The organism is Pseudomonas sp. NPDC087814 (genome assembly GCF_044742865.1).
Taxonomy (GTDB): domain Bacteria; phylum Pseudomonadota; class Gammaproteobacteria; order Pseudomonadales; family Pseudomonadaceae; genus Aquipseudomonas.
In genome coordinates, this window is the sequence record NZ_JBIUVK010000002.1 from 59,593 (window position 1) to 114,009 (window position 54,417).

At 61.6% G+C, this 54,417-nt stretch carries 57 protein-coding genes, 1 tRNA gene and 1 pseudogene (2 of these 59 cut by a window edge); 39 read left to right on the forward strand and 20 right to left on the reverse strand.

Annotated elements, in window-relative coordinates:
- Window positions 1-151, reverse strand: the start of a protein-coding gene (locus ACIOMR_RS02285) for a glycine cleavage system protein R (RefSeq protein ID WP_003172487.1). 410 nt of this gene lie to the left of the window's left edge; only the first 151 of its 561 coding nucleotides appear in the window; its start codon is at window positions 149-151; the stop codon falls past the left edge of the window.
- 261 nt (window positions 152-412) lie between these two features.
- On the opposite strand from ACIOMR_RS02285, the gene dapA reads away from it, so the two are divergent.
- The 11 genes from dapA (at window position 413) to ACIOMR_RS02340 (ending at window position 7,592) form a co-directional block, all read left to right on the forward strand.
- A complete protein-coding gene (gene dapA, locus ACIOMR_RS02290) occupies window positions 413-1,291 on the forward strand; it encodes a 4-hydroxy-tetrahydrodipicolinate synthase (RefSeq protein ID WP_003211981.1) in 879 nt (292 codons plus the stop codon).
- Window positions 1,292-1,308: 17 nt separating this feature from the next.
- Window positions 1,309-2,424: an outer membrane protein assembly factor BamC gene (gene bamC, locus ACIOMR_RS02295; protein ID WP_177019696.1), complete on the forward strand. Its 1,116-nt coding sequence runs from the start codon at window positions 1,309-1,311 to the stop codon at window positions 2,422-2,424.
- Between the two features lie 4 nt (window positions 2,425-2,428).
- Window positions 2,429-3,187 (forward strand): MBL fold metallo-hydrolase, encoded by a 759-nt coding sequence (locus ACIOMR_RS02300; RefSeq protein ID WP_003211977.1) that lies wholly within the window; start codon window positions 2,429-2,431, stop codon window positions 3,185-3,187.
- Between the two features lie 28 nt (window positions 3,188-3,215).
- On the forward strand, window positions 3,216-3,929 hold the full coding sequence (gene purC / locus ACIOMR_RS02305) for a phosphoribosylaminoimidazolesuccinocarboxamide synthase (protein ID WP_003211975.1): 714 nt from the start codon (window positions 3,216-3,218) through the stop codon (window positions 3,927-3,929).
- Window positions 3,930-4,012: 83 nt separating this feature from the next.
- A tRNA-Ser gene (locus ACIOMR_RS02310) sits at window positions 4,013-4,102 on the forward strand.
- A 121-nt stretch (window positions 4,103-4,223) separates the two neighbouring features.
- Window positions 4,224-4,619, forward strand: a complete 396-nt coding sequence (locus tag ACIOMR_RS02315; RefSeq protein WP_087692601.1) for a type VII toxin-antitoxin system MntA family adenylyltransferase antitoxin — start codon at window positions 4,224-4,226, stop codon at window positions 4,617-4,619.
- A complete protein-coding gene (locus ACIOMR_RS02320) occupies window positions 4,609-5,043 on the forward strand; it encodes a type VII toxin-antitoxin system HepT family RNase toxin (protein ID WP_003211948.1) in 435 nt (144 codons plus the stop codon). The genes ACIOMR_RS02315 and ACIOMR_RS02320 overlap by 11 nt, the downstream gene beginning before the upstream one ends.
- A gap of 75 nt (window positions 5,044-5,118) precedes the next feature.
- Window positions 5,119-5,676 (forward strand): cytochrome b, encoded by a 558-nt coding sequence (locus tag ACIOMR_RS02325; RefSeq protein ID WP_087692600.1) that lies wholly within the window; start codon window positions 5,119-5,121, stop codon window positions 5,674-5,676.
- A 43-nt stretch (window positions 5,677-5,719) separates the two neighbouring features.
- The gene (locus ACIOMR_RS02330; protein ID WP_003211945.1) at window positions 5,720-6,271 is read left to right on the forward strand and encodes a tetratricopeptide repeat protein; all 552 of its coding nucleotides are present in this window, start codon (window positions 5,720-5,722) and stop codon (window positions 6,269-6,271) included.
- 59 nt (window positions 6,272-6,330) lie between these two features.
- Window positions 6,331-6,828 (forward strand): RNA polymerase sigma factor, encoded by a 498-nt coding sequence (locus ACIOMR_RS02335; protein WP_003211943.1) that lies wholly within the window; start codon window positions 6,331-6,333, stop codon window positions 6,826-6,828.
- Window positions 6,825-7,592 carry an anti-sigma factor family protein gene (locus tag ACIOMR_RS02340; protein ID WP_401191973.1) on the forward strand — a complete coding sequence of 256 codons (768 nt, stop codon included), beginning with the start codon at window positions 6,825-6,827 and terminating at the stop codon, window positions 7,590-7,592. The genes ACIOMR_RS02335 and ACIOMR_RS02340 overlap by 4 nt, the downstream gene beginning before the upstream one ends.
- A gap of 2 nt (window positions 7,593-7,594) precedes the next feature.
- Here ACIOMR_RS02340 and ACIOMR_RS02345 read toward each other — a convergent pair whose 3' ends face one another.
- The 3 genes from ACIOMR_RS02345 to ACIOMR_RS02355 all read right to left on the reverse strand — a co-directional run bounded on the left by ACIOMR_RS02345 (window position 7,595) and on the right by ACIOMR_RS02355 (window position 10,525).
- Complete coding sequence (locus ACIOMR_RS02345) at window positions 7,595-8,623, reverse strand: AraC family transcriptional regulator (RefSeq protein ID WP_177035878.1); 1,029 nt, start codon at window positions 8,621-8,623, stop codon at window positions 7,595-7,597.
- A 26-nt stretch (window positions 8,624-8,649) separates the two neighbouring features.
- Complete coding sequence (locus ACIOMR_RS02350) at window positions 8,650-9,471, reverse strand: SDR family NAD(P)-dependent oxidoreductase (protein WP_177050421.1); 822 nt, start codon at window positions 9,469-9,471, stop codon at window positions 8,650-8,652.
- A 112-nt stretch (window positions 9,472-9,583) separates the two neighbouring features.
- Entirely contained in the window at window positions 9,584-10,525 is a 942-nt protein-coding gene (locus ACIOMR_RS02355; RefSeq protein WP_401191978.1) for a LysR family transcriptional regulator, read from the reverse strand.
- A 159-nt stretch (window positions 10,526-10,684) separates the two neighbouring features.
- Here ACIOMR_RS02355 and ACIOMR_RS02360 point away from each other — a divergent pair, with 159 nt between their 5' ends.
- The 5 genes and pseudogenes from ACIOMR_RS02360 to ACIOMR_RS02380 all read left to right on the forward strand — a co-directional run bounded on the left by ACIOMR_RS02360 (window position 10,685) and on the right by ACIOMR_RS02380 (window position 16,246).
- Complete coding sequence (locus tag ACIOMR_RS02360; protein ID WP_102604239.1) at window positions 10,685-11,995, forward strand: MFS transporter; 1,311 nt, start codon at window positions 10,685-10,687, stop codon at window positions 11,993-11,995.
- 22 nt (window positions 11,996-12,017) lie between these two features.
- A complete protein-coding gene (locus ACIOMR_RS02365) occupies window positions 12,018-13,247 on the forward strand; it encodes a Zn-dependent hydrolase (protein WP_401191981.1) in 1,230 nt (409 codons plus the stop codon).
- 168 nt (window positions 13,248-13,415) lie between these two features.
- Window positions 13,416-14,441 carry a histone deacetylase family protein gene (locus ACIOMR_RS02370; RefSeq protein ID WP_177019689.1) on the forward strand — a complete coding sequence of 342 codons (1,026 nt, stop codon included), beginning with the start codon at window positions 13,416-13,418 and terminating at the stop codon, window positions 14,439-14,441.
- 179 nt (window positions 14,442-14,620) lie between these two features.
- Window positions 14,621-15,388: pseudogene (locus tag ACIOMR_RS02375) on the forward strand (MCP four helix bundle domain-containing protein); the annotation flags it as partial.
- A 48-nt stretch (window positions 15,389-15,436) separates the two neighbouring features.
- Window positions 15,437-16,246: a methyl-accepting chemotaxis protein gene (locus ACIOMR_RS02380; RefSeq protein WP_401192205.1), complete on the forward strand. Its 810-nt coding sequence runs from the start codon at window positions 15,437-15,439 to the stop codon at window positions 16,244-16,246.
- Here ACIOMR_RS02380 and ACIOMR_RS02385 read toward each other — a convergent pair.
- A complete protein-coding gene (locus ACIOMR_RS02385) occupies window positions 16,215-17,066 on the reverse strand; it encodes a hypothetical protein (RefSeq protein WP_401191984.1) in 852 nt (283 codons plus the stop codon). The two genes, ACIOMR_RS02380 and ACIOMR_RS02385, sit on opposite strands and share 32 nt — an antisense overlap.
- A gap of 665 nt (window positions 17,067-17,731) precedes the next feature.
- Between ACIOMR_RS02385 and ACIOMR_RS02390 the strand changes: the two genes are divergently transcribed.
- A complete protein-coding gene (locus ACIOMR_RS02390; RefSeq protein ID WP_008437881.1) occupies window positions 17,732-18,634 on the forward strand; it encodes a LysR family transcriptional regulator in 903 nt (300 codons plus the stop codon).
- On the opposite strand, the gene ACIOMR_RS02395 is transcribed toward ACIOMR_RS02390, so the two are convergent.
- Entirely contained in the window at window positions 18,626-19,384 is a 759-nt protein-coding gene (locus ACIOMR_RS02395) for a substrate-binding domain-containing protein (RefSeq protein ID WP_008437882.1), read from the reverse strand. The two genes, ACIOMR_RS02390 and ACIOMR_RS02395, sit on opposite strands and share 9 nt — an antisense overlap.
- A 12-nt stretch (window positions 19,385-19,396) precedes the next feature.
- Window positions 19,397-20,689: an MFS transporter gene (locus ACIOMR_RS02400; protein ID WP_003211917.1), complete on the reverse strand. Its 1,293-nt coding sequence runs from the start codon at window positions 20,687-20,689 to the stop codon at window positions 19,397-19,399.
- 198 nt (window positions 20,690-20,887) lie between these two features.
- Here ACIOMR_RS02400 and ACIOMR_RS02405 point away from each other — a divergent pair, with 198 nt between their 5' ends.
- Window positions 20,888-21,034 carry a hypothetical protein gene (locus ACIOMR_RS02405; protein WP_401191988.1) on the forward strand — a complete coding sequence of 49 codons (147 nt, stop codon included), beginning with the start codon at window positions 20,888-20,890 and terminating at the stop codon, window positions 21,032-21,034.
- Between the two features lie 168 nt (window positions 21,035-21,202).
- Here ACIOMR_RS02405 and ACIOMR_RS02410 read toward each other — a convergent pair whose 3' ends face one another.
- Window positions 21,203-21,592 (reverse strand): VOC family protein, encoded by a 390-nt coding sequence (locus ACIOMR_RS02410; protein ID WP_177066761.1) that lies wholly within the window; start codon window positions 21,590-21,592, stop codon window positions 21,203-21,205.
- Window positions 21,593-21,725: 133 nt separating this feature from the next.
- Here ACIOMR_RS02410 and ACIOMR_RS02415 point away from each other — a divergent pair, with 133 nt between their 5' ends.
- The 6 genes from ACIOMR_RS02415 to ACIOMR_RS02440 all read left to right on the forward strand — a co-directional run bounded on the left by ACIOMR_RS02415 (window position 21,726) and on the right by ACIOMR_RS02440 (window position 27,979).
- Window positions 21,726-22,448: a GntR family transcriptional regulator gene (locus ACIOMR_RS02415; RefSeq protein ID WP_003211913.1), complete on the forward strand. Its 723-nt coding sequence runs from the start codon at window positions 21,726-21,728 to the stop codon at window positions 22,446-22,448.
- On the forward strand, window positions 22,445-23,233 hold the full coding sequence (locus ACIOMR_RS02420) for an SDR family oxidoreductase (protein ID WP_008437903.1): 789 nt from the start codon (window positions 22,445-22,447) through the stop codon (window positions 23,231-23,233). Before ACIOMR_RS02415 ends, ACIOMR_RS02420 begins: the two co-directional genes overlap by 4 nt.
- Before the next feature lie 82 nt (window positions 23,234-23,315).
- Window positions 23,316-24,248 (forward strand): 3-keto-5-aminohexanoate cleavage protein, encoded by a 933-nt coding sequence (locus ACIOMR_RS02425; RefSeq protein WP_003211908.1) that lies wholly within the window; start codon window positions 23,316-23,318, stop codon window positions 24,246-24,248.
- A 69-nt stretch (window positions 24,249-24,317) separates the two neighbouring features.
- The gene (locus tag ACIOMR_RS02430; RefSeq protein ID WP_134325896.1) at window positions 24,318-25,196 is read left to right on the forward strand and encodes an SMP-30/gluconolactonase/LRE family protein; all 879 of its coding nucleotides are present in this window, start codon (window positions 24,318-24,320) and stop codon (window positions 25,194-25,196) included.
- Window positions 25,197-25,271: 75 nt separating this feature from the next.
- Window positions 25,272-26,594, forward strand: coding sequence for an MFS transporter (locus ACIOMR_RS02435; RefSeq protein WP_401191995.1), 1,323 nt, complete (start codon window positions 25,272-25,274; stop codon window positions 26,592-26,594).
- 59 nt (window positions 26,595-26,653) lie between these two features.
- Complete coding sequence (locus ACIOMR_RS02440) at window positions 26,654-27,979, forward strand: MFS transporter (RefSeq protein ID WP_178965816.1); 1,326 nt, start codon at window positions 26,654-26,656, stop codon at window positions 27,977-27,979.
- Here ACIOMR_RS02440 and ACIOMR_RS02445 read toward each other — a convergent pair.
- On the reverse strand, window positions 27,934-28,179 hold the full coding sequence (locus ACIOMR_RS02445) for a hypothetical protein (RefSeq protein ID WP_023659101.1): 246 nt from the start codon (window positions 28,177-28,179) through the stop codon (window positions 27,934-27,936). The genes ACIOMR_RS02440 and ACIOMR_RS02445 overlap by 46 nt on opposite strands.
- Before the next feature lie 61 nt (window positions 28,180-28,240).
- Between ACIOMR_RS02445 and ACIOMR_RS02450 the strand changes: the two genes are divergently transcribed.
- The 3 genes from ACIOMR_RS02450 to ACIOMR_RS02460 all read left to right on the forward strand — a co-directional run bounded on the left by ACIOMR_RS02450 (window position 28,241) and on the right by ACIOMR_RS02460 (window position 30,823).
- Window positions 28,241-29,176, forward strand: coding sequence for a LysR substrate-binding domain-containing protein (locus tag ACIOMR_RS02450; RefSeq protein WP_003211897.1), 936 nt, complete (start codon window positions 28,241-28,243; stop codon window positions 29,174-29,176).
- A gap of 26 nt (window positions 29,177-29,202) precedes the next feature.
- Window positions 29,203-30,390, forward strand: a complete 1,188-nt coding sequence (locus tag ACIOMR_RS02455; protein WP_008437907.1) for a low temperature requirement protein A — start codon at window positions 29,203-29,205, stop codon at window positions 30,388-30,390.
- Between the two features lie 70 nt (window positions 30,391-30,460).
- Window positions 30,461-30,823 (forward strand): 5-carboxymethyl-2-hydroxymuconate Delta-isomerase, encoded by a 363-nt coding sequence (locus ACIOMR_RS02460; protein ID WP_087692584.1) that lies wholly within the window; start codon window positions 30,461-30,463, stop codon window positions 30,821-30,823.
- A gap of 110 nt (window positions 30,824-30,933) precedes the next feature.
- Here ACIOMR_RS02460 and ACIOMR_RS02465 read toward each other — a convergent pair whose 3' ends face one another.
- The 4 genes from ACIOMR_RS02465 to ACIOMR_RS02480 all read right to left on the reverse strand — a co-directional run bounded on the left by ACIOMR_RS02465 (window position 30,934) and on the right by ACIOMR_RS02480 (window position 36,490).
- Window positions 30,934-31,869, reverse strand: a complete 936-nt coding sequence (locus ACIOMR_RS02465; RefSeq protein ID WP_023659100.1) for a LysR family transcriptional regulator — start codon at window positions 31,867-31,869, stop codon at window positions 30,934-30,936.
- A gap of 137 nt (window positions 31,870-32,006) precedes the next feature.
- A complete protein-coding gene (locus ACIOMR_RS02470; RefSeq protein ID WP_177122685.1) occupies window positions 32,007-33,194 on the reverse strand; it encodes a cyanate transporter in 1,188 nt (395 codons plus the stop codon).
- A 231-nt stretch (window positions 33,195-33,425) separates the two neighbouring features.
- On the reverse strand, window positions 33,426-34,868 hold the full coding sequence (locus ACIOMR_RS02475; protein ID WP_401192001.1) for an aldehyde dehydrogenase family protein: 1,443 nt from the start codon (window positions 34,866-34,868) through the stop codon (window positions 33,426-33,428).
- The gene (locus tag ACIOMR_RS02480; protein WP_401192004.1) at window positions 34,865-36,490 is read right to left on the reverse strand and encodes a 5-guanidino-2-oxopentanoate decarboxylase; all 1,626 of its coding nucleotides are present in this window, start codon (window positions 36,488-36,490) and stop codon (window positions 34,865-34,867) included. Before ACIOMR_RS02480 ends, ACIOMR_RS02475 begins: the two co-directional genes overlap by 4 nt.
- Window positions 36,491-36,601: 111 nt before the next feature.
- Here ACIOMR_RS02480 and ACIOMR_RS02485 point away from each other — a divergent pair, with 111 nt between their 5' ends.
- Window positions 36,602-37,480 carry a LysR substrate-binding domain-containing protein gene (locus ACIOMR_RS02485; protein ID WP_177028549.1) on the forward strand — a complete coding sequence of 293 codons (879 nt, stop codon included), beginning with the start codon at window positions 36,602-36,604 and terminating at the stop codon, window positions 37,478-37,480.
- A gap of 118 nt (window positions 37,481-37,598) precedes the next feature.
- Here ACIOMR_RS02485 and ACIOMR_RS02490 read toward each other — a convergent pair whose 3' ends face one another.
- Window positions 37,599-38,213 carry an NAD(P)-dependent oxidoreductase gene (locus tag ACIOMR_RS02490; protein WP_401192007.1) on the reverse strand — a complete coding sequence of 205 codons (615 nt, stop codon included), beginning with the start codon at window positions 38,211-38,213 and terminating at the stop codon, window positions 37,599-37,601.
- A 34-nt stretch (window positions 38,214-38,247) separates the two neighbouring features.
- Window positions 38,248-39,120, reverse strand: coding sequence for an MBL fold metallo-hydrolase (locus tag ACIOMR_RS02495; RefSeq protein ID WP_102368312.1), 873 nt, complete (start codon window positions 39,118-39,120; stop codon window positions 38,248-38,250).
- Between the two features lie 104 nt (window positions 39,121-39,224).
- Here ACIOMR_RS02495 and ACIOMR_RS02500 point away from each other — a divergent pair, with 104 nt between their 5' ends.
- Both ACIOMR_RS02500 and ACIOMR_RS02505 read left to right on the forward strand, forming a co-directional pair.
- Window positions 39,225-40,130: a LysR family transcriptional regulator gene (locus ACIOMR_RS02500; protein ID WP_003210653.1), complete on the forward strand. Its 906-nt coding sequence runs from the start codon at window positions 39,225-39,227 to the stop codon at window positions 40,128-40,130.
- 100 nt (window positions 40,131-40,230) lie between these two features.
- Window positions 40,231-40,407, forward strand: a complete 177-nt coding sequence (locus ACIOMR_RS02505; protein WP_162835184.1) for a hypothetical protein — start codon at window positions 40,231-40,233, stop codon at window positions 40,405-40,407.
- On the opposite strand, the gene ACIOMR_RS02510 is transcribed toward ACIOMR_RS02505, so the two are convergent.
- Window positions 40,391-41,287 carry a helix-turn-helix domain-containing protein gene (locus ACIOMR_RS02510; RefSeq protein ID WP_401192012.1) on the reverse strand — a complete coding sequence of 299 codons (897 nt, stop codon included), beginning with the start codon at window positions 41,285-41,287 and terminating at the stop codon, window positions 40,391-40,393. The genes ACIOMR_RS02505 and ACIOMR_RS02510 overlap by 17 nt on opposite strands.
- A 189-nt stretch (window positions 41,288-41,476) precedes the next feature.
- Between ACIOMR_RS02510 and pobA the strand changes: the two genes are divergently transcribed.
- The gene (gene pobA, locus ACIOMR_RS02515) at window positions 41,477-42,661 is read left to right on the forward strand and encodes a 4-hydroxybenzoate 3-monooxygenase (RefSeq protein ID WP_401192208.1); all 1,185 of its coding nucleotides are present in this window, start codon (window positions 41,477-41,479) and stop codon (window positions 42,659-42,661) included.
- Window positions 42,662-42,735: 74 nt separating this feature from the next.
- Window positions 42,736-44,247: an MDR family MFS transporter gene (locus ACIOMR_RS02520; RefSeq protein WP_008437917.1), complete on the forward strand. Its 1,512-nt coding sequence runs from the start codon at window positions 42,736-42,738 to the stop codon at window positions 44,245-44,247.
- A 144-nt stretch (window positions 44,248-44,391) separates the two neighbouring features.
- Here ACIOMR_RS02520 and ACIOMR_RS02525 read toward each other — a convergent pair whose 3' ends face one another.
- From ACIOMR_RS02525 to ACIOMR_RS02535, 3 genes are read right to left on the reverse strand one after another with little or no spacing between them, the layout of a single operon-like run.
- Entirely contained in the window at window positions 44,392-45,231 is an 840-nt protein-coding gene (locus ACIOMR_RS02525) for a cache domain-containing protein (RefSeq protein WP_003210658.1), read from the reverse strand.
- Between the two features lie 55 nt (window positions 45,232-45,286).
- Window positions 45,287-45,757, reverse strand: a complete 471-nt coding sequence (gene cynS, locus ACIOMR_RS02530; RefSeq protein ID WP_003210659.1) for a cyanase — start codon at window positions 45,755-45,757, stop codon at window positions 45,287-45,289.
- Window positions 45,758-45,786: 29 nt separating this feature from the next.
- On the reverse strand, window positions 45,787-46,428 hold the full coding sequence (locus tag ACIOMR_RS02535) for a carbonic anhydrase (RefSeq protein WP_177008933.1): 642 nt from the start codon (window positions 46,426-46,428) through the stop codon (window positions 45,787-45,789).
- 112 nt (window positions 46,429-46,540) lie between these two features.
- On the opposite strand from ACIOMR_RS02535, the gene cynR reads away from it, so the two are divergent.
- On the forward strand, window positions 46,541-47,407 hold the full coding sequence (gene cynR / locus ACIOMR_RS02540) for a transcriptional regulator CynR (RefSeq protein WP_401192017.1): 867 nt from the start codon (window positions 46,541-46,543) through the stop codon (window positions 47,405-47,407).
- Here cynR and ACIOMR_RS02545 read toward each other — a convergent pair.
- Window positions 47,382-48,158 carry a transporter substrate-binding domain-containing protein gene (locus ACIOMR_RS02545; protein WP_008437921.1) on the reverse strand — a complete coding sequence of 259 codons (777 nt, stop codon included), beginning with the start codon at window positions 48,156-48,158 and terminating at the stop codon, window positions 47,382-47,384. The two genes, cynR and ACIOMR_RS02545, sit on opposite strands and share 26 nt — an antisense overlap.
- A gap of 387 nt (window positions 48,159-48,545) precedes the next feature.
- On the opposite strand from ACIOMR_RS02545, the gene ACIOMR_RS02550 reads away from it, so the two are divergent.
- From ACIOMR_RS02550 to ACIOMR_RS02575, 6 genes are all read left to right on the forward strand, one after another.
- Window positions 48,546-49,919: a glutamine synthetase family protein gene (locus tag ACIOMR_RS02550; protein WP_401192020.1), complete on the forward strand. Its 1,374-nt coding sequence runs from the start codon at window positions 48,546-48,548 to the stop codon at window positions 49,917-49,919.
- A 145-nt stretch (window positions 49,920-50,064) separates the two neighbouring features.
- Complete coding sequence (locus ACIOMR_RS02555; RefSeq protein ID WP_401192023.1) at window positions 50,065-50,715, forward strand: class I SAM-dependent methyltransferase; 651 nt, start codon at window positions 50,065-50,067, stop codon at window positions 50,713-50,715.
- Window positions 50,716-50,837: 122 nt separating this feature from the next.
- The gene (gene rnd, locus ACIOMR_RS02560) at window positions 50,838-51,971 is read left to right on the forward strand and encodes a ribonuclease D (protein ID WP_401192026.1); all 1,134 of its coding nucleotides are present in this window, start codon (window positions 50,838-50,840) and stop codon (window positions 51,969-51,971) included.
- Entirely contained in the window at window positions 51,968-52,261 is a 294-nt protein-coding gene (locus ACIOMR_RS02565) for a YcgL domain-containing protein (protein WP_401192028.1), read from the forward strand. Before rnd ends, ACIOMR_RS02565 begins: the two co-directional genes overlap by 4 nt.
- Before the next feature lie 117 nt (window positions 52,262-52,378).
- On the forward strand, window positions 52,379-53,311 hold the full coding sequence (locus ACIOMR_RS02570; protein WP_003210668.1) for a D-2-hydroxyacid dehydrogenase: 933 nt from the start codon (window positions 52,379-52,381) through the stop codon (window positions 53,309-53,311).
- A 122-nt stretch (window positions 53,312-53,433) separates the two neighbouring features.
- On the forward strand, window positions 53,434-54,417 hold the 5' end (the start) of the coding sequence (locus ACIOMR_RS02575) for a hypothetical protein (protein WP_401192030.1). The gene runs 2,490 nt beyond the window's last position; the window shows 984 of its 3,474 coding nt (coding positions 1-984); its start codon is at window positions 53,434-53,436; its stop codon lies off the right edge, out of view.

Sequence of the window (54,417 nt, forward strand, 5' to 3'; positions counted from 1 at the left end):
CACTGCACTCGCCATGGCGGGTCAGGCGGGAGGTCACGACGGCGCAGCGGTTTTCATGGCTGGCGCGGCACAGGACGTTAGTCAGCTCCATGGGGTTGGCGCCGAGGGCACTGATGACAAGGAATTGTTCGCGGACTGTGGGGGTGGACATGCAGCCTTCCTAAAGCGATGAGCGGTCGATACGATGCAAGCGGTATCAATCAAAGGATGAAGGGTAGCGAAAACCATCGCCAAGGGCTAGGAGGTGGCGTTTTCATTACGTAATCAGCTTCATCAAACCCCGCTTTGGCAGAATGATGGCGCTGCCGCGAACTAAGTTGATCCAGAACGCATCCTCAGGCGGTACTTCGCTTGTACAAGCATCTTGGCGCCAGTACCATTACCGCTCTCTTTTTCCGGCAGGAGCGGTTGCATGATTGCGGGCAGTATGGTGGCACTGGTCACACCCATGGATGCACAAGGTAATCTCGACTGGGACAGCCTGGGCAAACTGGTGGACTTCCACCTGCAAGAGGGCACCAACGCCATCGTGGCGGTCGGCACCACAGGTGAATCGGCCACACTGGATGTGGAAGAACACATCGAAGTGATCGAGTTCGTGGTCAAGCGCGTTGCAGGGCGCATTGCTGTCATCGCCGGCACGGGCGCCAATTCGACCCGCGAAGCGATCGAATTGACCAGCAACGCCAAGAAAGCCGGCGCCGATGCCTGCCTGCTGGTGACGCCGTACTACAACAAGCCGACCCAGGAAGGCCTGTACCTGCACTTCCGCGCCGTTGCCGAAGCGGTCGATATCCCGCAGATCCTCTACAACGTACCCGGTCGCACCGCCTGCGACATGAAGGCCGAGACCGTGATCCGCCTGTCCACCGTACCGAACATCATCGGTATCAAGGAAGCCACCGGTGACCTGCAGCGCGCCAAGGACATCCTGGCCGGCGTCAGCAGCGACTTCCTGGTGTACTCCGGTGATGACGCCACGGCGGTCGAGCTGATCCTGCTGGGCGGCAAAGGCAACATCTCGGTGACTGCCAACGTTGCACCGCGCGCCATGAGCGAGCTGTGTGCCGCGGCCATCGCCGGTGATGCGGTCAAGGCCCGGGCGATCCACGAACAACTGGCACCGCTCAACAAAACCCTGTTTATCGAATCCAACCCTATCCCCGTGAAATGGGCGCTGCATGAGATGGGCCTGATGCCGGACGGTATCCGTCTGCCGCTCACCTGGCTCAGCGAAGCCTGTCACGAACCGCTGCGACAGGCCCTGCGCCAGTCCGGCGTCCTGGTTTAATTGAGGAAGCACTACGCATGAAGCGATTGGCCGGACTTTCCGCACTTGCCTTGATTATCTCCAGCACCAGTGGCTGCGGTTGGATCTGGGGCCCGGAAGGCTACTTCCGCGACCGCGGTAGCGATTACCTGGAAGCCCAACAAACTGCCCCGATGAAATTGCCGCCGGACGTCAATGTCGCCAAGCGCCTTGACCCGTTGCTGCCGATTCCGCGCAACGTGGCCGACGACACCGTCAAGGGTGAATACGAAGTGCCGCGTCCACAGCCGTTGTCGGCCGTGGCCGACGCCAGCGACTACAGCCTGCAGAAGAGCGGCGATACCCGTTGGGTCATGGCACAGCGCCCACCTGCCGAAGTCTGGCCGGTGGCGGTCCAGTTCTTCCAGGACAACGGTTTCCGCATTGACGAACAACGCCCGCAGACCGGTGAGTTCACCACCGCGTGGCAGCACACCAGCGAACTGTCGGCATCCATGGCCAAGCGCCTGCAGGCCGGTGGTGTAGCCAATGACAGCGAAGCCCGCATCCGCGTGCGTATCGAGCCAGGCGTGCAACGCAACACCAGTGAAGTCTACGTAGTCAGCGCCGAGCGTCCTGCCGGCAGCACCGCCAACGTCGACTTCACGCCACGTTCGGTCAACACCGGCGTGGACGCTGCCCTGGTCGACGAAATGCTCGCCAGCATGAGCCGTATTTCCGAGAAGGGCGGCTCCGTCTCCCTGCTCGCCGCCGGTAGCTTTGACACACCTAGCCGCGTCAGCCTCAGCGAAGACGGCAGCGGCAACGTGGTGCTCAACCTGGGTGAAGACCTGGACCGCGCCTGGTCGAGTGTCGGCCGCGCGCTGGAGCACGGCGAATGGCGCGTTGAAGACATCAACCGCAGCCTGGGCCTGTACTACATCAACCTGGCCGAAAAAGCCGAGAAGAAAGACGACGAGCCAGGTTTCTTCAGCAAGTTGTTCGGCAGCAAGCCGACCAAGGAAGAGATCGAGACCCGCGCCGAGCGTTACCAGGTTCGTTTGAGCAAGGTAGGCGAAAGCGTGCAAGTCACCGTCGAGAAAAACATCAACACCGTGGCGCCGGCAGAAGTGGCGCGCAAAGTGTTGGGCGTGATTCAGGACAACCTGGGCTGATCCGATGCGTTTTGCCGTTCTCGGCAGCGGTAGCCAAGGGAACGGCACGCTTGTAGCCCACGACGACACGTACGTCCTGGTGGATTGTGGTTTCTCCCTGCGGGAAACCGAGCGGCGCCTGCTGCGCCTGGGGGTTCACCCCGCGCAGCTGAGCGCGATTCTGGTGACCCACGAACATGCCGACCACGTGCATGGCGTGGGTTTGCTGTCTCGGCGCTACAATCTTCCGGTGTACCTGAGTCGCGGCACCTTGCGCGGGATGCGCAAACCGATTGAACCCGCAGGTTTGCTGGCCGGTGGCGAACAATTGCAGATCGGTGCCTTGAGCATCGATGTGATTGAAGTGGCCCACGATGCCCAGGAACCGACGCAATACGTATTCAGCGACGGTGAACGGCGTTTTGGCCTGCTCACCGACCTGGGTTCGTACTGCGCCAAGGTGCTGGACGGTTATCGCGACCTCGACGCATTGATGATCGAGTCCAACCACTGCCGTGACCTGCTTGCGCGTGGCCACTACCCGGCCTTTCTCAAGCAGCGGGTCGGCGGGCAGTTTGGACATTTGAATAACCACCAGGCGGCGTACCTGGTGTATGAGTTGGGCTGGCAAGACCTGCAACACCTGGTCCTGGCCCACCTGAGCAGCAAGAACAACCTGCCGCAGCTGGCCCGGCAATGTTTTGTCGACACCCTTGGGTGCGACCCGGACTGGCTGCAACTGGCCGATCAAGATTCAGGGCTCGACTGGCGACACATCGCCTAGCCCACCTACTTAGCAAGCGGAGCCCATCATGGAAAAACGTGAAGAACTCTACCGCGGCAAAGCCAAATCGGTTTACAAGACCGACGACGCCAACCGCTTGATCCTGCTGTTTCGTAACGACACCTCGGCGTTCGACGGCAAGCGCATCGAACAGCTCGACCGCAAAGGCATGGTGAACAACAAGTTCAACGCCTTCATCATGCAGAAACTCGAAGCGGCCGGCATTCCGACCCAATTCGACAAACTGCTGGGCGACAACGAATGCCTGGTGAAAAAACTCGACATGATCCCGGTCGAGTGCGTCGTGCGTAACTATGCGGCCGGCAGCCTGGTGAAGCGTTTGGGCGTGGAGGAGGGCCTCAAGCTCAACCCTTACACCTTCGAACTGTTCCTGAAAGACGACGCCAAGGGTGACCCGTTCATCAACGAATCCCACGTGGTGGCATTTGGTTGGGGCACGGCTGAACAACTGGCGCGCATGAAAGAACTGTCGCTGAAGGTCAACGACGTCCTGAGCAAACTGTTCGACGACGCCGGCCTGCTGCTGGTGGACTTCAAACTGGAATTCGGTGTGTTCCACGACGGCTCCATCGTCCTGGGCGACGAATTCAGCCCGGACGGCTGCCGCCTGTGGGACAAAGACACCCGCAAGAAGATGGACAAAGACCGCTTCCGCCAGGGCCTCGGTGATGTCATCGAAGCCTACGAAGAAGTCGCCAACCGTCTAGGCGTACCGCTGTAATCGACGCAAGCATCTGATAGCACGGAAAAAAATCGCTTTGGCGCTTTGCTTCCAGGAAACAGGCTGTTATGATGCGCGCCGTTGGAGAGATGCCAGAGTGGCCGAATGGGACGGATTCGAAATCCGTTGTACCTTCACCGGTACCTAGGGTTCGAATCCCTATCTCTCCGCCATTATTGAAAAATGAAAAACCCCCGATAACTTCAATGTTGTCGGGGGTTTTTTGCTTTCAGTCAGAAACTGCATAATGAATTCTGCTACGGTCTTCGTTAATTGGCGCTTCGGACATCGGTCATGAATTTTAAAAAAGTACTGGCGCATTTGCAGGCTGAAGTTCCCGAGCTATTGGCTGTGTATGTGTTCGGTAGCCAAGTGACGGGTGAGGCAGGTAGTGAGAGTGATCTGGATGTTGCGGTCCTTTCTGCGGGAGTGGTCGAGCCTTTATTGCTATGGCAGCTTTCTGGGGAGTTGGCCGATATCGTTGGAGTTCCCGTCGACTTGCTTGATTTGCGCGCAGCCTCAACGGTAATGCAATACCAAGTATTGACCACTGGGCGTCGGCTCTGGTCCGGGAACGTCCAGGCGGGTCTATTCGAGAGCTACGTCCTGAGCGAAAAAACCGCGCTGGACACGGCAAGGGCTGAATTGTTGGCGGATATCCAGAAGGAAGGGAAAGTTTATGGTCGATGATGTTCTCATCAATAAAGCAGCCAGTATTGAGCGTTGCGTTGCGCGCGCCCGTCAGGAATACGATAAGGATCCCACCAGCTTCACCACCGATTTCACGCGCCAGGATGCGGCGATTTTGAATATTCAGCGTGCCTGTGAGGCAGCGCTGGACATGGGCCAGCACTTGATTCGTCGTGAGCGCCTGGGTGTTCCACAAGGAGCTCGTGACGTGTTTGAGTTGTTATGTCAGGGCGGTTGGGTCAATCCTGCGTTGCTGACCAACCTGAAGAACATGGTCGGGTTCCGTAACATTGCTGTTCACGAGTACCAGACGCTTCAATTGCCGATTACTGTAGCGATCATTACAAAACACCTGGATGAGTTTCTAGCATTTAGTTCGCATATTTTGACCAAGGATGCGGGGTTGGAAAATAAACAAGTCTAATCTGTAAATTTTCCATCCCTCTGAATAAGTTTTCCTGCTGCGGTGTTCACCACACAGACCACTCAGGAAACGCCCATGAACAATCCCGCCGACCGCTACGACCGCCTGACCCGCACCTTCCACTGGCTGACCGCCGCCCTGGTGATCTTCATGTTCGCCAGCGCCCACGTCTGGGAAAACCTGGAAAAAGGCACGCCACTGCGCAAGGGCCTGCAATCGGTCCATATCTCCCTGGGCATCGCCATGGCGGTGCTGATCGCTGCACGTATCCTCTGGCGTGTGTTCGGCGGCAATCACCCAAAGGCCGACAATCACCCTGCGCTTAACGTGGCCGCCAAAATCGCCCACGGCTGTCTATACCTGTTGTTACTGACGCAGGTGACCCTGGGCTTCCTGTTCCGCTGGGCCCAGGGCGAGCCCTTCAACTTTTTCGGACTGTTCCCGGTGCCAGCGCCTTTTGTGATCGATCACGAATTGCGAGGCACTCTGGGTGGCCTGCACAACAATGTCGCCTGGGCGATCATCGTACTCGCCGGGCTGCATGCCTGCGCCGCGCTGTGGCATCACTACATCCAGCGCGACAGCACGTTGCGCCGCATGCTGCCGGCCCCTCGTGGCGATCTTCCCTACTGAGTTTGCTGCTGTACTTTCCCTATCGTTACGGAGCATGAATGCCATGAAGAATCGTCCCGAGCACGCCGTTGGTTACCGCACCGCTTTGTTCTTTGGCGCCTGTATGGCCGCCGCGCTATTGGCCGGCCAGGCCCATGCCTCCGGTGACGAATCGGCGCCGCCCAAGCCCAACTGCCCCAAAGGCCAGGTCTGGGATACCAAGACCGGCAAGTGCGTGCTGCAAACCAGCAAGGCCACGTCGGACGCCGACCGCACCGACTACGCCTATCGCCTGGCCAAGGACGGGCGTTATGAAGAAGCCTTGTCACTGCTCGACACCCTGCACAACCCGAACACCGCCAAGGCCCTGAACTACCGCGGCTACGCCACCCGCAAACTGGGGCGCACCGATGAAGGCATCAGCTACTACCTGAAGTCCGTGGCACTGGACCCCAACTACGCACAAGTCCGTGAGTACCTGGGGGAAGCCTACGTCATCAAGGGCCGTGTGGACCTGGCCCAGGAGCAACTGGTGAAGATCAAGGCGTTGTGCAGCACCACCTGCGAAGAGTACGAAGACCTGGCTGAAGCCATCGCCGCCGCGCCTCAGGCTTGAAGCTGTGAGCGAACAGCGGGGAGAGCGCCATCACCACAGACGCTGAGTTGCGCCGAGAGTTGAGCCAGCTGTTGCCACGTTTATGGCGATACGGGCTGGTGCTGTCGCGACAAAAGCATGTGGCTGATGACCTGGTGCAAGCCACCTGCGTGCGGGCGTTGGAGCGTGCAGGCCAGTTCGTGGCTGGCACGCGGCTGGACCGCTGGTTGCTGACGATCATGCATTCGATCTGGCTTAACGAATTGCGCGCCCAGCGAGTACGGCAAGGGCAGGGGTTTGTCGACGCCGAGCAGGCGTTGTCGTTCGACGGTGAAGCCCTGGCTCAGGACCAGGTCCTGGCCGCACAGGTGATCAAGCGCGTCAATGCATTGCCCGAAGCGCAGCGGGAGACTGTTTTTCTGGCCTACGTCGAAGGCCTCTCATACAAGGAAATTGCCGAAGTCCTGCATATTCCCGTAGGAACGGTGATGAGCCGGTTGGCCGCTGCGCGCATGAAGCTGGCTGAAACTGCGCACTCAAGCGGCTTGTTGGATAAATCGAGCGGAGAACGACGATGACTCAAAATACACCACCGTCGGATGAACTGCTGGTGGCTTACCTGGACGGTGAGTTAGACCCTCAGCAGCGTCAGCTTATCGATAACCTGCTGGGGATCGATCCTGCCGTGACGGCCCGCTTGGAGCTGCTCAAGCGCGGCCACTTGCCGTTCAAATCAGCCTTCGATTCGGTTCTCGATCAAGCCCCTACAGAGCGTTTGCAGGTGATGCTCGATGCCTTGCCGCCGGCACAAACACCCACCCTGAGTCGACGCAAATTTCTCGCGGTAGCAGCAAGCTTTGCGGTGGCCGGTGTGGTCGCTGATCGCTTGTTCATGACCTGGCCCCGGCCTGAGCCCGGTTCGGGCTGGCGTGCCTCGGTTGCCGAATACATGGCGCTGTATACGCCCCAGACCCTGGAAAACCTCAGCGCCGATCCCGACTCCCATATCGCCCAGCTGAGTTCGGTCGGGACCCAGCTCGGCCTGCCGTTGGACCCGGATGCAGTACACCTGCCTGGCGCCGAATTTCGACGCGCACAAATCCTCGATTATGACGGCGTACTGATCGGCCAACTGACCTACCTCGACGCGCGCCACGGCCCGCTGGCGCTGTGCATTACGGCGGCGAAAAAAGGTGCGGTGGCCATGGCCACCGAACAGCGCCGGGGCATGAACGTGGTGTTTTGGTCCAGCCCGTCCCATGCGTTCATGTTGATTGGCAGAAACCCGTTCGAGGATTTGCAGATCATGGCGCGCAGTGCCGAGAAGGCTTTGTCGGCATAGCGTCAATGAGACGATGAGGGCGTCTGCAACGCCCGCCACCGAGCCGGCGTCGTCCCCTCCCAGGAACGAAACGCACGATAAAACGAGTTGGTATCTTCATAGCCCACCAGGCACGCGATCTCGTCTATCTCAATTGACGGCTCGGTGAGCAGATGCCGCACCACTTCCTGGCGGGTTTCCAGCATCAGTTGCCGAAAACTGGTGCCGGCCTCGGTAATGCGCCGTTGCAACGTGCGTTCGCTCATGCCCAGCTCCCGCGCTACCTCGACCATCTCGGGGCGGCCACTGGCCAGGAAGCGCTTGAGGGTGATCTTGACCTGATGGCTGATGCTGGCCGGTGTCGAGGCCTCGGCAAGCGCTGCCACCAGGCCCGGGTTCAGCATTTCGAGCATTTGCGGGTTGTACCCCGGAAAAGGTCGGTCCAGATCGGCGGCGTCCAGTATCAGCGCGTTGCGCCCGGCACCAAAACGCACGGAGCAACCGAAAAACTCGGCCAGTGCACGGCTGCCATCGTCCGGGCGAACCAGTTCGACCTGCAGGGGAGTGATCTGCGTCCGTGCTCCCCGTCGCCCCAATTCAACAAACGTCGCAAACGCCGCATCCACCAGCAGCGCAGGCGGTAATTCTGGCGTGTGCAACCAGTCGATGGTCACCGTACAGGTACGGCCATCCTCGCAAACCTGCAGGCGCTCGGGTGTGCACAATTGCTTGAAGCGGGCGAGGCGGTGTAGGCCATCGCGATAATCCCGGGCGATAAAAGCGGCAAAGCTGGAGGGTGGAAGCGCGGTGATATCCAGCCGCGTCACCAGTAATATCCCGACAGCCGGATCAGGATTAAGTATGCGCACCGCCTCCCACAAGCGAAAGAACTCCAGCGTCGTCACCTGCCGCCGGTCTCGCCGCTCGCGGATATGCAGGGTCATGGGCAAGCGTGCCTGACGCAACACCACCGACGGCTCCAGCCCGACGCTCTGCAGCGCCAGCCAGAACACATCCGGTATGTTGAAACGGGGTTGGGTCACGTCAGGCATGCGGCACCTTTTTCAAAAGCGTGAGATTAATCCGAGGCTGACACGCTGAGGTCATGCCACTTTTTATCCGACTCGGCCAAGTCTGCCGCTGCCCGGGCGGCGTATTGCACGGCATCGCTGCCGATCAGCAAGCGTAGCGGGGCGTCTTTGTTCAGTGCCAGCTCCATCACGATTTCGGCAACCCGGTCCGGACCCGTCGGCAGGATGCCGGGGGAGTTGAGCAATTCAACCAGGGCGCCGACCGTTTGTTGGTAGGGCTCACTGATGGCCGGAATCGTCATGGAACTGCCCGACCAGTCCGTGCGCATGCCGCCCGGCTCCAGCACGGTCACCTGGATGCCCAGTGGCGTGACTTCCTGTGCCAGTACTGTGGAAAATCCACCGACTGCCCATTTCGCACTCTGATAAGCGGCCAGGCCGGCCATGCCGATGCGGCCACCCAACGACGATACCTGGAAGATATGCCCACGGCCCTGGGCGCGCAGCACCGGCACCACCGCCTTGCTCACGTGCACCACACCATAGAAGTTGGTGCTGATCTGCGCGGAAAAATCCTCCAGCGTCACATCTTCCACCGACGCCAGGTCACCGTAGCCGGCGTTATTGACCACCACATCCAGGCGACCAAAATGTTTCACCGCGGCATCCACAGCTTCCAGCACCTGCTGGTTATTGGTCACGTCCAGCGTGACCGGATAAATCGCCTCGCCGTATTCGGCCACCAAGTCATCCAACTGCTTGGGATTGCGCGCGGTGGCAACCACACGATCACCGGCGCGCAGGGCGGCTACGGTAATCGAGCGGCCGAGGCCGCGGGAACTGCCGGTGATAAACCATATCCTGGACATTCGAACACCTCTTCGTTTGAGACTGCGGGAGTAACCTGTGAACGAATGATGGTCGACCGGCTTCTCTCATACACTAGCAAGAGGCCGCCAAGTGACTTGCATATCACGCCATTTATTCTGCGGCCAACCGTGCCGACAGGCTTTCGATAAACACCGTCTCCGCCCGGCTCATCTTCTGCTCACGGTTCCACAGCAGGTGGATATCCACGTCGGTAATCCCTTCGTCTGGCGGCAAGCGCCAGAGCAACCCATGCTTCACATCCTCGGCCACCACATGAATCGGCAGGCAGCCCAGGCCAAACCCGGCAATCACCAACCGCCGCACTTCCTCCAGGCTGGAGGACGACGCCACGATGCGCCCGCTGAAGCCCTGCTGGTCGCGAAAGATCGTCAACGGCGAGAGCATTCCGCCGATCTGGTCGCTGGTGAAACTCACGAAGTTCTCCGACTGCAAATCTCCCTCCGCCAGCCCGGTGCGTCCGAACAACGGGTGATGCCGCCCGCAAAAAAATGCATAACGCTGACGCAGGAACAGGTGCTGCTCCAGCCGTGGTTGCGGCCGGCGATTGAGGCTCAGGCCCAGCGTCGCGGTTTTCTCCAGCAGGGCGGCGACGATGTCAGAGCTGCGCATCACCTCAACGTCCAGGTCGACCCGGGGATGCTGGCGATGGAAGTCCGCCAGGAAGTCATCAAAGGTGTCCGAACTGATCCGACTGATCATCAGCAACCGCACCTTGCCGATCACCTCGTCACCGGGCTTTTGCAGGGCGTTGCTCATCTGCGAGACCTGGCCATACATCTCGCCGGCGATCGCGAAGATCTGCTCGCCGGCTTCGGTCAGCACGAAGCGCGGGCCGCGCCGGGCGATCAACTGGCAGTCGAGCTGTTCTTCCAGGCGCTTGAGCGCCTGGCTGATGGCCGGCTGGGTGAGGTGCAGGCGGGCGGCGGCGCGACTGATGCTCAGCTCCTGGCCGATCACCCGGAAGGTGCGCAACAGGTTCCAGTCCAGACGGTCATTGAGCAGCGGATGAACATCGCGGCGATTTTCAGGCATGTCGACAGCTCGATAATAAGAAGGATTTATAATCGGAATAATAAATAGAAAATTGACTAATCATAGGGCCGAGACGAAAAATCACCCTCAACCAGCGCCATCAGAGCGCGTGCGCCAGTCCTTTCTCCTGCCAAAAAAATAACCAAAGGAGCCAGCCCCATGAAGCCTTCCGCTTCGCCGCAGCCGCGCCGTGCCGCGGCCGCCGCTTTCATCGGCACCATGATCGAGTGGTACGACTTTTACATTTACGCCACCGCCGCCGCGCTGGTGTTCGGTCAATTGTTCTTCCCTTCCGACGACAAACTGTTCAGCACCATGGCCGCGTTCGGCACCTTTGCCGTGGGCTTTTTCGCCCGGCCATTGGGCGGCATTGTGTTTGGGCATATCGGTGACCGTATCGGTCGCAAGAAATCCCTGGTGATCACCTTGGTGATGATGGGCGTGGTCACCGTATGTATCGGCCTGTTGCCGACCTATGCGCAGATCGGCGTCGCGGCGCCGGTGTTGCTGGTGCTGCTGCGCATCGTGCAGGGCATCGCCGTTGGCGGCGAGTGGGGCGGGGCGGTGCTGATGGCCGGCGAACATGCACCCAAAGGCCGTCGCAATTTCTTTGCCTCCTTTGCACAGTTGGGCAGCCCGGCGGGTTTGATCCTGTCGTTGCTGGCCTTCAGTGCGGTAACCCGTTTGCCGGAGGCCGACCTGCTCAGTTGGGGCTGGCGCGTGCCGTTCCTGGCCAGTGCCTTGTTGTTGATCGTCGGTCTGGCAATCCGCCTGGGCGTCAACGAATCGCCTGAGTTCCTGGAAGACAAAGCCAAGGCAGAAAAGGCCCGGGCCATCACCCAGGATCAGGCCCCGGTCATCGAAGTGCTGAAAACGGCCTGGCGCCCGCTGCTGCTGTGCATCGGTGCCAACACCCTGGGGATTGCCGGGGTGTATTTCACCAACACCTTCATGATTGCCTACACCACCCAGCAACTTAACCTGCCGCGCTCGTTGATTCTGGAATGCCTGTTTGTCGTGGCCATCATCCAGTTCTGTGTCCAGCCGCTGGCGGCCTGGGTGGCGGAGAAGGTCGGTGCCACACGCTTTCTGTGTGCGATGAGCGTGCTTGCGATGGCCTCGCCTTATCCGATGTTCGTGCTTGTCAGCAGCGGCCAGGCGCTATTGATCATCATCGGCATCGCCCTGGCCGTGGTGTGCATGGCCTCGTTTTATGCGGTGATTGCAGGCTTCGTCAGCGGCTTGTTCGAAACCCGCGTGCGCTACACCGCCATCTCCCTGGCCTATCAAGTGTGCGGCGCGCTGGCCGGTGGCCTCACGCCGTTGATCGGCACCTGGCTGGCCCATGAATACCAGGGCCAGTGGTGGCCGATGGCAGTGTTCTACAGCGCGATCGCGGCGGTTTCGCTGCTGTGCGTACTCGCGTTGTCCCGTCGTCACGCCACCGCCCACCGTCTTGAAATGGCTTGAAGCGTTTGATTGGAGAATGTGTATGTTGAAGATTAATGGCGAGCGCCTGTGGGCCAGCCTGATGGCCATGGCCGAAATCGGCGCCACGGCCCGCGGTGGCAGTTGCCGCCTGGCCTTGAGCGCCGAAGACCAGGCGGGCCGCGCACTGTTCAGCCGCTGGTGTGAAGATGCCGGGCTGACCCTGAGCGTCGACGCCATCGGCAACCTGTTCGCCCGCCGCGCCGGCACGGACAATGAAGCGGCCCCGGTAATGATGGGCAGCCACCTCGACACCCAGCCGGAAGGCGGGCGCTTTGATGGCGTCTATGGTGTGCTGGCCGGACTGGAAGTGATCCGCAGCCTCGACGACCACGGCATCAAGACCCGCAAACCGCTGGAAATCGCGGTGTGGACCAACGAGGAGGGCGCCCGGTTTACTCCGGCCATGCTCGGCTCGGCGGTGTTCACTGGCACCTTGGCGTTGGATAACGCGCTGGCCACCCGGGATGTCGCCGGTGTCAGCGTGGCGGATGCGTTGCGCAGCACCGGCTACAACGGCGAGCGCCCCTTGGGTGGCGCGGTGGATGCGTATTTTGAAGCGCACATCGAGCAAGGTCCTATTCTGGAAGACAACGCCAAGAGCATTGGCGTGGTCACCGGTGGGCAGGCGATTCGCTGGCTCGACGTGCGCGTGGAAGGCATGGCCGCCCATGCCGGGACCACGCCGATGCCACTGCGCAAGGACGCCTTGTACGGCGCCGCGCAGATGATCCAGTCGCTGGAAAACCTGGCGGCTGATTTTGCGCCTGAGGGCCTCACGACCGTGGGTGAATTGAGCATCGCCAAGTCGTCGCGCAACACCATTCCCGGCTTGCTGAATTTTACCGTCGACCTGCGCCATCACCGCGACGCCGACATAGAAGCCATGGAGCAACAGGTGCGCACCCGCTTGCAGGATATCGCTGCCCAACGTGGTCTGAGCGTCACCGTCAGCCCGCACTGGATCAGCCCGGCGACACCGTTTGATGCCGAGTGTGTCGCCTGTGTGCAGTCCGCCGTGGATGCGTTGGGTTATGCCCAGCAATCGATTGTCAGCGGTGCTGGCCATGACGCCATCCACCTGGCGCGGTTCTGCCCGACGGCGATGGTGTTCATTCCGTGCGTGGGAGGCTTGAGTCATAACGAAGCCGAAGATGTGCTGCCCGAGGACGTTCGCCAGGGTACCGATGTATTGCTCAATGCCGTGTTGAAACGTGCCGGCCAGGCTAATTAACGAAACATTTCTGCAAGGTTGAACACGATCAAAATGTAGGAGCTGGCTTGCCTGCGATAGCGGTGGTTCAGGCAACAAATTTGTATCTGAGCCACCGCAATCGCAGGCAAGCCAGCTCCTACAGGTCCGGTGTTCAACCGCAGATGTGTGCCCATCAGGAGAAATCCCATGCGTACTTATTTCCACCCCGAACAACTCCTGCACCATCCTCGCAGCTACTACTCCCGTGGCCAGATGCGTACCCCGCAGGAAGTTCCGGAGCGCGCCCGCAATCTGCTGCTGGCCGCGCAAAACCTGGGCTTCGACATCCAGCAACCCCACGACCACGGCCTTGATCCACTGCTGGCTGTGCACGGTGCGGCCTACCTGGCCTTCCTCCAGGAAGCCCACCAGCGCTGGAAAGAAATCCCCGAAGACTGGGGCGACGAAGTCATGTCCAACATCTTCGTGCGCGAGCCCAACGCCCTGCGCGGCATCCTTGCCCAGGCGGCGCGCTACCTCGCCGACGGCAGTTGCCCGATTGGCGAACTCACCTGGCGCTCGGCCTATTGGTCCGCCCAAAGCGCCGTCGCTGCCGCCCGGGACATCCTCGACGGCGCACCCGCGGCCTACGCGCTATGCCGCCCGCCAGGCCACCACGCGCGTTTTGATGCAGCCGGTGGGTTCTGCTATATCAACAACGCGGCGGTTGCGGCGCAGGCGTTGCGCGCTGGCTTCGAGCGCGTCGCCGTACTCGACACCGACATGCACCACGGGCAAGGCATCCAGGAGATTTTCTACGAGCGTGATGACGTGCTGTACGTGTCGATTCACGGCGACCCGACCAACTTCTATCCGGGTGTTGCAGGCTTTGCCGAAGAGCGCGGCGCTGCTGCGGGTGAAGGCTTCAACCTCAACCTGCCGATGGCGCATGGCGCGAGTGAGGCGGTGTTTTTCCAAAAGCTGGAACTGGCATTGAAGGCAGTGAAGGACTTCTCGGCGGACGTGCTGGTGTTGTCGCTGGGGTTCGATATCTACGAGCTGGATCCGCAAAGCAAAGTGGCGGTGACACGGGAAGGATTTGCGCGGCTGGGGGAGTGCATTCGTGGATTGGGGTTGCCGTGTGTGATCGTGCAGGAGGGCGGGTATCACCTGGAAACGCTGGACAGTAATGCTCAGGCGTTTTTTGCAAGTGCGCAGGCGTGGTCGATGTAACCCGCTGAATAAAGCGCCCCGGACTGCCTTGGAAATACATTCAAGGCGCGTCCGACCCGTGGGCCTTTTACGTCGATAATTTATATCTCTTAACTTCTGGTCGATACCCCTAAAGTCCCGTCCTGACTGGCCGAAACTCTGTCATACGATGTCGTATGCCCATAATGAGAACAATCGCCATGTCGCTCCGCAGCCTGTCCATCGCCCGCCGTGCGGGTCTCGGTTTTGCCTTGATTGCCTTGCTCCTGGCGCTGTTGGGGTTCTTTGCGCTCTCGAACATGGCAAGCATCCGCGAAAGCGCCGTGCAGGTTGAAAGTGGCCTGGTGCCGAAGATGCGCCTGGTCTCGGACATTCGCGAAATCATGCTGCGTATCCGCACCATTTCCCTACGCATGGCCCTTGATCCCAATCCCGCGAGCCTCTCGCAATACCGTAGCCAGATGGACACCCGCAGCCAGGATCTGGCAAAGAAACTGGCCGACCTGAGTGCGGTGCTTGATACACCTGAGGTACGCAATCTCTACGACCAGTTTCAGGTCTCCCTGCGGCAATACCAGCAAGGCCTCACCCAGTCGTTCATCCTTGCCGACAAGCAGCAGACCGCCGAGCTGAACAAGTTGCTGCTGGTGGACATGAAGACCGTGGTCGACGGTTCCGGCAATCAGCTCAATGCCCTGGCCGACTATTACAACGCCCAGATAAACCTGCAGGGCCAGACGGCCGAGTTGCAGTACAGCCGCTCGCGCACGATGGTCTTCGGCTTCGTGCTGCTGGCCGCGTTGAGCACCGTGGCCCTGGCCTGGTTGCTGACGCGTAGCATTGTCGGCCCGCTCAGCCACGCGGTGCGCGCCGCAGAAAACGTCGCCCAAGGCGACCTGACGCAAACCGTTGAAGTGACCGGCGATGACGAAGTGACGCGCCTGCTGGTGGCGTTGCAGACCATGCAAGGCAGCCTGCGCAGTACCTTGCAGCTGATTCGCCAGTCGGCCGGGCAGATGGCCGCGTCGGCCACCGACCTCAACGGCATCACCGACCAGAGCAGCCGCAGCCTGCAAAAGCAGACCGCTGAAATCGAGCAAGCCGCCACCGCGGTCAACGAGATGACCTCGGCCGCCGATGAGGTGGCACGTAATGCAGTCTCCACTTCCGAATCCACCCGGCTCTCTAATGAAACGGCCCGCGATGGCCAGCAGCGCGTCGGCGAGACGGTCAGCGCGATTCAGGCGTTGAGTACCAACATCGGTGAAACCTCGAGCCTGGTGCAAAACCTCGCCGATCAATCGCGGGACATCGGCAGGGTGCTCGATGTGATTCGCTCCATCGCCGAGCAGACCAACCTGTTGGCCCTGAACGCCGCCATCGAGGCGGCGCGTGCCGGTGAGTCCGGGCGTGGCTTTGCCGTGGTGGCCGACGAAGTGCGTGCGCTGGCCCATCGCACCCAGCAATCGACCCTGGAAATCGACCAGATGGTCACCGCGATGCGCAGTGGCTCCAGCGAGGCACTGACCTCAATGCAATCGAGCACCCAGCGGGCCAGCGAAACCTTGATCCTGGCCGAAGGCGCCGGTGGAGCCTTGAGCCAGATCACCGACTCCATCGACCAGATTCACCAGCGCAACCTGGTCATCGCCAGCGCCGCCGAGGAGCAGGCGCAGGTGGCCAAGGAAGTGGATCGCAACATCGTCAATATTCGTGACCTGTCTGCGCAGTCGTCTTCGGGAGCGGGGCAGATCAACGGGTCGAGCCAAGAGCTGGCGCGCTTGGCCGTGTCGCTCAATGAGGCGGTGGCGCGGTTTCAGCTGTAACCGGGTCTAGTCGTGCCACGGATGGCACCAGCTCCAGGATCCGGTCACGACCCCCTTCGGCCACCAGGTACGTTCCCTTCGTCGTACGCACAATCGACTGTGGCGCCTTCAGGAAAGACAGAATCGTCTGCTGGCGTCCTTGCTTGTCGATCAACAACAAACGCGCGCGGTGGGTGGAATCCTCGTTGATCCATAACCCGCGTTCATCGCACATCAGGAAGGTGGGTTTGTTCAATTGGCTCAGTACCACCGGGTCGCTACCGTCGATGGTCAGCTCTCGCACCACGCCCTTCTTCTTTTCTGTGTAGAGCATGCGCCCATCCGTGCAGCGAACAATCGACTCGCCTTCGCTGAGTTGGTCACGCACGACGCTCAAGGTCCTGTCGCTCCAGTGATAGCGCAGAATCCGCGCCCCGACCTTGCGGTCTTCGATGGCATACAGGTACTCGCCGTCGTCCCACAGCCCTTGCACGCTGTCTCCCCTGAACAGCTCAGTGACGACGCCGTCCTTGAGGAAACTGACCGGCGCGCCATCCACTTCCTGGCTGAACACCCAGCCGCCCTGAGTGGCGACCATGCCATCGGGCTTGGAGAGATTTCCTACCACCAGTTCGCGTTTTCCGTCGGGCAATATGCGCACGATACTACCAAGCCCATCGCTCAATTCCTGGCTCACCATCAGCGAACCGTCGGGCATCGGCATCAGTGATGCGGCCTTTGCTACGTCTCGGTGGACGACATGAACACTCCAGTCTTCGGCTGCACTGACCGGGTAGAAGCTTTGCCAGGCGAAGAAGCCCAAAGCTGCAAGGCAGAGCAAACTCAGGAGCCACAACCCCGCTCGAAGCGCTCGATAGAGAGGCGCAGGGCTGGAAGTCCTTTCTATTGTTTCATCCATTGATTGCGTTACCAGTCTGTATTCGTGAGTGGAAAAGATTGCCGCTGCGGTTGATTGTCGTCGTCATCCTGCAAGAGGCTCTAAGCAGGAATTTTCCCGCATAAAGAATTTCCTTTATACCCATGCATGAGTGGTGCGAGAAACATAAAGGGACCGCAGGCATACAGCGGGGATTTGGCAGGAGGCGAGTTGCACATAGGCAATTTCAGTGGGAGTGGAACTAGAGCCCATACAGTCATTCCGCACCATTCACGTTTGGTAGGTTGTGGTCGGGTGTTGGTGTGAGCATCTTTATCATCGGGAAGGGCTAGATGGATCCCTACGCATCCAGTAAGACAAATCAGCAGTGTTGTGCTGACAACTATTTTTCCCATGTTAGACCTGTGAGGTGGTACCTAAGAGCTGTCAGTATTGACGCTTTTCAGAAGTCTCGTTTCCAACCCACGCAAATTCCCTGCTGATATGTATGACCGCATATTTTCCGTAGGGTTATTGGCTGATCCCGAGTCTGTGGCCCGCGCCAATAGCATCCCGCCAGCCCCCATACGATAATGCCCGCCACATCTGCTCAACCAATGGCTGCCCCCGTGATCATCAACTTCGACCTCAACGACCTCCAAGCCTTCCGCGCCGTCGTAGACAAGGGCAGTTTCCGTGCGGCGGCCGAAGCCATCCGTATCTCCCAGCCGGCCCTCAGCCGGCGTATCGAGAAGCTCGAATCCGCCCTCGACGTCAAACTCTTCGAACGCACCACGCGCCGGGTCAGCCTGACCATGGTCGGCCGCGCGTTCCTGCCGCAAGTCGAGCGCATGCTCGATGACCTGGACATCGCCCTGATGGGCATCAGCAACGTCGCCTCGACCCGCATGGGCAATGTCACCATCGCCTGTGTGCCGTCCACCGCGTACTACTTCATGCCCCACGTGATCTCCGAATTCCACAAGCTCTATCCGAAGATTCGCCTGCGGGTCCTGGACGCGAGTGCGGGCGAGGTGTGTGCGGCGGTGGAAAGTGGCGAGGCGGATTTCGGCGTGAGTTTCAGCGGCAGCCTGGCAGACGGGGTGGAGTTCGAGCTGTTGTTGCAGGAGCGTTATGTACTGGCCTGTCGCCGGGAGCACCCGCTGGCGGACCGCGCCAGTGTGACGTGGGCCGAGGCGTACGAGCACGACTACATCACCGTGGACAAGACCTCAGGCAACCGCTTCCTGCTGGACCAGGCCCTGCGCGGCGTGCGGGTGAAGAAACCAAGCATCTGCGAAACCCATCACGTCACTACGATGATCGGGCTGGTGGAGGCGGGGTTGGGGGTGGCGATGGTGCCGTCGATTGCGATGCCGGGCGGCGAACATCCGATTCTGACGAGCGTGCCGCTGGTGGAGCCGGAGGTGGTGCGCAACGTGGGGTTGATCAAGCGCCGCGGGCGTACGTTGACGCCGGCGGCACTGGAACTGGAGCGGTTGACGCGGGAGATGCCGTTCCGGTCAGTGTGAGACCGAATCCAGGCCGGTGGATTGCACCACCGGTTGCGCCTGGGGCGAGGCGAGGAATTGCAGGAGCTTTTTCGCCTGCGCGGGGTGCTGCGCATTTACCGGAATGCCGGCGGCAAAACGGGTGACGGACTGCACGTCTTCAGGGATCTTTCCGACGTAGGTCACGCCCGGAATCGGCAGCAGTTCGGACACCTGCTGCAAGCCCACCTCGTAGTCACCCTTGGCCACCTGGGAGGCCACCGGGATGCGTTCGATCATGGTGCCCTTGGACGGCATGCCGAGCTTCTTGAACAGTTCCTTTTCGACGTAGACGCCGCTGGCGCTGTCCGAGTACGCGACGGATTTGGCGTTGGTCAGTACCGTCTTCAGTTCGGCATCGGTGGCAATCGAGGGCTTGGCCGCGCCTTCCTTGACCACCAGGCCGATGCGCGAGTCCGCCAGTTCAACGCGGGACGCCTTGTCGACCTTGCCTTGCTTGATCAGCTCATCCAATGCGTAGCCGACCATGATTACCACGTCGGCGTGTTCGCCACGGGCCAGGCGGTTGGGAATCGCTTCCGGCGCCTTGCCCATCGACGGGCCGAGGATGGTGTCGAGGGTGTCGCCGCTCTGGGTGGCGTATTGCGCACCCAGCACCTTGTAGGCAGCGGTGAAGCCGCCGGAGGTCATGACTTTCAGCTCTTCGGCGTGGGCGACCATCGCCAGGGAACCGATCGCCAGTGCCGCCAGTGTTTTCAGCATGGGGTTCATCAGTGCGGCTCCTCAGGCAACTTGCAGACGGGCGCTGGCGCGGCGATACAGCGCGAACGTCGCGCACAGGGCGCACAGCGCGGCGAACATCAGCCAGTAGGCGGGCGATGCCTTGTCGCCCGTCTCGTGGATAAACCAGGTGGAAATCGCCGGGGTAAAACCGCCGAAGATCGCGGTCGCCAGGCTGTAGGCCAGGGAGAAGCCCGCCACACGCACTTCCACCGGCATGATCTCGGTCAGGGCCGGGATCATGGCACCGTTGTACATGCCGTAGAGGAAGGAGAACCACAGCAGGGTTTCCAGCATGTGCGCGAAGCTTGGCGCATTGACCACGTAGGAAAGTGCCGGGTAAGCGGTCAGCACGGTCAAAGCAGTCATGGCGATCAGCACCGGCTTGCGGCCAAAACGGTCACTGAGGGTGCCACCGATGGGCAGCCAGATGAAGTTCGACACGGCCACCAGCAGGGTCACCAGCAGGGCGTCGGCGGTGGTCAGGTTGAGTACGGTTTTGCCGAAGGTGGGTGCGTACACGGTGATCAGGTAGAAGGCCGTGGTGGTCATCGCCACCATCATCATGCCGCCGATCACGATGGTCCAGTTCTTCACCAGGGTGGCCAGCACTTCGCGCATGGTCGGGCGATGCTTGCGGTTGGCGAACTCTTCGGTTTCCTGCAGGTTGCGGCGCAGGACGAAGATGAACGGGATGATCACGCAGCCGATGGCGAACGGAATGCGCCAGCCCCAATCGGCAACCACGGCTGGTTCCATCCACTGGTTCAGGCCATAACCCAGGGCGGCCGCGACCACGATGGAGATCTGCTGGCTACCCGATTGCCAGCTGGTATAGAAACCCTTGCGGCCCGGGGTGGCCATTTCGGCCAGGTACACCGACACGCCGCCCAGTTCGGCACCGGCCGAGAAACCTTGCAACAGCCGGCCCATCAGCACCAGCAGCGGTGCCCACAAACCAATGGTGTGATAGCCGGGCACCAGCACGATCAGCAGGGTGCCACTGGCCATGATCGCCAGGGTCACGATCAAGCCTTTGCGACGGCCCACATCATCGATGTACGCGCCGAGGATGATAGCCCCCAGCGGACGCATCAAAAAGCCCGCGCCGAACACGGCGAAGGTCATCATTAATGACGCAAATTCATTAGCGGCAGGGAAGAAGGCGGCGGCGATATAGGTGGCATAGAAACCGAACAGAAAGAAGTCGAACTGTTCGAGAAAGTTGCCGGAGGTGACGCGAAAGACCGCGCCGACTTTGGAGCGGGCAGAGTCAGGCCGTGAAGGGTTTTGCATTTTCTTGTGTCTCCAGCGTTCTTTTTAAAGTGCTTGTTTCGCTTAAGACCGCGGATAGTGGCTGACACATTTGGAAATGATAAGTGAGTTGTTTACATGTATTGATGCGTCGTGGTTATCAATTGCCGGATGCACACAAAACCGCTCCCTCATCTATGCTTGCCCAGTGTGTCCAATTCTTACGGATGGGAGGTGGGTATGAGCAACGAACAGAAGCAGCGCGAAGAGTTGGAGCAGGAGCGGGCGAGGAAGCTTCGCGAGGAAGAAAAGCCGCAGACCTGGAAGCATCCGGACGATGGCACCGAGCTGTCCGAGCGTGACCAGGAGCGACCGCTCAAGGCCTGATGCAGGCAATTCACTGTGGCGAGGGAGCTTGCTGTGCCGAGGGAGCTTGCTGTGGCGAGGGAGCTTGCTCCCGCTGGGCTGCGCAGCGGCCCCAAGATTTTTGGGAGCGCTTCGCACTGGAGCGCCAGCCCGGTCCAGCGGGAGCAAGCTCCCTCGCCACAGTACGATTCACTGAATCGGCGTACACAACTCCACCAGCGTCCCATCCGGGCACCGCACATACGACACCACCTGCCCCCAAGGCTTGGTGCTCGGCGCAGCAAGTTCTGTCGCACCCTCGGCCAGCGCTCTGGCATGAGCCTTTGACACATCCTCGGTAACAAACCCCAACTCCATCCCCAGCGGTTGCTGTGAAGCATGCGCCTCCACATGCCCGCCCTTGAAGTTCATCTCGCCCAACTCATGCGCTGCAAAAGAGAGGGTGGTATCACCGGTATCCAACTCGCCATAGGTCCCCGATTCATGCAGGAAACGGCGACTGAAGCCGAAGGCTTTTTCGAAGAATTGCAGGGATGCAGCGACGTCCGGGACGTAGACGATGGTGTAGGCAAATTTCATGGTTCAGCGGTCCTTGCTGGAGAAAGGGCTCATTAGAGTCAGCGTCGTGCATACCGTCAACGGGAACTATTTGACATATTTGATTTGTGATCACATATTGGAGCCATAAGAACGACAACACAGGTTTTGACTCATGACAGATGGCCCGCTTCTCCTTCCCACCTTGCGCCAGGTGTCCCGCGATACCTTGCAAGACCAGGTCTATCGCCAGATCCGCGAAGCCTTGATGAGTGGTCGTTTCCAGCCCGGCCAGAAACTCACCATCCGCGGCCTCGCCGAAGCCCTCGGCTCCAGCCCCATGCCAGTGCGCGAAGCCCTCCAGCGCCTCAGCGCCGAAAACGCCTTTGAAGTCACCGAAACCTCTCGTCTGCGGGTACGCATGATGACGGTCGAACGCCTGCGGGAAATCCGCGATGCGCGGGTCGCCCTGGAAGGTTTGCTGGCAGAAAAGGCCGTATTGCTCCTGGAAAAAGCCGACCTCGACGAAATCTCCGACCTCTGCCAACAGATGCAACAGGCCGCCGACGAAGTCGACGTTTCCCGCTACCTGTGGACCAACTTCGCCTTTCACCGTCGGATCTATGCCGTCGCCCAGGCCGAATTGACCATGGCCGCCGTGGAAAACTTCTGGCTGCACATGGGCCCGTGTTTTGCCCTGGTCGCCCCCGATAAAGCTCACTTGCAACGCTCGATGGAGGCGCATACGCGCATCGTCGAAGCCCTGGCCGCCCGCGATGGCGCCGGTGCCCGCGCGGCCGTGACCGATGACATCATGCAGGCCGCCGATTCCCTGGCGCGCCTGCTCGTCAAGAACGACCGTTCGCGGTCGTCTGTTTCAGGAGGTAAACGTGCATGAGTGTCCTACAGCGGCTGCAGCCCTATCCTGGGTTACGTGTGTTGATTTCCGGCGGGGCTGCCGGCATCGGTGAAGTGTTGGCGGCGGCCTATCTGGAGGCGGGTGCCAAGGTGCATGTGTGTGATGTCAGCGAACCGGCCCTGGCGGCGTTTCGCGACAAGTACCCGGGCACTGTCGCCACCCGTGCCGACGTGAGCGATGCCACGCAGATCGAGGCGGTGTTCCAGGTGCAGCGCGAGCAATTCGGCGGGCTGGACGTGCTGGTCAACAACGCCGGGATTGCCGGGCCCACCGGCGGCATCGACGCCATCAGCGATGCCGAGTGGCAAGCCACGATCAATATCAACCTGACGGCGCAATACCGCTTTGCCCACCACGCGGTGCCGATGCTCAAGGAATCGTCCCACGGCCATCTGCTGCATATCGCCTCGGTCGCCGGGCGCCTCGGCTACGCCTGGCGCACGCCATATGCGGCGACCAAATGGGCCATCGTCGGCCTGATGAAATCCCTGGCCTCGGAGCTGGGCGAAAGCGACATCCGCGTCAACGCCTTGCTGCCCGGCATCGTTGAAGGCCCGCGCATGGACGGCGTGATCCGCGCCCGTGCCGAACAGGTCGGTGTGCCGGAAGCCGAGATGCGCCAGGAATACCTGAACAAGATCTCCCTCAAGCGCATGGTCACCGCCGAAGACGTCGCGGCCATGGCCTTGTTTCTCTGCTCGCCTGCCGCCCGCAATGTCACCGGCCAGGCGATCAGTGTCGACGGTAACGTCGAGTACCTATAGGCCGCGTCAGCGTTAAGCCAGGGAAGAACACACAAGTTACACCCGGGATTTTTTTCATAAGAATAAAAGTCGGAGAATCGTCATGTCCAAAAATCGTCCTGTGATCATCACCTGCGCCGTCACCGGTGCCATCCATACGCCGTCGATGTCGCCGCATTTGCCGATCACCGCGCAGGAAATTGCCGACGCCGCCATCGGTGCCGCCGAAGCCGGCGCCGCCATTGTCCACCTGCATGCCCGTGATCCCATCGATGGCCGTCCCAGCCAGGACCCCGCGCTGTTCGCCGAATTCCTGCCGCACATCAAGGCCGCCAGCGACGTGGTGATCAATATCACCACCGGCGGCGCACCGACCATGGGCGTCGAAGAACGCCTGCAACCGGTGATGCAGTTCAAGCCGGAACTGGCCTCGCTGAACATGGGCTCGATGAACTTCGGCCTGTACGAAATGCTCAACCGCTTCACCGAGTTCAAGCATGACTGGGAGCGTCCGTACCTGGAAGAAAGCGACGACCGGATCTTTCGCAATACCTTCCGCGACATTACCCACATCCTCAATTCCTGCGCCGAGAACCGCACCCGTTTTGAAATCGAGTGCTACGACATCGGCCACCTGTACACCGCCGCCCATTTCCTGGAGCGCGGCCTGCTGAAACCACCGTTGTTTATCCAGTCGGTATTCGGTTTGCGCGGCGGCATCGGCGGGCACCCGGAAGACCTGGCCCATATGCGCCGCACCGCCGACCGCCTGTTTGGCGACGACTACGTGTGGTCGATCCTCGGCGCCGGCCGTGGGCAAATTCCGCTGGCCACCATGGGCCTGTCCATGGGCAGCAACGCCCGGGTCGGCCTGGAGGATTCGCTGTGGGATGGCCCGGGCAAACTGGCCGCGTCCAACGCCGACCAGGTACGGCGCATTCGCACAGTGATCGAAGCCCTCGGCCACCGCGTCGCCACGCCGGATGAAGCGCGGGAAATCCTCGGGCTCAAGGGGCGTGACCAGGTCAATTTCTAAGTGACAAACCGGCCGCGTCACGGCGCGGCCATGCCCATCCCGCACAACAACAAAAAAGGGGATAACACCATGCGTATCGAAGTGCTTGTGGACGTGAAGACCACCCTGGGCGAAGGCCCGGTGTGGGACGTCGAACAACAACGGTTGTACTGGATCGACAGCGCCGACGGCCGGATCCTGCGCTGCACCGAGGATGGGCGCGAACTGCGGGCCTGGGATGTGGGCCAGAAAATCGGCTCCATGGCCCTGCGCCATAGCGGCGAGCAAGCCATCGTCGCCCTGCAAAACGGCGTGCACCTCCTCGACCTCAACAGCGGCGAACTGGCCCTGGTGATCGACCCGGAACCCGCACTGCCCAACAACCGCCTCAACGACGGCAAGGTCGACCGCCAGGGGCGCTTTGTCTTCGGCTCCATGGACACCCTCGAAGACAGCGCCAGCGCCAAACTCTACCGCCTCGACGCGGACCTGAGCCTGCACACCCTGGACGAAGGCATCATCGTGTCCAACGGTCCGTGCTGGAGCCCGGCGGGCGATACGTTCTACTTTTGCGACACTTGGTCCGGCGAGATCTGGGCCTATGACTACGACCCAGCCAGCGGCGCGGTGAGCAATCGACGCACCTTCGCCAAGGTCGATACCAGCGGCGGTGGCGCTGCCGACGGCTGCACCGTGGATGCCGAAGGCTGCCTGTGGCAGGCGCTGGTCTATGCCGGAAAACTGGTGCGCTACACGCCCGACGGCGAGGTCGACCGGATCATCCAGATGCCGGTGAAAAAGGTCACCAGCCTGACCTTTGGCGGGCCGAACCTGGACACCCTGTTTGTCACCTCCATGGCCAAGCCACCGTTGCCGCGTTTCCCGGCCGACGGTCAGCAGCGCGGGGCGCTTTTTGCGATCACCGGGCTGGGCGTGCAAGGAATAGCCGAGCGACGGTTCGCCAGCTAGCGCGTTTTTTTCAACAAGGCACTTTCCTTTCGCAACCTTGTGTCAGTGCGCGCCCTCGCGCGCCTGGAGAAACCCATGGCAACCTTGAAAAAAGCCTCGCTGCGCAGTATTCACCGGCACTCCTGGGTGTCGCTGCTGGTGTGCTGGATGATCTGGATCCTCAACGCCTACGACCGTGAGATCGTGCTGCGCCTGGGGCCGACCATCTCCAAGCATTTCGATTTGTCGGCCGACCAGTGGGGCACCATGGCCACGGTGATCATGCTCGCCCTGGCCCTGCTGGATATTCCCGGCTCCATGTGGAGTGACCGCTACGGCGGTGGCTGGAAGCGCGCACGGTTCCAGGTGCCGCTGGTGCTGGGCTACACGGCTATTTCGTTCCTCTCCGGGTTCAAGGCCCTGAGCGGCAACCTCGCGACCTTTATCGCGCTGCGGGTTGGCGTCAACCTCGGCGCAGGCTGGGGCGAGCCGGTGGGCGTGAGCAACACCGCCGAATGGTGGCCGGTGGAACGTCGTGGTTTTGCCCTTGGCGCGCACCACACCGGTTACCCGATCGGCGCCATGCTCAGTGGCATCGTCGCCAGCTTTGTCATCAGCACCTTCGGTGAAGACAACTGGCGCTACGTGTTCTTCTTCGCGTTCGTGGTGGCGTTGCCGCTGATGATTTTCTGGGCGCGCTATTCCACCGCCGAACGCATCACCGCGCTGTACGTCGACATCGCCGCCAAGGGCATGACCCCGCCGGACAACGCACCGGCCAGCCAAGTGAAGGGCCACGCCTGGCGCACCTTTATCGCCACGTTGCGCAACCGCAATATCGCCCTGACGGCGGGTAATACGATGCTGACCCAAGTGGTGTACATGGGCGTCAACATCGTGCTGCCGGCCTACCTGTACAACATCGCCGGGCTGTCCCTGGCCGAGTCGGCGGGGATGAGCGTGGTGTTCACCTTGACCGGGATTCTCGGGCAACTGGTGTGGCCGTCGCTGTCGGACATCATTGGCCGGCGCGTCACCCTGATCATCTGCGGGGTGTGGATGGCGGCCAGTGTCGGTGCGTTCTACTTCGCCAATACCCTGACCCTGATCATCGTCGTGCAACTGCTGTTCGGCCTGGTGGCCAACGCAGTGTGGCCGATCTACTACGCGGTGGCCTGCGACTCGGCCGAGCTGTCGGCGACCTCCACCGCCAATGGCATCATCACCACCGCGATGTTTATCGGTGGCGGCCTGGCGCCGGTGCTGATGGGCAGCCTGATTGCCATGGGCGGCGGCTGGACCACCTTGCACGGCTACACGGTGTGCTTCTTCGTGATGGCCGGCTGTGCCCTGGGCGGGGCGCTGCTGCAACTGTTTTCCCATCGCCCGCCGGCGCTGGTTGCGCAACTCGAACCCTAGAACAACACCGATGCGTCCCCCAGCCGTTGCGCTGGCGGGGCGCCAAGAGGAATTGCCCGATGAAGACTGCCAACACCGCCCGTGAACCACGGGAGTTGAACAAACTGATGTTCGTCAAGCTGATGCCCTTGCTGATCATCGCCTACGTGCTGAGCTTCCTGGACCGCACCAACATCGCCTTGGCCAAGCACCACCTGGACGTTGACCTGGGGATTTCAGCAGCGGCCTATGGCCTGGGCGCCGGGCTGTTTTTCCTGACCTATGCGCTGTCGGAAATCCCCAGCAACCTGATCATGCACAAGGTCGGCGCGCGGTTCTGGATAGCCCGGATCATGGTGACCTGGGGCCTGATTTCGGCGGCCATGGCGTTCGTCCAGGGTGAGACCTCGTTCTATATCCTGCGCCTGCTGCTGGGCATTGCCGAAGCCGGCCTGTTTCCCGGGGTGATGCTGTACCTCACCTACTGGTTCAACCGCGAGCAACGGGCGCGGGCCACCGGGTATTTCCTGCTCGGCGTGTGTTTTGCCAACATCATCGGTGGCCCGGTGGGCGCGGCGTTGATGCGCATGGACGGGCTGCTCGGCTGGCACGGCTGGCAGTGGATGTTCCTGCTCGAAGGGCTGCCGGCAGTCGCGTTTGCCTGGGTGGTGTGGTGCAAGTTGCCGGACCGTCCGAGCAAGGCACCATGGCTCTCGGCCGAAGAGGCGCGCGGGATTGAACAGCGCATCGCGATGGAGACCGAAGAGGGCGCAGGCGAGGGCGGGCATTCCCTGAAGAACTGGCTGACACCGCAGATCCTGCTGGCGATCTTTGTGTATTTTTGCCATCAGATCACCATCTACACCGTGATCTTTTTCCTGCCGAGCATCATCAGCAAATACGGTGAATTGAGCACCATGAGCGTCGGCTTGCTGACCTCATTGCCGTGGATTGCCGCAGCGGCCGGCGCTGTGTTGCTGCCGCGCTTTGCGACCACGCCCACCCGTGCCCGACGGCTGTTGATTACCGGTTTGCTGACCATGGCATTGGGGCTGGGGATTGCCTCGGTGTCGGGGCCGGTGTTCAGCCTGCTGGGCTTTTGTGTGTCGGCGGTGATGTTCTTTGTGGTGCAGTCGATCATCTTTCTCTACCCGGCCTCGCGCCTCAAGGGCGTGGCGCTGGCGGGCGGGCTGGGCTTCGTCAATGCCTGCGGATTGCTCGGCGGGTTTGTCGGGCCGTCGGTGATGGGCGCGATCGAGATGAGCACCGGCAATGCCACGAATGGCTTGAAGGTAATTGCCGTGGTGCTGGTGGTGGCCGCGTTGGCCGCCTTGCGTTTGCGTCAGGGGCAGGAGCCCGGTCACACCAGCAACGAGGTAGGAAACCCCGAAGCCAGCACCAGGTAAGCCACGACTGCCGCCAGGCACAAACCGACAAATACCCGTAACAGTGTCCTGGCGGTGGGATGAGCGATGAATTTGATGGCCCAGAGCAAAATCCCGGCAACCAGGACGCTCAAGGCAGAAATGACCAGCACGATGGTGTTCTCGCAAGCCTTGGAAGCTGCTTTATAGTCCCAAAGGCCCGTGTTGAACAGTGTGCGCATAGACGCAGGGCCCCGGGTGTTTCTAAACTGCGACTTATCCAGGGCAGTGGGGCGGTCGCCGATGAATCGCAATGAATTACGCAAGGCCGACATCAATTTGATGGTGGTCTTTGAAACCTTGATGCTCGAACGCAACGTGACCCGGGTGGCGGAGAAGCTGTTTCTCGGGCAACCCACCATCAGTTCGGCCCTCAACCGCCTGCGTACGTTGTTCAATGACCCGCTGTTCATTCGTGTCGGCCATCGGATGGAACCTACCGCGCGGGCCGAGGAAATCATCAAGCACCTGTCGCCGGCCCTCGACTCCTTGTCGTCGGCCCTGAGCCTGACCCACGATTTCGACCCGTCCATCAGCACCATGACCTTTCGCATCGGCCTGTCCGATGACGTCGAGTTCGGCCTGCTGCCGCCGCTGCTGCGCGCCTTGCGCCAGGAAGCGCCGCAGGTGGTGTTCGTGGTGCAGCATGTGGATTACTGGCGCATCCCGGACCTGCTGGGTTCCGGGGATATCACCGTCGGCATCACCCAGACCCGCGGCCTGCCGGCCAATGCCAAGCGCAAATTATTGCGGCATATCCGCCCGTGCCTGCTGCGGGCGGATGCCTCGGACAAACCCCTGACCCTCGACGAATATTGCGCACGGCCCCATGTGCTGGTGTCCCACACCGCCAACGTGTCCGGGTTTGCCGATGAGTGGCTGGCGGAAATCGGTCGCAAGCGCCACGTGGTGCTCTCGGTGCCGCAATACAGCGCATTGCCGGCGCTGCTCGCCGGCACCGACATGATCGCCAGCCTGCCGGATTACACCGCCCAGGCCATGGCCGCCGGAGGCAATCTGTTCTGTGAACCGTTCCCGTTCGAAACCCCGACCCTGGACTTGTCGATGGTCTGGCTCAGCCACGTTGACACCGATCCGGCGGAGCGCTGGATGCGTTCGCGGCTGGAGGCGTTCATGAGCGAGCGGGACATGCTGCCGGTGGTCGCACCCAAATCTTGAGATAAAACCTTCAGGGAGATCCAGGCATGGCCCCATCCCGTTCCTTGCTGCGTGGGCGCGGCAGTCATGACAGCGGCAAGGTTGGCATGGTCGAGCTGTTTTTCGACCTGGTGTTCGTGTTTGCCGTGACCCAGTTGTCCCATTCGCTGCTCGCCCACTTGTCCATCGGCGGTGCCGTGCAGGTGGCGTTGATGATGGTCGCGGTGTGGTGGGTGTGGATCTTCACTTCGTGGGTCACCAATTGGCTGGACCCGGAAAAAATCCCGATCCGCATCGGCCTGTTCGGCTTGATGGTGGCGGGCCTGTTGCTGTCCTCGTCGATCCCCAAGGCGTTTACCGATCGCGGGCTGTTGTTCGCCGGCGCCTATGTGTTCATGCAGGTAGGACGCACGCTGTTTGCGTTGTGGGCGGTGCGCGGCGAGTCGCTGAACATGACTCGCAATTTCCAGCGGATCCTGGCGTGGATGCTGTTTTCCGGGGTGTTCTGGATCACCGGTGCGCTGCTCGAAGGCGAGCAGCGCCTGGCCTTCTGGGCCCTGGCGCTGTTGATCGAGTTGATTTCCCCGTCGGTGTATTTCTGGGTGCCCGGGCTTGGGCCCTCGACGCTTGCGGACTGGAATGTGGAAGGCAACCACATGGCCGAACGCTGCGGCCTGTTTGTGATCATCGCCCTCGGTGAGTCGTTGCTGGTGACCGGCGCGACCTTCGCCGAACTGCCCTGGAGCGTGGACGGGCTGGCGGCATTCCTGGTGGCAGTGGTGGGCAGTATCGCCCTGTGGTGGATCTATTTCGACAGCGGCGCCGAGCGCGCCCACCATCGCATTGCCAGCTCTGCCGACCCGGGCCGTCAGGCGCGGATCGCCTACACCTACCTGCATGTATTGATCGTCGCCGGGATTATCGTCAGCGCCGTGGCCGACGAACTGGTGTTGGTGCATCCGGGGCATGCCAGCCAGGCGGGCGTGGTGGCGATCATCGCCGGCCCGTGGTTGTTCCTGCTGGGCAGTGCGTTGTTCAAATGGGTGATGAGCGACCGGCCGTTGCCACCGTTTTCGCACCTGGGCGGCTTGCTGATGCTGCTGGTATTGCTGCCGCTGGGATTGCAGCAGGTGTTTTCGGCGTTGGTACTGGGGGCGTTGACGTCGGCGGTGTTGGTGATCGTGGCGATCTGGGAAAATCGCTCGCTGCACAGCCTGACCGAAGTTTCACACTGAAAGCGGTCTGATTCCGCCCGGCCCCGTGCTATATGTATGACTCTTTTCCTACAACAACTCGGAGCCTTTCATGCCGCATCTGCATCTGGAATACACCGCCAATCTCACAGAGCTGGCCGTTGAGAAAACCTTGTTGCGGCTCAACAACGTGCTGATGGCGTCCGGGCAGTTCGGTTCCGAGTTCGATATCAAAAGCCGCGCGCTGAAGGTGGAGACATTCCAGGTTGGCACGTCCATCAGCCCGCGCGCTTTTATCGCGGTCAAGCTGTCGCTGCTTAGCGGGCGTTCACCGCAGGTCAAGAAGCAATTGTCGGAAAGCCTGTTGGCGGCGCTGCAGGACCTGGGCGAATGGCCGGCGGATTTGCAGGTTCAGCTCAGCGTCCTGCTGGTAGACATGGATCGCGATTCCTACAGCAAAGTCACCATCGGCTAACTACTTTAGGAGCGAGCTTGCTCGCGAAAAACTAACAGACGACGCGGGGATCCTGAATGCCCGTGTCATCGTTAACGTTCTTCGCGAGCAAGCTCGCTCCTACAAAAAAGTTATAGCAACCCCTGATCCGCACACACCTTCACCACCTGCTCCCTGAACCACGTGTTGGCGCTGTCCTGCGCGCTGTGTTCATTCCACTGCATATCCAGGGTAAACCCCGGCAAACCGTTCGGCGCTTCGCAATGGCCGAACACGGTTGTGTCTGCCAGCAGCTTCAGCACTCGACGGGGCAAGGTGACGATAAAGTCAGTGCCGGTGATCATCTTCAGCGCCGCGCTGTAGCTGTTGGCGCGGGCGATCACCTGGCGCTTGTGGGACTGGCGCGCCAGCCAGCCGTCGATCATGTTGGTGTCGGAACTCCAGGGCGTGGGGAACACATGGCGCCGGGCGACGAAGGATTGCAGGCTGAACGCCGGTTCCCGGGGCGCCGAGTGTTTGTCGAACACGCACACCAGGTCGTCCTCCAGCAGCATCTGGGTCTTGATGTCCTTGTGCTCGCGATGAAAGTGCGGCCCGAAGCAAATCACCAGGTCCAGACGCCCGTCGCGCAAGGCGTCGGCCGGGACCTCGGTTTCGAGCTTCTGCACGTTGACGATCACCGGCAGGTCGGCGCGGTCGAAGTTTTTCAGCAGGCGCGGCAGGATCAACTGTTCGAAGTATTCGGGGGCGCAGACGTTGAAGGTCACAGCCTTCTGGGTGGGGTCGAACGTTTGGCTGCCGGCATGGCACAGGTTGATGCTTTCGAGGATTTTCTGCACATGCCCGTACATGGTGGCGGCTTTGTACGTAGGACGCATGCCCGCCCGGGTGTTGATAAACAACTCGTCTTCGAAGCTCGTGCGCAGCTTCTTCAGGCTGTAGCTCACGGTGGACTGGCTGACGAACAGGGTTTCGGAAACCTCGGTGACGCTGCTTTGGTCGTAAACAGCGACAAACACCATCAGGTCCTGCATATCGAGCTTTCTAAGCAAGTTGCTGTTTAGCATCCGTTCCGTCCGCAAGCGCTTTGTACCGAAATCGGTACAAGACAATACAAAATGTTAACGGAACGCTCGTACCAATAGAAAGCTCTGTCGGACCTTTCTCTGTTTGAGGTGGGACAAATAATGTTTACAACACGACCTCAGCGAATATGCCGCGCGTAATGCCGGGGATCGAAGCGCAGTACGATCAGCAGCATCACCACCACCACGGCCGTCAAAGACCACCAGGCCCACTCGAAGCTGCCCAGCTGGTCGCGGATCATCCCGGCAATCAACGGCGACAACCCGGCGATCAGGTAGCCGATGCCCTGCACAAAGGCCGTCAGGCCACCGGCGCGGCGCGGGTTGTCGAGGTGGTCGAGGGACAGGATCAGGCTCATCGGAAACAAGCCGCCAATGCCCAGGCCGAGCAAACACGGCCACAGCAGGCTCAGGTATTGCGGGCTCAGGATCAGCCCGCAGAAGCCGGCGATGATCAGCACCAGCAGCACCGCGACCACACCCCGCTTGTCCCTCCGGCGGTTGGCGATGGCCGGGGTAGTCAGGCCGGAGACCACTTCCATGGCCGTCAAAAAGCCCAGCAACAGGCCGGCGTTCTGTTCACTCCAGCCTTGTTCCACGTAGTACGGCGCCAGCCAGGCCAGTACGCAGGTGTAGGACGCGGTACCGAGGCCGAAGAAAATCGCCAGCAACCAGGCCCGGCGATTGCCGAAGAATGACGCCTGCGGGCCTGCGCCGGCTTGCGGCAGCGGCGGCAGCACCGAGCGTTGGGCGTACCAGAACACCAGCGCCAATACCGCGAGAACCGCCCAGATGGCCAGGCCGATGCGCCAGCTGCCGGTTTGCACCTGGATAAACGGCGAGAACGAAGCGGCGAGGGCCGCGCCGCCCATGATCGCGGTGACGTACAGGCCCATGAACAGGGAAACGTTGTCGCTGAAGCGCGACTTGATCAAGGCGGGCATCAACGCCTGGATCATCGCGATGCCTACGCCGGCGGCAATGGCGCTGAGGATCAGCTCAACCGCCGAGTCCAGGAACAACCGGGAGACGGTGGCCAGGCCGATCACCACCAGCGACAGCACAATGCTGCGATGCTCGCCGAAGCGTTTGGCCACGGCCATGCCAAAAAACATCGCCAGGCCCATGGCCATGACCGGCAGCATGGTCAGCAGGGAGGCCGTGCTGAAACTCAGGGCCACATCGGCGCGAATCGACGACAACAACGGGCCGACGGCGGCCATCGACGGGCGCAGGTTGAGGGCGACCAGCACAACGCTGATCATCAGCCAAACGGCGGTGGCGGGTTTTGCGCGGACGTTTTCCATGGGCGAGCCTTGAACTGACAAGGGCAGTATTAGGCCGGGCGTGGGGGAGGGCGGCAAATGAGAAAGTCGTTGGGGCTATTGAAAAAATGCATCTGCTGACACGGCACAAATCAACAGGTAGGAGCTGGCTTGCCTGCGATAGCGGTGGGTCAGGCAACACATCTGTGTCTGATAGACCGCAATCGCAGGCAAGCCAGCTCCCACAGGGAACAGTGGTGCTCTTGAGTGTTTCTACACCGCCCGGATCACATGCTTGATCTCCTGAAACGCCTGCAACCCCCAAGGCCCCAGTTCGCGGCCAATGCTGCTCTGCTTGTAACCACCCCACGCCGTTTGCGGGAAGATCACCTGCGGCGCATTGATCCACACCAAACCCACCTGCAAAGCATTCGCCACTCGCTCAGCCGCTTCCAGGTTGCTGCTCAGCACGCTCGCGACCAGGCCAAACTCACTGTCATTGGCCAGCGCCACAGCCTCGGCCTCATTGGCAAAACTGCGCACGCACAGCACCGGGCCGAAGATCTCCTCGTTCCACAACGCGCTGTCCAACGGCACTTCAGTGAAGACCGTCGGGCGAATGAAATACCCATGAGGCAAATCCGCCGGGCGCCCGCCGCCACACAGCAGCTTCGCGCCGGCTTGCACGCCACGTTCGATATGCCCCAGCACCCGCTGGTACTGCGCACGGTTGACCAATGCGCCCATTTCCACGTCTTCGGCAAACGGGTCCGCCACGCGAATGCTCTCGGCCCTGGCCTGCAAGCGGGTGAGAAACTCGTCCGCCAGTTCGTCGGCCACCAACACCCGGCTGGTGGCGGAACACATCTGCCCGGCGTTGAAGAAACCACCGCCGCAGGCCAGTTCCACGGCCAGGTCGAGGTCGGCGTCCGCCAGCACCAGCAACGCGGATTTGCCGCCCAGTTCCAGGCTCACACCCTTGACCGTTTCGGCGGCGCGCTGCATCACCTGCACGCCCACGGCATTGCTGCCGGTGAAGGAGATTTTCGCGATCCGTGGGTCAGCCGCCATCGGCGCGCCCACCGCCAGGCCAGTGCCGCAGACCAGGTTGAACACACCGGCAGGCAAGCCCACCGAGGCGATGATCCGGGCCAGTTCCAGCTCTGCCAGCGGCGTCACTTCCGAAGGCTTGAGCACCACGCAGCAACCGGCCGCCAGCGCCGGGGCGAGTTTCCAGGCGGTGGTCACCATCGGGAAATTCCACGGCACGATCAGGCCGACCACGCCGCAGGGTTCACGGCGTACACGGGCGCTGAAATCCTCAGTGGGCAGTACCACCGGACGGTCCTGGGTGGCGTCCATTTCGTCGGCCAGGTTCGCGTAATAGGCAAAGGTGGCGATCACGTCATCCACATCGATGCCGGCTTCAAACAGCGGCTTGCCGTTGTTGCTCGATTGCAGTTGCATCAGGTGTTCACGCTCTGCGCTCACACCCTCGGCGATCTTGCGCAACAGCGCGGCGCGGTCGCGGCCGGTGCTTTTTGACCAGCCCGGGAAGGCCGCGCTGGCGGCGCCGATGGCCTCAGTCACCGCGCCTGCATCACCCACGCTCACTTGGGCCAGGGTGGCCTCGGTGGCCGGGTTGATCACGTCCAGCACGTCATGGCCGGCACGCCACGCGCCATTGATAAACAGCCCATTCAATACCGCGCTCATACCGCCACCTCCTTCATCCAAAGGCCCTGGTCGATTTCAATCAGCGTCGGGCCCTGGCGATCAGTCGCGGCACGCAAGGCGCTGCGTAATTCCTCAACACCCTGGACGCGCTGGGCAGCAGCGCCGAGGGCCTTGGCCACGCCGATAAAGTCCGGGGTGTAGATGTCCACGCCCACCGGTTCGATGGCGCGGTTGACCATGTATTTCTTGATCTCCTCATAGCCCTGGTTATTCCACAGCAGCACGATCACCGGCGTGCGCGCTTCCACGGCGCTGGCCAGTTCCGGCAGGGTGAATTGCAGGCCGCCGTCGCCGATCAGGCACACCACCGGCGCACCGTTGCCGCGCCCCAGCCACGCACCGATGGCCGCCGGCAAGGCGTAGCCGAGGGTGCCGTAGCCGGTGGAGGAGTTGAACCAGCGGCGCGGTTGGTCGAGGTTCAGGGTCAGGTTGCCGGTGTACACCGGTTGGGTGGAGTCGCCCACCAGTACGGCGTCGGGCAGTTCGTCCAGGACGGTGTTGAGGAACAGGGTTTGCGCGCGGGTGGCGGCGTCCCAGGTGGGTTCCAGTTCGCTCCACAGGCGGGCGACGCGGTGGGCGCCCCAGTTGCTGTCGCGGGCGGCCAGGGGTTTGTTGCCCAGCTCGGCAAGCAGTGCCTGCGCAGCGATTTGCGCGTCGGCTACCAGCGCGACTTGCGGCGGGTAATTGCGCACGGTCTGGTCGGAATCGATGTCGATGCGCAGCAGGGCGCCGGGAATGTCGAAGCCGCCGGCGAAGGTCACGTCGTAGTCGGTTTCGGCCAGCTCGGTGCCGATCGCCAGCACCACGTCTGCCTCGGCCACCAGCGCGCGGGTGGCGACCAGGGTTTGGGTCGAGCCGATCAGCAGCGGGTGGTTGGCGGCCAGCATGCCCTTGGCATTGATGGTCAGCGCCACCGGCGCGCCGAGGGCTTCGGCCAGCTGCGTCACCTCGGGGGCTGCGTCGATGGCACCGCCACCGGCGAGGATCAGCGGACGTTTCGCCGCTGCGAGCAACTGGCTCATCTGCTTGACCGCCGACGGCGCAGCGCCAGCGCGGGAAACGCTGACCGGTTCGCTGCCGAGCAACGCGTCGGCGTTTTCCACCAGCACGTCCAGCGGGATTTCGATGTGCACCGGGCGCGGTCGTCCGGCCTGGAACAGCGCAAATGCCCGGGCCAGTACACCGGGCAACTCGGCTGCCGACATCAAGGTATGGGAGAACGCCGCCACGCCCGCGATCATCGCGTTCTGGTTCGGCAGCTCGTGCAGCTTGCCGCGCCCGCCGCCCAGCTGGCTGCGGGACTGCACGCTGGAGATCACCAGCATCGGGATCGAGTCGGCGTAGGCCTGGCCCATGGCGGTGGTGATGTTGGTCATGCCGGGGCCGGTGATGATGAAGCACACGCCGGGCTTGCCGCTGGTGCGCGCATAGCCGTCGGCCATGAAACCGGCGCCCTGTTCGTGGCGCGGGGTGACGTGGCGGATGCTCGAGCGCGCCAGGCCCCGGTAGAGTTCCACGGTGTGCACGCCGGGGATGCCAAACACCTGGTCCACGCCGTAGCCTTCCAGCAGGTTGACCAATACTTCGCCGCAGGTCGCCATTGTCGTCGCTCTTATTGTTGATAAAGGCCCGTATTGGAACGGCTGGCCCGTAGCGGCAACAATCGATAAAAAGTCATACTAGCCATGTCCTCACGTCATGGCTGCGCCCTTATGAAACGTCTTCCGCCGCTGCCGGCCCTGCACACCTTTTGGGTCACGGCCCAGTGCTGCAACTTCACCCGAGCCGCCGAGCAATTGCACATCACCCAGGGCGCGGTGAGTCGGCAGATCGCCGGGCTGGAAAGTCATCTGGGCTATGCGCTGTTCCAGCGCCAGGCTCGTGGCTTGAGCCTCACCGAAGAGGGCCGCGAATGGTCACTGCGGGCGCAGCAGGTGTTCGGCCTGATCGGCGAGGCGGTGGAGCAGATCGGCACCCGCCGCGAGACCTTGCAGCTCAAGGCCTCCACCTGCGTGATGCGCTGGCTGTTGCCGCGCCTGATGCAGTGGCAGCAGGAACGCCCGGATGTGCCGGTGGAGTTGACCACCACCGTGGCCTACACCGTCGACTTTCGCCGCGAGCAGTTCGATGCCGCGGTGATCTACGCGCCGATTGCCGAGCAGTCGGCCCAGGCCCGGCATCTGTTCGATGAGCGCCTGACACCGGTGTGCGCGCCGGCCTTGCTCGGTGACTTGCACACGCCCGCCGATTTGCAGCAACAGGTGTTGTTGCACCCTACGCGGGATGAGCGCGATTGGGCGTTGTGGTTGAAAGCGGCGAATACACGCTTGAGCAATCTGGCCCAGGGGCATCATTTTGAAACCCTGGACCTGGCGATGACGGTGGCGTCCCAAGGCTCGGGCGTGGCAATTGGCGACAGCGCGCTGATTGGCGAGGACCTGAAGGCGGGGCGGTTGGCCACGCCGTTTGAACTACGGGTGCCGACGGGGATGGGGTATTACCTGGTGTACCCGCCGGGCACTGAGCCCTCGGCGGGGTTGGAGCAGCTTATGGACTGGCTGGTGAGCCAGGCACAGTCGCCGTCACAATGAAGATCAAAATGTGGGAGCGGGCTTGCTCGCGAAGGCGCCGGGTCAGCCAATACATCTGTTGACTGACACACCGCATTCGCGAGCAAGCCCGCTCCCACATTTTTAGTGCGCGTCAGCCTTAGTAGCCGACGGTAAACCGCTGGCGCGAATGCTTCGGCGTTTCCACTTCATCAATCAGCGCAATCGCAAAGTCGGCAAAGCTGATCCAGCTGCGGCCTTCACTGCTCACCAGCAATTCATCCTGGCCCAGGCGGAATGTGCCGGTGCGTGCGGTCTCGACGAACTCCGCCGAAGGCGACAGGAAGGTCCAGTCCAAGTCTTTTTCCTGGCGCAGGGTATCGAGGAAAACACTGCCGGCGCTGGCTTCGGCTTTGTATTCCTCGGGGAAGCCCGGGCTGTCGATCACTCGGCTGCCGCCCGGCAACAACAGCGAACCGGCACCGCCGACCACCAGCAGGCGCTTCACGCCGGCTTTTTTCACCGGGTTGATCACCGCTTCCGGCGGCAGGGTGGCGAAGTGCGCCGCACTGATCACCACGTCGTTGCCGCGGATGGCCTGTTCCAGTGCCTGGGCATCCAGCGCATCGACTTGCTTGGCGGTGACGCCAGGGCGCGCCCCGATCTTGTCGGTATTACGTGCGATGGCCGTGACGGTGTGCCCGCGACGCAACGCTTCTTCCAGCAGTTGTCTACCGGCACGACCGGTGGCACCAATGATTGCGATCTTGCTCATGACGTTCTCCAGTACGGTTAAGGGTTGAATCGACTCACCACTGCATTTCGCCCTTGGCGACTTTGGCGCCCAGTTCCAGGGTGCTCTCGTCACCCAGGTTCGGGTAACGCTTTTGCATCGCCGCAATCAGGGCGGCGGAGTCCTTGGCCTTGGCGGTTTCTTCGTCAAAGGCCTTGATGTAGTCGGCGGTGAACGCCACGGATTTGAGCGACGGCGTGCCCAGGTAGTGACCCGGAATCACGGTGCGCGGTTTCAAGTCCTGGATACGTTGCAGGGTGGCCAGCCAATCGGTGTGGGACTTCGCGGTCTGCGTATCGGCCATCCACACATGAATGTTTTCCGCGACGACTACACCACCGACCACCGCCTTGATCGACGGGATCCACACAAAGGTGCGGTCCGGTTGTGCGCCGTCGAGGCCGATCACCTCCAACTGCTTGCCTTCGAGGGTCAGGCTGTGGCCCTCAAGCACCTGGGGAATGACGGCTTTGCCAGGCTTGTCCGCGCCCAGTTTCGGGCCCCAGAACGCCAGTTTGTGTTCAACGGTGGCCTTGATATGGTCCACCACCGGCTGCGGTGCCAGGACTTTGGCCTGGGGGAAGGCGGCGGTCAGGGTATCGAGGCCGAAGTAGTAGTCCGGGTCGCCGTGGCTGATGTAGATGGTAGTCAGGCGCTTGCCGCTGGCGCGGATTTTTTGCACCAGTTGCTCGGCCTGGGTCTTGCCGAATTGGGCGTCCACCAGGATCGCATCTTTGTCGCCGCTGACCAGTACCGAGGTGACCGGCATCATCGCGGTTTCGCCCGGGTTGTAGGCGTCCAGAGTCAAGTCGGCCGCCATGGCGTGCGCGGCGAAGGCCAGGGAGGCGGCGGCCAGGGCCACGCGCTTGAGCGGGGAGAATCCAAACATGTGCAGCTCCAGTCATCGGTAAGGTGTGGACAGAGCTTAGTTGCACCAAACGCTACAAAAAATGCGATGCTTGGACATAGTTTGTTTCTAAAAGCGGGCAAATCATGGATCGTCTTCAAGCAATGCGGGTGTTTGTCGCGGTGGTGGACTTGGGCAGCCAGTCGGCGGCAGCCGACCATCTGGACCTGTCGCGCCCGGTGGTGTCGCGCTACCTGGCGGAGCTGGAAGACTGGGTCGGCGCGCGCCTGATGCACCGCACCACCCGCAAGCTCAGCCTGACCGCCGCCGGCAGCGAAACCTTGCCCCGTTGCCGACAGATGCTGGAGTTGTGCAGCGACATGCAGGCCGCCGTCAGCGAACCGGACGAAGCACCCCGTGGCCTGCTGCGCCTGAGTGTCAGCACCTCGTTCGGCCAGGCACAGCTGGCCGATGCCATGGCCGAATACGTCAAGCGCTACCCGCTGGTCAACATCGATATGCAGATGCTTGATCGCACGGTGAACCTGGTGGATGAGCGCATCGACCTGGCGATCCGCACCAGCTTCGAACTGGACCCCAACCTGATCGCCCGCCGACTCACGCTGTGCCGTTCGGTGATCTGCGCATCGCCCGCTTACCTGCTGGAGCATCCGCAACCGCGGCAGGTACAGGACCTGGCCCGGCACAATTGCCTGACCCACTCCTACTTCGGCAAAAGCCTGTGGCACTTCATGGAGAACGGCGAGCCGGTGTCGGTGCCGGTGCAGGGCAATATCAGCGCCAACGAGGCCAGTACCTTATTGCGGGTGACGCTGGCGGGAGCAGGGGTGTCGCGGCTGCCGAGTTATCAGGCGGGCGACTACATCCGCAGCGGCGAGTTGATCCGCTTGTTGCCCGAGGCCGAGCCGCAGCAGATGAACATCTACGCGGTGTACGCCTCGCGCAAGCATATGCCGGCGGCGCTGCGCAGCCTGCTGGATTTCCTGGTATTGAGGTTTCCGGAAGAGCCGGTGTGGGACGTCGGTCTCTAAGCCTGCATAAACAGGTTGAATGTCGCCCGATAATGGCGACTTGCCCCAGCTGACCTATGCTTATCAAAGCACCTTCTTGATCGGATCAGAGGTCAGCATCATGTCGATCAAAACAAGAAAGTACCTGATGATTTTCACCCTGTGCGCCGCCGCCACCGCGCTCTATGGCACTGCCGCCTACCGCGTCGAACAGACCCGCATGCAGCCGGGCTTCGCCTCCAGCTGCAATCACGGTCAATGCGTTGGCCACATGGCTGCCTTCAGTTCGCTTCGCTAGAGGCCTGGTCGGCTTTCAACTGCTCCCGAAACGCCTTCGGGGAGAACCCGACGCGTCGGCGAAACAGCCGTGAGAAGTTGGTCGGGTCGGAAAAGCCCAACACCTCCGACATTTCATTGATGGTCATGCTGGTGTAGGTCAGCAGGCGCTTGGCTTCCAGCAACTGGCGGTCGTGCATGATCTGCAACGCGGGCTGCCCGCCCAACTCCCGACACGTCCCGTTCAGGTGTGAGACCGAGATCCCGAGCTTGTGGGCCAGGTCTTCGATTTTCGGGTGCTCGCGATAATGTTGCTCTACCAGCAGGGTGAACCGGCGGAAGTATTCGCGGCCCCGCGGTGCCCGTGGATGGCGACGCTGGATGGCCTGGCGGCTGATCCACACCAGCAGTACGCTGACCAGGGCGTGCATCATCATGTCTCGCGCCGGTTGGTCGCTGGCGTACTCCTCCTGCAGGCGCGCAAACAGGCTGTTGAGGTAGTCACTGTCGTTGCCGGCAGGGTAGCTGCCCAGGGCATTCAGGCCATCCAGCGCCGCGCCCAGTTGCCCCTGCAGGTGCGCCATCAGCGGCGCGGCCAGGGTGACCACAAACCCCTCGACGTCTTCGGAAAAGCGAAAGCCATGCACGCATAACGGCGGCAGCACCTGCAGCGTCGATTCATTCAGGGTGCTGCGCTGCCCCTCGATCTCCAGTTGTGCCTGGCCTTTGTGCACGTAAAGCAACTGGCACAGGTCCGCATGCCGGTGGGGCTGGATTTCCCACTGGTACTCACGGCTGCGCCGGGAGATGGTTTCACAGTGCAACAAATCCGGGGTCGGCCATTGCTGGCTCTCACCGTAGAGTTTGAACACTGGAATCGCGGCACTGGCAGTTTTGGTCATGGCTTCATCCGATACTTCGGGAGAGTTGTGCGGTAATCGCCCCAATTGGCGAAAAGCGCAGCTTTGGGCTCAGTTTTCACCTTCTTATGCCGGGCACTCAAGTGAAAAATGCCAGCAACACCTTCAATGACAACTCTTTCACCGGATACGTTCGGGTGAAGCTTGCGGGCCATAAAAATAATGAAAACGCTGAAAACCCAAGTCGCCATCATCGGCGCCGGTCCCTCGGGGCTGCTGCTCGGTCAACTGTTGCACAACGCCGGGATCGAAACCCTGATTCTTGAGCGCCAGACGCCGGATTACGTGCAAGGGCGCATCCGTGCCGGGGTGCTGGAACAAGGCATGGTCGACCTGCTGCGCCAGGCCGGCGTGAGTGCGCGGATGGATGCCGAAGGCCTGGTGCATGAGGGCTTTGAGCTGGCGCTGAATGGGCAACTGACCCATCTCGACCTCAAGACGCTGACCGGCGGCAAGACGGTGATGATCTACGGGCAAACCGAAGTCACCCGCGACCTGATGGCCGCGCGCCAGGCCAGCGGCGCGACAACGTTGTATGAAGCCGGCAACGTGCAGCCCCATGATCTGAAAAGCCCGGAGCCGTGGCTGAGCTTCGAACATAAAGGCGAGCATTACCGGCTGGACTGCGACTACATCGCTGGCTGCGATGGTTTTCACGGTGTGGCGCGCCAGTCGATTCCCACCGAGGCATTGAAAGTCTTTGAACGGGTCTATCCGTTTGGCTGGCTGGGCATCCTCGCCGACACCCCGCCGATCCACGATGAACTGGTGTACGCCAAGCACGAACGCGGTTTTGCCCTGTGCAGCATGCGTTCACCGACCCGCAGCCGTTATTACCTGCAGGTGCCGGCCGATGAGTCGGTGGACGACTGGTCCGATGCACGCTTTTGGGATGAACTGAAAACCCGCTTGCCCAGCTCACTCACCGAGCAACTGGTGACCGGCCCGTCCATCGAAAAGAGCATCGCGCCACTGCGCAGTTTTGTGGTGGAGCCGATGCAGTACGGCCGCCTGTTCCTGCTCGGCGACGCGGCCCACATTGTGCCGCCCACCGGCGCCAAGGGTTTGAACCTGGCGGCCAGCGATGTCAGTACCTTGTTCAATATCCTGCTCAAGGTGTATCGCGAGGGCCGAGTGGAATTGCTGGAGAAGTACTCGCAGATTTGCCTGCGAAGGATCTGGAAGGCCGAACGGTTTTCCTGGTGGATGACCTCGATGCTGCATCAGTTTCCTGAGGCAGACGGCTTCAGCCAGCGCATCGCCCAGAGCGAACTGGAATACTTCGTCGACTCCGAAGCCGGTCGTAAAACCATTGCAGAAAATTACGTCGGACTTCCTTACGAGGCTATCGAATAGTCAGCTATCTAGTACACTGACGAGCATTCCCGTGGGCCTCCTTTTCCCGCGGGCCCTTGCTCGCAGGTTCTGCCGTGACCAACCTCAATCAGCCCGCCACACCCGCCGTGCGCAGTGTCCTTGTCGCCTTGATGATGGCGATCTTTCTCGGGGCTTTGGACCAGACCATCGTCGCCGTCTCCATGCCGGCGATTTCCGCCCAGTTCCATGACGTCAACCTGCTGGCCTGGGTGATCTCCGGCTACATGGTGGCGATGACCGTGGCGGTGCCGATCTACGGCAAGCTCGGCGACCTGTACGGGCGCCGGCCGATGATGCTGATCGGCATGGGCCTGTTCACCCTTGCTTCGCTGTTCTGCGGCATGGCCCAGAGCATGGAGCAACTGGTGCTGGCGCGGATCCTCCAGGGCATCGGTGCTGGCGGGATGATTTCGGTCAGCCAGGCGATTATCGGCGACATTATTCCGCCCCGTGAGCGCGGGCGCTACCAGGGTTACTTCAGCAGCATGTACGCGGTGGCGAGCGTGGCCGGCCCGGTGTTGGGCGGCTACATGACCGAGTACCTGTCGTGGCGCTGGGTGTTCCTGATCAACCTGCCGCTGGGCGCGGGCGCCTGGTGGGTGGCCCATCGCACGCTGGTGGGGCTGCCGGTGCCGCAACGCAAGCCGGTGATAGACTACCTCGGCACTGTGCTGATGATCGTCGGTTTGACGGCGCTGTTGCTGGGTATCACCGAAATCGGCCAGGGCCATCATTGGCGCGACGATGAAGTGCTGGGGCTGTTGGTCTGTGCCGTGGTGGCGTTGACGGTGTTTGTGTGGCACGAGCGTCGGGCGCGGGAGCCCTTGTTGCCGATGCACCTGTTTGCCAACCGCAGCGCGGTGTTGTGCTGGTGCACGATTTTCTTTACCAGTTTCCAGGCGATTTCCCTCACGGTGCTGATGCCGCTGCGCTACCAGACCGTCACCGGTTCCGGTGCCGACAGTGCCGCCTTGCATTTGCTGCCGCTGGCGATGGGTTTGCCGATGGGGGCGTATTTTGCCGGGCGCATGACCTCGGTGACCGGGCGTTATAAACCGATGATCCTGATTGGCGCCTTCCTGAGCCCGATCGCGATTTTCGGCATGGCGTTGAGTGCGCCTCAGGCGGTGGCGGTCACCAGTCTGTTTATGTTGCTGTGCGGGATTGCCGCCGGGATGCAGTTTCCGACTTCCCTGGTGGGTACGCAGAACTCGGTGGAGCAGCGGGATATCGGGGTGGCGACCAGCACCACCAACCTGTTCCGTTCCCTGGGCGGTGCGGTTGGGGTGGCATGCATGTCGGCGCTGTTGCTGGCGTTGTTGCAGGACTCCAGTTTTGCGCACCTGGCCAGTGGGGCGCTGGTCGCGGAAGGGAGTTCGGGGAATGTGCTGCTGGATGGCTTGAATGCGGCGCCTGGGCCGGCGCAGGATGCCTTGCGGGGGGAGTTGTTGATTACCTTCAGGCATTTGCTGATGGTCAGTGCCGGGGTGTCGTTGTTGGGGTTGGCGGCGGCGATTGCCATGCCTAATCGGGTGTTGCGGGGGCGGGAAGACAAGGCCAAATAGTCGAAAAAATGAAGATTAAATGTGGGAGCGGGCTTGCTCGCGAATGCGGTCTGTCAGTTGATAAATAGGTTGGCTGATACACCGCATTCGCGAGCAAGCCCGCTCCCACATTCGATTGCGTTCCAGCATTTAAATAGCTGACCTTCACGGGCTGTAATACCCCACAGCCACCATGAAATGTCCGGTTTTGCGCAAATACGCATGCTTGTTCTCAACCTTTCCGGTCACCGGATTTTTCCAGCGGTACTTGTATTCCCCCTGATCCTGCTCGGCCATGACCGCCAGGATCGGCTCACCCACCGGCTTCCCGTCGGGATCCTTGATCTTGCTGAAATCCGTATTCACCAACCGCGGAGTCGTGCCATGGGCCACGTAGCGCTGGGTGTCGAGGTCAACCACAAACACATACAAATCGTCCTGTAGAAAACCACCCTGCATGGCGTTGATGGCCTTGAGCGTCCCAACCGGGTCTTTCTCCAGCGCCTTGACGGCTTTGTTTCGCAGCGCTCTGGCATGTTCCGGCGTCGCCCGCGGCAGGTAGTAGCCAACGGCCAAAATCCGCTGCCCGACGCGCTGGTAATACACATGCTTGCGCTCCACCTTGCCGTCATTCCAGTTCTGCCACCGGTAATCGGCCTGCTGGATGCCACTGCCCTCAGGCACCGCCAACGCCTCCTTGAACGACTTGTTCAAATCCGGCCCCAGTACCTCGGAAACATTGCGCCCGATCAACGCAGAAGAGGGCCCGCCACTCGCCAGCAGCACGCCCTTGGTGTTGACCACGAACACGTAACGGTCCTGGTCGACGAATTCACCCTGGCGGCTGAACGCCGCAAAAGCCTTGTCACCATTCGTCTGGTAATACGCCAAGGCCTTTTCCAGCAAGGCCTTGGCGGCTTGGGCATCCGCCTCCTCAGCGGTGGCGGCGTGCACCTGGCCAACACATAACAGCAGCAGCCAGGTGGCTCGGAGCATTGCCTTCATTACCCGTCCCTCGATCTTGTTGGTGTGCCAAGAGCGTAGACGGTTTGCCGGCAAATCAGAACGGTTTGGTCGGCAGGTATTTGCCATCCAGGGTGATTACCGCGCGGGAGCCGCCGTCCGGGTCTTCGACCTTCTTGATGTCCAGCTTGAAGTTGATCGCGCTGATGATGCCGTCGCCAAATTGTTCGTGCACCAGGGCCTTGAGGGTCGAACCGTAGACCTGCAGCATTTCATAGAAACGGTACATGGTCGGGTCCGTCGGCACGCCGCCCGGAAAGCTGCCGCGCAGGGGCACGGTTTGCAGCAGGCGGCTGGCGTCCTGGTCGAGGCCAAGCTTGTCGCAGACCACATCGGCAGCGTCCTTGGGCAGCGGATGCTGGCCGAGCAGGGCGGCGGTAACGAACGCCAGGCTCAGGCCGGTGCCGTCGGTGAGGTCCTGCCATGACAGGTTCTTGCGCGCCTTGATGTCGATGACGGTGTCGGCCAGGGCCAGGCGTGGGGATTGGGCGAATTGGGATTGCAGCATGGTGATGTCCTCTTGGGTTTGAATAAGGTTCAGGCGGCGTGGGCACGGGTGGCCGGGTGGTCGAGCAGCGACATGAAGCGCCCGTTGCGGCCATCCAGGGCGTCGATGGCGCCGCTTTCGATGTCGTAGACCCAGCCGTGCAGGCTCAGCCGGCCTTGTTCCAGGGCCAGGGCCACGGAAGGGTGGGTCTTGAGGTTGGCCAGTTGGGCGACCACGTTTTCCCGTACCAGCGAGTTCAGCCGGTCGGCATCCGATGCGTGAGTGCGGGCGGCATTGATCACCTTGGCCGACTCGGCGTGGCGCAGCCAGTTGGCCACGGCGGGCAAGTGGTCGAGGCATTTGCAGGTGGAGATCGCGGTCATGGCACCGCAGTCGGAGTGGCCGCAGATCACGATGTCGCTGACGCCGAGAACGGCTACTGCGTATTCTACGGTGGCCGACACGCCGCCAGGCTCCGGCCCGTAGGACGGGACGATGTTGCCGGCGTTACGGATCACAAACAGGTCACCGGGTTCCTGCTGGGTCAGCAGTTCCGGGACTACGCGGCTGTCGGAACAAGACACGAACAACGTGCCGGGGTTTTGCGTGGTAGCCAGGTGTTTGAACAGGTCGCTGCGTTGAGTGAAGGCTTCACCCTGGAACTTGCGAAAGCCGTCGATGAGATCTTGCATGGTGGTTCTCCTTGCGTCGCTGATGGGGCAAGGATGGAAGTTTTCAGTTATAGCGTCCAAGACCGGCTTATTATGGTTTCTATAAGTCATGCCTATAGTTGGAGCGCCTTCCATGTTGCTGCGTCATATCCGCTACCTGCTGGCCGTTGCCGAGCACCGTAATTTCACCCGGGCGGCGGAGGCGCTGCATGTGTCGCAGCCGACCTTGTCGCAGCAGATCCGGCAACTGGAAGACACTCTCGGTGCGCCACTGCTGGACCGTTCCGGCAGACGCGTCAGCCTGACCGATGCTGGCGAGGCCTATGTGCGGTTTGCGCGCCTGGCCTTGCAGGATCTGCAGGCCGGCACCCGCGCCATGCATGACGTGCAGGACCTGAGCCGTGGCAGTTTGCGCCTGGCGATGACGCCGACATTTACCGCTTACCTGATCGGGCCGCTGCTGGCGCGATTTAACGGGCAGTATCCGGGGATTACAGTGAGTGTCGAGGAGCTGACCCAGGACCGCATGGAGGCGGCACTGACGGAGGATTTGCTGGATATCGGCATCGGTTTTACCGGCGAGCATTTGCCGGATATCGAGTGTGAAGGGGTGTTTGTCGAGGCGTTGAGCGTAGTGGTGAGCGCCGGTCATCCCGGCATTGATCGACAGTCGTGGCTCCAGCAGCCGTTGGTGCTGCTGAATGCCGGCTTCGCCACGCGTCGCTATATCGATGAGTATTTTCGCAGCCAGGCGGTGAAACCGCTGATCACCATGGAGGCCAATTCCATCAGTGCGATTATCGAAATCGTACGAAATACGCAGTTGGCGACCATCCTGCCCAGCGCGATTGCCCAGGTGCAGCCGGGGTTGCAGGCGGTGCCGCTAAGCCCGCCGTTGCCGCAACGCACGGCGGCGTTGCTCAGCCGCAAGGGAGGCTATCGCAGTGCGGCGTGCAGGGCGTTTGTCGAGCTGGTCAGGGCGCAGCCAGCCACTGATTGATGATGCCGTCATACACGCCGGTCACCGTGCTCAAGTGCAGCCACTGGTCCACGTAACTCTTCCATGCGACATCATCGCGGGGCAGCAGGAACGCTTTCTCGCTGTACTGCATGTACCGCTCGGGATTCACCGCGCACAGTCCCGGCTTGAGCTTCTGCTGATACCGCGCCTCGCTGGCGTCGGTGATCATCACGTCCGCCTTGTTCGCCAGCAGTTCCTCGAAAATCGTCACGTTATCCGGGAACAGCGTCAGTTGTGCCTTGCCCAAATGCGCCCGCGCAAATACTTCATTGGTGCCGCCCGCAGGCTCGATCACGCGTACCTGCGGCTGGTTGATCTGCTCCACCGTCTGATAGCGCTGCACATCGGCGCAACGCACCAGCGGGATCTTGCCGTCGACGCCCAATGGTTGGCTGAAAAACGCCTTTTTCTGCCGCTCCAGGGACACTGAAATACCACCCACCGCAATATCACAGCGCTGGGCCAGGAAGTCCGGCATCAGGGTTTTCCAGGTGGTCGGCACCCACTTCACCTGCACCCCAAGGCTCTTGGCCAGGGACTGGGCCATCGAAATGTCGATGCCTTCGTAGCTGCCGTCCGGGCGTAAATAGCTGTAGGGCTTGTAGTCGCCGGTGGTACAGACGCTCATTTCGCCGCGCTGGAGCACTTCATCCAGGCGCGACGCGGGGCTGTCGGCCAGGGCCTGGGCAGACAGGCCGGCCAGCAGGGAAAGGGTCAGCAATGCTTTCATGCGGTCGGGTCCTTGGGCATGGGCAGGGCCGCCATTATTTGCAAATGTTTAGCCACGGCACAACCAAACTCCATCAAGACTGGATTTAACGGCTTAACCTCGCGTGTGAGGCTGCCCGGCATCTCTTTACTGTGAATCCCGCATGGACGGTTCCCCCGACACACACCCTGAGACATCGCCAGGCGCCACCGCGTCCAGCCGTCCGGATCGTCGTCGAGTCACCGCTGATGCCCTCCCTTCCGAACTCGCCTTCTGGGCGCTCTGGCACTGCCGCCACGCGCGCCCACCGGACACCTTTCTCCTACGTTGATTTGCCCGAATGGATGCCCCGCGCATCTGCCCGGCAGCGCCCGCGCGCCTGCCTGACGCGAACGTATGAGAATGCCCATGAGCACGCCCTTTGCCACCCTGCACGAAGCCCAGTCCTTTCTTGAGCAGAACCCGGATATCGAGATGTTCGAGCTGTTCATCCTCGACAACAACGGTGTGCCTCGCGGCAAACTGCTGCACCGCGATGAACTGCTGGCGGTCTATGAAAGTGGCCGGCCGCTGCCGAGTACCATCCTCGGCCTGACCATCAATGGCGACGACGTGGAGAACTCCGGGCTGGTCTGGGAAGTCGGTGATATCGACTGCCGCGCTTACCCGGTCAGCGGCAGTTTGCAGCGCATGCCGTGGCGCCTGATCCCGACGGCAGCAGTGCAAGTCAGCATGCACCCCACCGAAGGCATGCCCGCTACCGTGGCCGATCCCCGGCACCTGCTGGCCAGGGTGATTGACGACCTCAAGGCCGACGGCTATTACCCGGTGATGGCGGCGGAGCTGGAGTTCTATTTGCTCGACCAGAAACCCGACAGTAACGGCCGCCCGCAACCGGCGCGGGATGTCGACGGCGGGCGCCCGCGCTCGACCCAGGTCTACGGCCTGCGGGAGCTGGAGCAGATCGAACCGTTCCTCGCCGACCTCTACAGCGCCTGCAAACTCCAGGGCATCCCGGCGCGCACGGCGATTTCCGAATACGCCCCGGGCCAGGTGGAAATCACCCTGGAACATCGCAGCGATGCCCTGCAAGCCATGGACGAGGCGGTGCGTTACAAGCGCCTGGTCAAGGGCGTAGCCCACAAGCACGGGATGACCGCGTGTTTCATGGCCAAGCCGTTCGACGATCTGGCCGGCACCGGCATGCACATGCACGTCAGCCTGGCGGACCGCGACGGCAATAACCTGTTTGCCAGCGAAGCACCCGACGGCACGCTGCTGTTGCGCCACGCGGTGGGCGGCATGCTCAGCACCTTGCTCGACTCGTTGCTGATGTTCTGCCCCAACGCCAACTCCTATCGACGCTTCCAGACCAACAGCTACGCGCCGCTGGCCGCGACCTGGGGCGTGGACAACCGCACCGTCACACTGCGGGTGCCCGGCGGACCGGCGTTTTCCCGGCATATCGAACACCGTATCTGCGGCGCCGACGCCAACCCGTACCTCGCGGCGGCCGCGATTCTGGCCGGTATCCACCGGGGCATCCGCGAACAGCGCGACCCCGGCGCGCCGGTGGAGGGCAACGGTTATGCCCAGGCCAAGGAGTTGCTGCCCACCGATTGGCTGACCACCTTGCGTGCGCTTGAAGGCTCGGTTTGGGCGCGTGAGGCGTTCGGCGGCGAATTCCTCGGCGTGTACCTGGCGGTCAAGCGGGCCGAATACCGTCAGTTCATGGGCGAGGTGGGCGAGCAGGATTGGCGCTGGTATCTGCACCAGGCCTGAAGATGAAGGCGCTGATCACAGACAGTTAACAGACAGGCAGCGGGCTGGATACTGGTTCTGCATTAACGGCGAACAATCCTTCGACCTTTTTTTCACGAGACGGTGGTTAAGCTGCGAATGTCTGATCCATTAACAGAGTCGTGTGATGCCGTCGCAACCGCCGTCTTCCATCGAGATTGAATTTGCCGAACGCGCTGGCCAGCAGCATGCCCTGGTCTGCGCCGACACGCGTCCGCCGGGGCTGCTGCGGCGCCTGGGGTTGTGGCGCGATGAGCAATTGGTGCGCCGTGCACTGAAGATCGCCGGCGAGCCAGGGCTGATTCTCGACCTGGCGTGCGGCTCCGGGCGCTTTTGGCCGGTGCTGGCCGAGCACAGCAACCGGGTGATCCTGGCGTCGGACAATTCCCAGGACATGCTCGACCACGCACGTACCCACCACGCGCCGGGCTTGCTCAAGCGGATCAAGACCTTCCAGGGCTCGGCATTTTCCATCGGCCTTTCGGCCAACGCGGTGGACTGCATTTTTTGCCTGGAGTTGTTTCGCCATGTGCCAACGGCAGAAGGGCGCCTGGCCCTGCTCGGTGAGTTTCATCGGGTAAGCCGCGACACGGTAATTGTTTCGGTCAACAGCGACAGCGGCTACCGGGCGTTGCAGCCTGGCCCGGCGGCAGTTGTCAGCCACCGGGCGCAAGTGGAGGCGGAGTTTCGCCTGGCGGGTTTCAAGGTCCTCGGTCAACAGGAGTTCATGCCCGGCTCAGCCATGTGGCGGGTGTATGTCCTGCGTAAGAGAGGATAAGTACCGACTGTCGGACTATTCTTCAGCTCCTATAAGAGTTTTCATGGCGGATGCTGTACTGCGAATGCTCGCAACTCCCTTTCGCGATATATACTGCGCGCCATTCTTCAAGGGAGAGCCGTGTGGCCATCGATATTCACTGGATCTGCGACAACGATAGCCTCGGCCAGCACTGCGCCGAATGGCAGCAGTTGCCATTCGTCGCCCTCGACACCGAATTCATGCGGGTCGACACTTTTTATCCCATTGCCGGGCTGATCCAGATCGGTGATGGCGTGCGCGCTTACCTGATCGACCCCCTGACCATCGACGACTGGCAACCCCTGGCCGCCTTGCTGGAGAACCCGGCGGTGATCAAGGTGGTACACGCTTGCAGCGAAGACCTGGAAGTGTTGCTGCGCCTGACCGGCAGCCTGCCGGTGCCGTTGTTCGACACGCAACTGGCGGCGGCCTACCTGAACCTCGGTTTCTCCATGGGCTATTCGCGGTTGGTGCAAGCCGTCCTCGATATCGAGTTGCCCAAGGGCGAGACCCGCTCCGACTGGTTGCAGCGGCCATTGTCCGAGACGCAAATCAGCTACGCCGCCGAAGACGCGGTGCACCTGGCAGAAGTCTACACACGCCTGCGCCCGAAGCTTTCCGACGACAAATACGCCTGGGTCCTGGAAGACGGTGCCGAACTGGTGGCCAACCTGCGCCGCGAAGTGGACCCGTACGAGGTTTATCGCGACGCCAAGCTCGCCTGGAAACTCTCCCGTGCCCAGCTCGCCGTATTGCGCGAACTGTGCGCCTGGCGCGAACAGCAAGCCCGTGCCCGTGACCTGCCGCGCAACCGGATCATCCGTGAGCACTCGTTATGGCCCCTGGCCAAATCCCAGCCGGATAACCTCGCCGCGCTGGGCAAGATCGAAGACATGCACCCGCGCACCGTGCGCCAGGACGGCGAGTTCCTGCTGGGCCTGATCAAGCGCGCCGGCAGCGTGCCCATGGACCAGTGGCCACCGGCGGTTGCCGAGCCATTGCCGGTGGACGCCGCCACGCTGATCAAGCAACTGCGCGCCCTGGGCCAGGCCGAGGCCGAACGCCTGGACATGGCGCCGGAACTGATGCTGCGCAAGAAAACCCTTGAAGCCCTGGTCAAGAGCGGCTACCCCGAGGGGCCTTACCAATTGCCAGATTCGCTGCGTGGCTGGCGCCGCGAACTGATGGGCCAGGCGCTGCTGGACAGCCTGGCCACTGCCGGAGAACAGCCTTGAAACGTATCTGCTCCATCTATCGCAGCCTCAAACGAAACGAGATGTACCTCTACGTGCTGAAAAGCGATGCACTGGACCGCGTGCCGGAAAGTCTGCTGGCCGCCTTCGGCAAGCCGCACCACGCCTTCGACCTGGTGCTGAGTCCGGAGCGCAAGCTGTCCCGCGAGGACATCACCGTGGTTCTGGAGAACCTCGAAAAGCAGGGTTACCACCTGCAAATGCCGCCGGCCGAGGACGAGTACATCGAACACTTGCCCGAAGAGCTGCTGCGACGCAATGACCCGATGTGATCGGTCAGTGCCCCGTCCGGGGCACATTCATCAATGGAATTCAATTTTTGGCGGCGGCCGCACGGTACAGTGAACTGGACCGGCGGCCGCCTGCAGTGTTTTTGAAAGGTTTGAACCATGCGCGTTCTGATTGCTGAACACGATCACCCGCTGTACGCCCGGCTGCTGCGCGAAGCGGCGCCGGACCTTGAGGTCATGACCAGCGGCGACTCCGCCGAATTGTCGCGCCTGGCGGCCGATTGCCCGGTGTGGCTGGGCCAGCCGGATCTTCTGGCCACCTTGCTGCGCCAGGGGCACCAGCCACAATGGCTGCAATCCACCTGGGCCGGCATTACGCCGCTGCTGGCCGACGGCCTGCCGCGGGATTACCGCCTGACCCGCGCCGTGGGCATTTTTGGCCAGGTGATGGCCGAATACGTGCTGACTTACATGCTTGGCCATGAGCGTGAAGTGCTGGCGCGGCTGGTCAGCCAGGTCGAGCGCAAGTGGGATAACCGCATGGGCCAGAGCCTGGCGGGGCGCAAAGTGCTGATCGTCGGTACCGGTGATATCGGCCGCAGCGTTGCGCAATTCCTGCAGCCGTTTGGCGTTGAGCTGTACGGCATTGCCAGTGAGGCCCGTGAGCAGGCGCCGTTTGTCGAAGTTGCCGGGCTCGACGCGTTGCCGCGCCTGGTGGGTGAGGTGGACTACGTGGTCAACCTGCTGCCCAACACGCCGAACACCCACGATTTGTACAATGCGGCGCTGTTCAAGCAATTCAAGCCGACCGGGTTGTTCATCAACGTCGGGCGCGGTGTGGCGGTGGTCGATGCGGACCTGGTGGAAGCATTGAAGGAAGGTCATCTGGCCGGCGCGGTGATTGACGTTTGCCGTCAGGAGCCATTGCCACAGCGCCATCCGTTCTGGACCGCCTGGGGGTTGCTGCTGACCGGGCACAGCTCGGCGCCGACTTCGCCGGGGATGATGGTGCAATTATTTGTCGAGAATTTGCGCGCGTACCAGGCGCAGGAAACGTTGCGCGGCGAAGTGAGTTTCGAGCGCGGTTACTGACAGCGCGAAGGCCCGGCAACGCGTGTTGCCGGGCGCTTACAAATTTCTGCAAACACTAATCAGATGTTCGTTTCGCAGGCCGTATGTGAGGCTCGTACCCCTCTCCAGATGGGTACATTCTCATGTTGAATGCTGGCACTGTGTCTCTCCCTCCACGGGTAACTTCGCAACTTTCCCTGCTTTCTACCGAGCCGGCGGCGCTCCCTCTATTGCCCTCTGCTCTGGGTGCTACGGCCGATCTCAATACGCAGGCCCTCGCCCCAGTCCCCCGGCAATCCGGTCTCACCGCGGCGTTGGGCGACCGCGAGAATCTGCGGACACTGGGCCAGAAGCTCAACGAAATCGCCAGCCGTCTTGGCGTGAATGCCAGCCCTCAAGCGGTGCTGGCCGCGCTGCAAACGACACCGATGCAAATACACCCCGACTCGTCCTACCCGACCCAGGCGGGTAAAGCGGCGACGGTAGAGACCTTTCTCGGAAGTATCGGCTTGGGGTTGCCCACCAATCATTTTCAGCTGACCGGTCATGCCCAAGCGGTGAGTGACAGGGCACTGGAGCATCCGCTCGGCAATTTTGGCGGCGGGTTGTCCTGGCCTGTTCCCATGAGCGCCGCTGAACAGCGCAGGGTACTGGCGGCGGCTACCGACCATGGCAGCCAGAACCCCAACGCACCGCACATCGGCGCAAGCGTGGGTGTACTGGAATATCTGAACGCGAACCAGCCGTTGTCGGGCGAGGCATTGGCTGATCCTGCCAAGGCACTCGAAACCCTCGTCAGCTCCACCCGCGGGCAGGCACTGGGGCAAGCCATACAGGACCAGCTTGGGGGCGCCGCCTCCGAGACCAGCGTGAACGAATACGCACTGAGCGCAATCCACCTGCTGCTGGATCCCGAGTCCATTACGGCGCCGCACCGAAACCGTGTGGCAGGTTTCGACCTCGCGCAACAGGCCCACTGGGGCAAGCCGGCTTCGACAGTGCTCGAGCGCCTGAGCACTTACCTGCACGAAAATCACAAGACCAGTCCCGAGATGGCCAAGGCCGGCGCCTATTTGTTACTGGCACGAAAGGCGCCCGAGTTTTTGATCAAGGACATCCCCGACCGC

What these genes read in the sequence shown, in the direction of transcription:
- dapA (WP_003211981.1), top strand. Translation starts at nt 413, where the DNA reads ATGATTGCGGGCAGTATGGTGGCACTGGTCACACCCATGGATGCACAA.
- bamC (WP_177019696.1), top strand. Translation starts at nt 1,309, where the DNA reads ATGAAGCGATTGGCCGGACTTTCCGCACTTGCCTTGATTATCTCCAGC.
- ACIOMR_RS02300 (WP_003211977.1), top strand. Translation starts at nt 2,429, where the DNA reads ATGCGTTTTGCCGTTCTCGGCAGCGGTAGCCAAGGGAACGGCACGCTT.
- purC (WP_003211975.1), top strand. Translation starts at nt 3,216, where the DNA reads ATGGAAAAACGTGAAGAACTCTACCGCGGCAAAGCCAAATCGGTTTAC.
- ACIOMR_RS02315 (WP_087692601.1), top strand. Translation starts at nt 4,224, where the DNA reads ATGAATTTTAAAAAAGTACTGGCGCATTTGCAGGCTGAAGTTCCCGAG.
- ACIOMR_RS02320 (WP_003211948.1), top strand. Translation starts at nt 4,609, where the DNA reads ATGGTCGATGATGTTCTCATCAATAAAGCAGCCAGTATTGAGCGTTGC.
- ACIOMR_RS02325 (WP_087692600.1), top strand. Translation starts at nt 5,119, where the DNA reads ATGAACAATCCCGCCGACCGCTACGACCGCCTGACCCGCACCTTCCAC.
- ACIOMR_RS02330 (WP_003211945.1), top strand. Translation starts at nt 5,720, where the DNA reads ATGAAGAATCGTCCCGAGCACGCCGTTGGTTACCGCACCGCTTTGTTC.
- ACIOMR_RS02340 (WP_401191973.1), top strand. Translation starts at nt 6,825, where the DNA reads ATGACTCAAAATACACCACCGTCGGATGAACTGCTGGTGGCTTACCTG.
- ACIOMR_RS02345 (WP_177035878.1), bottom strand. Translation starts at nt 8,623, where the DNA reads ATGCCTGACGTGACCCAACCCCGTTTCAACATACCGGATGTGTTCTGG.
- ACIOMR_RS02350 (WP_177050421.1), bottom strand. Translation starts at nt 9,471, where the DNA reads ATGTCCAGGATATGGTTTATCACCGGCAGTTCCCGCGGCCTCGGCCGC.
- ACIOMR_RS02355 (WP_401191978.1), bottom strand. Translation starts at nt 10,525, where the DNA reads ATGCCTGAAAATCGCCGCGATGTTCATCCGCTGCTCAATGACCGTCTG.
- ACIOMR_RS02360 (WP_102604239.1), top strand. Translation starts at nt 10,685, where the DNA reads ATGAAGCCTTCCGCTTCGCCGCAGCCGCGCCGTGCCGCGGCCGCCGCT.
- ACIOMR_RS02365 (WP_401191981.1), top strand. Translation starts at nt 12,018, where the DNA reads ATGTTGAAGATTAATGGCGAGCGCCTGTGGGCCAGCCTGATGGCCATG.
- ACIOMR_RS02370 (WP_177019689.1), top strand. Translation starts at nt 13,416, where the DNA reads ATGCGTACTTATTTCCACCCCGAACAACTCCTGCACCATCCTCGCAGC.
- ACIOMR_RS02380 (WP_401192205.1), top strand. Translation starts at nt 15,437, where the DNA reads ATGGCCGCGTCGGCCACCGACCTCAACGGCATCACCGACCAGAGCAGC.
- ACIOMR_RS02395 (WP_008437882.1), bottom strand. Translation starts at nt 19,384, where the DNA reads ATGAACCCCATGCTGAAAACACTGGCGGCACTGGCGATCGGTTCCCTG.
- ACIOMR_RS02400 (WP_003211917.1), bottom strand. Translation starts at nt 20,689, where the DNA reads ATGCAAAACCCTTCACGGCCTGACTCTGCCCGCTCCAAAGTCGGCGCG.
- ACIOMR_RS02405 (WP_401191988.1), top strand. Translation starts at nt 20,888, where the DNA reads ATGAGCAACGAACAGAAGCAGCGCGAAGAGTTGGAGCAGGAGCGGGCG.
- ACIOMR_RS02410 (WP_177066761.1), bottom strand. Translation starts at nt 21,592, where the DNA reads ATGAAATTTGCCTACACCATCGTCTACGTCCCGGACGTCGCTGCATCC.
- ACIOMR_RS02415 (WP_003211913.1), top strand. Translation starts at nt 21,726, where the DNA reads ATGACAGATGGCCCGCTTCTCCTTCCCACCTTGCGCCAGGTGTCCCGC.
- ACIOMR_RS02420 (WP_008437903.1), top strand. Translation starts at nt 22,445, where the DNA reads ATGAGTGTCCTACAGCGGCTGCAGCCCTATCCTGGGTTACGTGTGTTG.
- ACIOMR_RS02425 (WP_003211908.1), top strand. Translation starts at nt 23,316, where the DNA reads ATGTCCAAAAATCGTCCTGTGATCATCACCTGCGCCGTCACCGGTGCC.
- ACIOMR_RS02430 (WP_134325896.1), top strand. Translation starts at nt 24,318, where the DNA reads ATGCGTATCGAAGTGCTTGTGGACGTGAAGACCACCCTGGGCGAAGGC.
- ACIOMR_RS02435 (WP_401191995.1), top strand. Translation starts at nt 25,272, where the DNA reads ATGGCAACCTTGAAAAAAGCCTCGCTGCGCAGTATTCACCGGCACTCC.
- ACIOMR_RS02440 (WP_178965816.1), top strand. Translation starts at nt 26,654, where the DNA reads ATGAAGACTGCCAACACCGCCCGTGAACCACGGGAGTTGAACAAACTG.
- ACIOMR_RS02445 (WP_023659101.1), bottom strand. Translation starts at nt 28,179, where the DNA reads ATGCGCACACTGTTCAACACGGGCCTTTGGGACTATAAAGCAGCTTCC.
- ACIOMR_RS02450 (WP_003211897.1), top strand. Translation starts at nt 28,241, where the DNA reads ATGAATCGCAATGAATTACGCAAGGCCGACATCAATTTGATGGTGGTC.
- ACIOMR_RS02455 (WP_008437907.1), top strand. Translation starts at nt 29,203, where the DNA reads ATGGCCCCATCCCGTTCCTTGCTGCGTGGGCGCGGCAGTCATGACAGC.
- ACIOMR_RS02460 (WP_087692584.1), top strand. Translation starts at nt 30,461, where the DNA reads ATGCCGCATCTGCATCTGGAATACACCGCCAATCTCACAGAGCTGGCC.
- ACIOMR_RS02465 (WP_023659100.1), bottom strand. Translation starts at nt 31,869, where the DNA reads ATGCTAAACAGCAACTTGCTTAGAAAGCTCGATATGCAGGACCTGATG.
- ACIOMR_RS02470 (WP_177122685.1), bottom strand. Translation starts at nt 33,194, where the DNA reads ATGGAAAACGTCCGCGCAAAACCCGCCACCGCCGTTTGGCTGATGATC.
- ACIOMR_RS02475 (WP_401192001.1), bottom strand. Translation starts at nt 34,868, where the DNA reads ATGAGCGCGGTATTGAATGGGCTGTTTATCAATGGCGCGTGGCGTGCC.
- ACIOMR_RS02480 (WP_401192004.1), bottom strand. Translation starts at nt 36,490, where the DNA reads ATGGCGACCTGCGGCGAAGTATTGGTCAACCTGCTGGAAGGCTACGGC.
- ACIOMR_RS02485 (WP_177028549.1), top strand. Translation starts at nt 36,602, where the DNA reads ATGAAACGTCTTCCGCCGCTGCCGGCCCTGCACACCTTTTGGGTCACG.
- ACIOMR_RS02490 (WP_401192007.1), bottom strand. Translation starts at nt 38,213, where the DNA reads ATGAGCAAGATCGCAATCATTGGTGCCACCGGTCGTGCCGGTAGACAA.
- ACIOMR_RS02495 (WP_102368312.1), bottom strand. Translation starts at nt 39,120, where the DNA reads ATGTTTGGATTCTCCCCGCTCAAGCGCGTGGCCCTGGCCGCCGCCTCC.
- ACIOMR_RS02500 (WP_003210653.1), top strand. Translation starts at nt 39,225, where the DNA reads ATGGATCGTCTTCAAGCAATGCGGGTGTTTGTCGCGGTGGTGGACTTG.
- ACIOMR_RS02505 (WP_162835184.1), top strand. Translation starts at nt 40,231, where the DNA reads ATGTCGATCAAAACAAGAAAGTACCTGATGATTTTCACCCTGTGCGCC.
- ACIOMR_RS02510 (WP_401192012.1), bottom strand. Translation starts at nt 41,287, where the DNA reads ATGACCAAAACTGCCAGTGCCGCGATTCCAGTGTTCAAACTCTACGGT.
- ACIOMR_RS02525 (WP_003210658.1), bottom strand. Translation starts at nt 45,231, where the DNA reads ATGAAGGCAATGCTCCGAGCCACCTGGCTGCTGCTGTTATGTGTTGGC.
- cynS (WP_003210659.1), bottom strand. Translation starts at nt 45,757, where the DNA reads ATGCTGCAATCCCAATTCGCCCAATCCCCACGCCTGGCCCTGGCCGAC.
- ACIOMR_RS02535 (WP_177008933.1), bottom strand. Translation starts at nt 46,428, where the DNA reads ATGCAAGATCTCATCGACGGCTTTCGCAAGTTCCAGGGTGAAGCCTTC.
- cynR (WP_401192017.1), top strand. Translation starts at nt 46,541, where the DNA reads ATGTTGCTGCGTCATATCCGCTACCTGCTGGCCGTTGCCGAGCACCGT.
- ACIOMR_RS02545 (WP_008437921.1), bottom strand. Translation starts at nt 48,158, where the DNA reads ATGAAAGCATTGCTGACCCTTTCCCTGCTGGCCGGCCTGTCTGCCCAG.
- ACIOMR_RS02550 (WP_401192020.1), top strand. Translation starts at nt 48,546, where the DNA reads ATGAGCACGCCCTTTGCCACCCTGCACGAAGCCCAGTCCTTTCTTGAG.
- ACIOMR_RS02555 (WP_401192023.1), top strand. Translation starts at nt 50,065, where the DNA reads ATGCCGTCGCAACCGCCGTCTTCCATCGAGATTGAATTTGCCGAACGC.
- ACIOMR_RS02570 (WP_003210668.1), top strand. Translation starts at nt 52,379, where the DNA reads ATGCGCGTTCTGATTGCTGAACACGATCACCCGCTGTACGCCCGGCTG.